The organism is Anaerolineales bacterium (assembly GCA_016928575.1).
GTDB lineage: Bacteria > Chloroflexota > Anaerolineae > Anaerolineales > RBG-16-64-43 > JAFGKK01.
Genome location: JAFGKK010000002.1, coordinates 1 through 57671, shown reverse-complemented (window position 1 = coordinate 57671; position 57671 = coordinate 1). Strand labels below are relative to the sequence as shown.

The 57671-nt window shown below is 64.0% G+C and carries 54 protein-coding genes (1 of these 54 running past the window's edge); 15 read left to right on the top strand and 39 right to left on the bottom strand.

The window, feature by feature from the left end; genetic code table 11:
• From JW929_00300 to ruvB, 7 genes are all read right to left on the bottom strand, one after another.
• Positions 1-1084 carry the 5' portion of a S1 RNA-binding domain-containing protein gene (locus tag JW929_00300; GenBank protein ID MBN1437823.1) on the bottom strand. 71 nt of this gene lie to the left of the window's left edge, so the window shows 1084 of its 1155 coding nt (coding positions 1-1084); the start codon lies at positions 1082-1084; the stop codon falls past the left edge of the window.
• A gap of 153 nt (positions 1085-1237) precedes the next feature.
• Positions 1238-3166 (bottom strand): hypothetical protein, encoded by a 1929-nt coding sequence (locus JW929_00295; GenBank protein ID MBN1437822.1) that lies wholly within the window; start codon positions 3164-3166, stop codon positions 1238-1240.
• A 478-nt stretch (positions 3167-3644) separates the two neighbouring features.
• On the bottom strand, positions 3645-4337 hold the full coding sequence (locus JW929_00290; GenBank protein MBN1437821.1) for a hypothetical protein: 693 nt from the start codon (positions 4335-4337) through the stop codon (positions 3645-3647).
• A 2-nt stretch (positions 4338-4339) separates the two neighbouring features.
• Entirely contained in the window at positions 4340-5209 is an 870-nt protein-coding gene (locus tag JW929_00285; GenBank protein ID MBN1437820.1) for a purine-nucleoside phosphorylase, read from the bottom strand.
• 177 nt (positions 5210-5386) lie between these two features.
• Positions 5387-6445, bottom strand: coding sequence for a tRNA preQ1(34) S-adenosylmethionine ribosyltransferase-isomerase QueA (gene queA, locus JW929_00280; GenBank protein MBN1437819.1), 1059 nt, complete (start codon positions 6443-6445; stop codon positions 5387-5389).
• On the bottom strand, positions 6445-7998 hold the full coding sequence (locus JW929_00275; protein MBN1437818.1) for a hypothetical protein: 1554 nt from the start codon (positions 7996-7998) through the stop codon (positions 6445-6447). The genes queA and JW929_00275 overlap by 1 nt, the downstream gene beginning before the upstream one ends.
• Before the next feature lie 203 nt (positions 7999-8201).
• Positions 8202-9248, bottom strand: a complete 1047-nt coding sequence (gene ruvB / locus JW929_00270; protein ID MBN1437817.1) for a Holliday junction branch migration DNA helicase RuvB — start codon at positions 9246-9248, stop codon at positions 8202-8204.
• A gap of 254 nt (positions 9249-9502) precedes the next feature.
• On the opposite strand from ruvB, the gene JW929_00265 reads away from it, so the two are divergent.
• From JW929_00265 to JW929_00225, 9 genes are all read left to right on the top strand, one after another.
• Positions 9503-10165: a hypothetical protein gene (locus tag JW929_00265; GenBank protein MBN1437816.1), complete on the top strand. Its 663-nt coding sequence runs from the start codon at positions 9503-9505 to the stop codon at positions 10163-10165.
• Positions 10162-10860: an MBL fold metallo-hydrolase gene (locus JW929_00260; protein MBN1437815.1), complete on the top strand. Its 699-nt coding sequence runs from the start codon at positions 10162-10164 to the stop codon at positions 10858-10860. The genes JW929_00265 and JW929_00260 overlap by 4 nt, the downstream gene beginning before the upstream one ends.
• 233 nt (positions 10861-11093) lie before the next feature.
• Positions 11094-11291: a PLDc_N domain-containing protein gene (locus JW929_00255; GenBank protein ID MBN1437814.1), complete on the top strand. Its 198-nt coding sequence runs from the start codon at positions 11094-11096 to the stop codon at positions 11289-11291.
• Between the two features lies 1 nt (position 11292).
• On the top strand, positions 11293-12291 hold the full coding sequence (locus JW929_00250; protein ID MBN1437813.1) for an ABC transporter ATP-binding protein: 999 nt from the start codon (positions 11293-11295) through the stop codon (positions 12289-12291).
• An 18-nt stretch (positions 12292-12309) separates the two neighbouring features.
• Positions 12310-13935 carry a YhfC family intramembrane metalloprotease gene (locus JW929_00245; protein ID MBN1437812.1) on the top strand — a complete coding sequence of 542 codons (1626 nt, stop codon included), beginning with the start codon at positions 12310-12312 and terminating at the stop codon, positions 13933-13935.
• A gap of 37 nt (positions 13936-13972) precedes the next feature.
• Complete coding sequence (locus JW929_00240; protein MBN1437811.1) at positions 13973-14746, top strand: YIP1 family protein; 774 nt, start codon at positions 13973-13975, stop codon at positions 14744-14746.
• Positions 14747-14753: 7 nt separating this feature from the next.
• Positions 14754-15452: an ABC transporter ATP-binding protein gene (locus JW929_00235; GenBank protein MBN1437810.1), complete on the top strand. Its 699-nt coding sequence runs from the start codon at positions 14754-14756 to the stop codon at positions 15450-15452.
• Entirely contained in the window at positions 15449-16744 is a 1296-nt protein-coding gene (locus JW929_00230) for a hypothetical protein (GenBank protein MBN1437809.1), read from the top strand. Before JW929_00235 ends, JW929_00230 begins: the two co-directional genes overlap by 4 nt.
• 3 nt (positions 16745-16747) lie before the next feature.
• Positions 16748-18052 carry an ABC transporter permease gene (locus JW929_00225; protein ID MBN1437808.1) on the top strand — a complete coding sequence of 435 codons (1305 nt, stop codon included), beginning with the start codon at positions 16748-16750 and terminating at the stop codon, positions 18050-18052.
• 191 nt (positions 18053-18243) lie between these two features.
• On the opposite strand, the gene JW929_00220 is transcribed toward JW929_00225, so the two are convergent.
• The 5 genes from JW929_00220 to JW929_00200 form a co-directional block, all read right to left on the bottom strand.
• Complete coding sequence (locus tag JW929_00220) at positions 18244-19563, bottom strand: peptidylprolyl isomerase (GenBank protein MBN1437807.1); 1320 nt, start codon at positions 19561-19563, stop codon at positions 18244-18246.
• A 77-nt stretch (positions 19564-19640) separates the two neighbouring features.
• Positions 19641-19949 (bottom strand): 30S ribosomal protein S18, encoded by a 309-nt coding sequence (locus tag JW929_00215; protein MBN1437806.1) that lies wholly within the window; start codon positions 19947-19949, stop codon positions 19641-19643.
• A 107-nt stretch (positions 19950-20056) separates the two neighbouring features.
• The gene (locus JW929_00210; GenBank protein ID MBN1437805.1) at positions 20057-20446 is read right to left on the bottom strand and encodes a single-stranded DNA-binding protein; all 390 of its coding nucleotides are present in this window, start codon (positions 20444-20446) and stop codon (positions 20057-20059) included.
• Positions 20447-20500: 54 nt separating this feature from the next.
• On the bottom strand, positions 20501-20788 hold the full coding sequence (gene rpsF, locus JW929_00205) for a 30S ribosomal protein S6 (GenBank protein ID MBN1437804.1): 288 nt from the start codon (positions 20786-20788) through the stop codon (positions 20501-20503).
• Positions 20789-20998: 210 nt separating this feature from the next.
• Positions 20999-22639 carry a tRNA uridine(34) 5-carboxymethylaminomethyl modification radical SAM/GNAT enzyme Elp3 gene (locus JW929_00200; GenBank protein ID MBN1437803.1) on the bottom strand — a complete coding sequence of 547 codons (1641 nt, stop codon included), beginning with the start codon at positions 22637-22639 and terminating at the stop codon, positions 20999-21001.
• On the opposite strand from JW929_00200, the gene JW929_00195 reads away from it, so the two are divergent.
• The gene (locus JW929_00195; GenBank protein MBN1437802.1) at positions 22626-23345 is read left to right on the top strand and encodes a class I SAM-dependent methyltransferase; all 720 of its coding nucleotides are present in this window, start codon (positions 22626-22628) and stop codon (positions 23343-23345) included. The genes JW929_00200 and JW929_00195 overlap by 14 nt on opposite strands.
• Before the next feature lie 113 nt (positions 23346-23458).
• On the opposite strand, the gene JW929_00190 is transcribed toward JW929_00195, so the two are convergent.
• The 5 genes from JW929_00190 to JW929_00170 form a co-directional block, all read right to left on the bottom strand.
• Positions 23459-24028, bottom strand: coding sequence for a hypothetical protein (locus tag JW929_00190; protein MBN1437801.1), 570 nt, complete (start codon positions 24026-24028; stop codon positions 23459-23461).
• Positions 24029-24146: 118 nt separating this feature from the next.
• On the bottom strand, positions 24147-24836 hold the full coding sequence (locus JW929_00185) for a M23 family metallopeptidase (protein ID MBN1437800.1): 690 nt from the start codon (positions 24834-24836) through the stop codon (positions 24147-24149).
• Positions 24837-25149: 313 nt separating this feature from the next.
• Positions 25150-25923, bottom strand: a complete 774-nt coding sequence (locus JW929_00180; GenBank protein ID MBN1437799.1) for a hypothetical protein — start codon at positions 25921-25923, stop codon at positions 25150-25152.
• Positions 25924-25951: 28 nt separating this feature from the next.
• The gene (locus tag JW929_00175) at positions 25952-27595 is read right to left on the bottom strand and encodes a GAF domain-containing protein (protein MBN1437798.1); all 1644 of its coding nucleotides are present in this window, start codon (positions 27593-27595) and stop codon (positions 25952-25954) included.
• 504 nt (positions 27596-28099) lie between these two features.
• On the bottom strand, positions 28100-29398 hold the full coding sequence (locus tag JW929_00170; protein ID MBN1437797.1) for an MFS transporter: 1299 nt from the start codon (positions 29396-29398) through the stop codon (positions 28100-28102).
• Between the two features lie 178 nt (positions 29399-29576).
• On the opposite strand from JW929_00170, the gene JW929_00165 reads away from it, so the two are divergent.
• The 3 genes from JW929_00165 (at position 29577) to JW929_00155 (ending at position 34404) form a co-directional block, all read left to right on the top strand.
• Positions 29577-31142 carry a fused MFS/spermidine synthase gene (locus JW929_00165; protein ID MBN1437796.1) on the top strand — a complete coding sequence of 522 codons (1566 nt, stop codon included), beginning with the start codon at positions 29577-29579 and terminating at the stop codon, positions 31140-31142.
• Between the two features lie 14 nt (positions 31143-31156).
• Entirely contained in the window at positions 31157-31831 is a 675-nt protein-coding gene (locus JW929_00160; GenBank protein MBN1437795.1) for a TIGR01906 family membrane protein, read from the top strand.
• A 155-nt stretch (positions 31832-31986) separates the two neighbouring features.
• Positions 31987-34404 carry a hypothetical protein gene (locus JW929_00155; protein ID MBN1437794.1) on the top strand — a complete coding sequence of 806 codons (2418 nt, stop codon included), beginning with the start codon at positions 31987-31989 and terminating at the stop codon, positions 34402-34404.
• Positions 34405-35416: 1012 nt separating this feature from the next.
• Here JW929_00155 and JW929_00150 read toward each other — a convergent pair.
• Both JW929_00150 and JW929_00145 read right to left on the bottom strand, forming a co-directional pair.
• The gene (locus JW929_00150) at positions 35417-36523 is read right to left on the bottom strand and encodes an alpha/beta hydrolase (protein MBN1437793.1); all 1107 of its coding nucleotides are present in this window, start codon (positions 36521-36523) and stop codon (positions 35417-35419) included.
• A complete protein-coding gene (locus JW929_00145) occupies positions 36520-36837 on the bottom strand; it encodes an RNA-binding protein (protein ID MBN1437792.1) in 318 nt (105 codons plus the stop codon). Before JW929_00145 ends, JW929_00150 begins: the two co-directional genes overlap by 4 nt.
• 184 nt (positions 36838-37021) lie before the next feature.
• Between JW929_00145 and JW929_00140 the strand changes: the two genes are divergently transcribed.
• The gene (locus tag JW929_00140; GenBank protein MBN1437791.1) at positions 37022-37924 is read left to right on the top strand and encodes a hypothetical protein; all 903 of its coding nucleotides are present in this window, start codon (positions 37022-37024) and stop codon (positions 37922-37924) included.
• Between the two features lie 85 nt (positions 37925-38009).
• On the opposite strand, the gene JW929_00135 is transcribed toward JW929_00140, so the two are convergent.
• From JW929_00135 to JW929_00100, 8 genes are all read right to left on the bottom strand, one after another.
• Positions 38010-39488: a GNAT family N-acetyltransferase gene (locus JW929_00135; protein ID MBN1437790.1), complete on the bottom strand. Its 1479-nt coding sequence runs from the start codon at positions 39486-39488 to the stop codon at positions 38010-38012.
• A 22-nt stretch (positions 39489-39510) separates the two neighbouring features.
• A complete protein-coding gene (locus tag JW929_00130) occupies positions 39511-39951 on the bottom strand; it encodes an HIT family protein (protein MBN1437789.1) in 441 nt (146 codons plus the stop codon).
• Between the two features lie 69 nt (positions 39952-40020).
• Positions 40021-41025: a hypothetical protein gene (locus JW929_00125; GenBank protein ID MBN1437788.1), complete on the bottom strand. Its 1005-nt coding sequence runs from the start codon at positions 41023-41025 to the stop codon at positions 40021-40023.
• Between the two features lie 53 nt (positions 41026-41078).
• Positions 41079-41942 (bottom strand): ABC transporter permease subunit, encoded by an 864-nt coding sequence (locus tag JW929_00120; GenBank protein MBN1437787.1) that lies wholly within the window; start codon positions 41940-41942, stop codon positions 41079-41081.
• Between the two features lie 33 nt (positions 41943-41975).
• A complete protein-coding gene (locus JW929_00115) occupies positions 41976-42890 on the bottom strand; it encodes an ABC transporter ATP-binding protein (protein ID MBN1437786.1) in 915 nt (304 codons plus the stop codon).
• 155 nt (positions 42891-43045) lie between these two features.
• Complete coding sequence (locus JW929_00110; GenBank protein MBN1437785.1) at positions 43046-43618, bottom strand: GNAT family N-acetyltransferase; 573 nt, start codon at positions 43616-43618, stop codon at positions 43046-43048.
• A 19-nt stretch (positions 43619-43637) separates the two neighbouring features.
• Entirely contained in the window at positions 43638-44345 is a 708-nt protein-coding gene (locus JW929_00105; GenBank protein ID MBN1437784.1) for a class I SAM-dependent methyltransferase, read from the bottom strand.
• A gap of 124 nt (positions 44346-44469) precedes the next feature.
• Positions 44470-44811, bottom strand: coding sequence for an SdpI family protein (locus tag JW929_00100; GenBank protein MBN1437783.1), 342 nt, complete (start codon positions 44809-44811; stop codon positions 44470-44472).
• A 279-nt stretch (positions 44812-45090) separates the two neighbouring features.
• Between JW929_00100 and JW929_00095 the strand changes: the two genes are divergently transcribed.
• Positions 45091-46491, top strand: coding sequence for an amidophosphoribosyltransferase (locus JW929_00095; GenBank protein ID MBN1437782.1), 1401 nt, complete (start codon positions 45091-45093; stop codon positions 46489-46491).
• Positions 46492-46765: 274 nt separating this feature from the next.
• On the opposite strand, the gene JW929_00090 is transcribed toward JW929_00095, so the two are convergent.
• The 12 genes from JW929_00090 to JW929_00035 all read right to left on the bottom strand — a co-directional run bounded on the left by JW929_00090 (position 46766) and on the right by JW929_00035 (position 57010).
• Entirely contained in the window at positions 46766-47104 is a 339-nt protein-coding gene (locus tag JW929_00090; GenBank protein MBN1437781.1) for a DUF3795 domain-containing protein, read from the bottom strand.
• A gap of 224 nt (positions 47105-47328) precedes the next feature.
• Positions 47329-47526, bottom strand: a complete 198-nt coding sequence (locus tag JW929_00085) for a hypothetical protein (protein MBN1437780.1) — start codon at positions 47524-47526, stop codon at positions 47329-47331.
• A 262-nt stretch (positions 47527-47788) separates the two neighbouring features.
• The gene (locus JW929_00080) at positions 47789-49102 is read right to left on the bottom strand and encodes a dienelactone hydrolase family protein (protein MBN1437779.1); all 1314 of its coding nucleotides are present in this window, start codon (positions 49100-49102) and stop codon (positions 47789-47791) included.
• The gene (locus JW929_00075) at positions 49099-49536 is read right to left on the bottom strand and encodes an SUMF1/EgtB/PvdO family nonheme iron enzyme (protein ID MBN1437778.1); all 438 of its coding nucleotides are present in this window, start codon (positions 49534-49536) and stop codon (positions 49099-49101) included. The genes JW929_00080 and JW929_00075 overlap by 4 nt, the downstream gene beginning before the upstream one ends.
• A 12-nt stretch (positions 49537-49548) precedes the next feature.
• On the bottom strand, positions 49549-49929 hold the full coding sequence (locus tag JW929_00070; GenBank protein MBN1437777.1) for an SUMF1/EgtB/PvdO family nonheme iron enzyme: 381 nt from the start codon (positions 49927-49929) through the stop codon (positions 49549-49551).
• 235 nt (positions 49930-50164) lie between these two features.
• Entirely contained in the window at positions 50165-51355 is a 1191-nt protein-coding gene (locus JW929_00065) for a hypothetical protein (protein MBN1437776.1), read from the bottom strand.
• Complete coding sequence (locus tag JW929_00060; protein MBN1437775.1) at positions 51352-52224, bottom strand: aminoglycoside 6-adenylyltransferase; 873 nt, start codon at positions 52222-52224, stop codon at positions 51352-51354. Before JW929_00060 ends, JW929_00065 begins: the two co-directional genes overlap by 4 nt.
• 238 nt (positions 52225-52462) lie before the next feature.
• Entirely contained in the window at positions 52463-53281 is an 819-nt protein-coding gene (locus JW929_00055) for a hypothetical protein (GenBank protein MBN1437774.1), read from the bottom strand.
• A complete protein-coding gene (locus JW929_00050; GenBank protein ID MBN1437773.1) occupies positions 53265-54302 on the bottom strand; it encodes a hypothetical protein in 1038 nt (345 codons plus the stop codon). The genes JW929_00055 and JW929_00050 overlap by 17 nt, the downstream gene beginning before the upstream one ends.
• A 26-nt stretch (positions 54303-54328) precedes the next feature.
• The gene (locus JW929_00045; protein ID MBN1437772.1) at positions 54329-55075 is read right to left on the bottom strand and encodes a hypothetical protein; all 747 of its coding nucleotides are present in this window, start codon (positions 55073-55075) and stop codon (positions 54329-54331) included.
• 254 nt (positions 55076-55329) lie between these two features.
• Entirely contained in the window at positions 55330-56064 is a 735-nt protein-coding gene (locus tag JW929_00040; protein MBN1437771.1) for an SDR family oxidoreductase, read from the bottom strand.
• A gap of 43 nt (positions 56065-56107) precedes the next feature.
• A complete protein-coding gene (locus JW929_00035) occupies positions 56108-57010 on the bottom strand; it encodes a hypothetical protein (protein MBN1437770.1) in 903 nt (300 codons plus the stop codon).
• Positions 57011-57671: the final 661 nt, after the last annotated feature.

The following is a 57671-nucleotide window of genomic DNA, read 5'->3' as shown; positions in this document are numbered from 1 at the left end:
CCGGGGCCGCCGCCTCCGAGCCGGAATCCTCGCGCGGCTTGCGGAGGCTCAACGCCAGCCGGCGGGTCTGGCTTTCCACCGAAAGCACGCGCGCAGTCACTTCCTCGCCTTCGGCGACGATGTTGCGCGGGTGCGAGAACGGCCCGTCCGCCAACTCCGAGATGTGGATCAACCCTTCCACGCCCTCCTCCAACGCGGCGAAGGCGCCGAAATTCGTCACGTGGGTGATCTTGCAGGGCACCCATGCGCCGGGCACGTAGCGTTCGGGAACGGTCACCCACGGATCGGCCTGCAGGCGCTTGAGGCTGAGTGCGACCCGGCCCTGGTCGCGGTCGATGCTGATTACTTCGACGTCGACCTTCTGGCCGATCGAGACGAAATCCGCGGGGTTGTGCACGCGCCCCCAGGAAATCTCCGACAGGTGGACCAAGCCTTCCATCCCCCCCAGATCGATGAAGACCCCGAAGTTGGTGATGTTGGTTACTTCGCCCTGGATCCGTTCGCCGACTTGCAGTTTGGAGAGCAGTTCGGCCCGGCGGCCGGGGGCGGCCTGGGCGGCCCGCTCCGAAAACACCACCCGCCCCTTTTCCGGATCGAACTCGATGATCTTTCCGCGGATGGTCTGGCCGATCTTGCGGTACATCACCGTCTGCCGCTCCTCGTCGCTGTTCAGCGAAGGCACGCCGATCAGGTGCGAGAGCGGGACGAAGCCGCGGATATCGCCCCCTTCCACCAGGAGGCCGCCGCGGTTGACGCCGGTCACGTGAAGATCGGCGATCCCGTCGCTTTCGTAGAGTTCGCGGGCGGCCGCCCAATCCGAAGCGGCCGGGCGGCGGTCCGAGGCGCCGGATTCGCCGGCCGGCGGCCGCCCTCCGCCGCCTTCTTCGCCCAGCACCGATGACCACCAGGATTCGCTGGGGGTGTTGGGGGAGGCCGGCTCGTAGGCCGCCCGTGATTCCGCCGGCCGCGCCGGGCGCGCCGGGGCGGAGGAGGTCGGCGGCGGCGCGGAGGGCTGGACGGGAGGGTGCGAGTTGCGCGTGATCGAGGTGAGTTGTTTCGGGGTCAGGGAGTACAGGTTTTTCATGCGTTTTCCATCCTTGAAAGTTGGATTGTCCTTATCTTGGCTTCATTGCGGGCGCCCCCCGCGCCTCGTGCCGGTCAGCCCGCCCCGTCCGGGCCAGTCCGGGGGCTGAGGGCGCGCCGCAATCTCCGGTTTTCGAATTTCGATTCATCCTGCTCAGCCGACGATCTCATAATCGGTCGCCGGTTCGTTCGACTGCCGCTCCATTTCGGCGATCACCCGGGCCAGTTCCTCGATCGCCACTTTCTGCTTGCGGTACAGGTCCGCCTCCGAAACCGCCAGGCGCAGCGCGACGTCGCGGACCCGCTTGCCTTCCAGGAATTTCATCTCCAGGATGTTGTAGAGCAGCCACTCGCTGGTGAAGCGCCGCTCGCCCTCCGGACGCACCCGTTCGACCGCCCGGCGCAGGACCGCCCGCAGGGCGTTGACCGTGTTGCCGTCGTGCGAATCCAGCTCCTCGCGCACGATGCGCAGGCCGAGCAGCGGGCTGGCGCTGAGCTTCGGCCCGCCCCAATAATGGGTGAGCGCTTCGCGCACCCATTGGGCGAGGTCGGCGGCGCCGGCCCCGCCGTTGGCCGGGGCGGCCATCAAGCCGGCTTGTCCGTAGCGGGCGGCCGCGCTGAGCGACTGGATCCGCTCCACGTCCGGGATCAGCCGGTTCAGCGAAGCGAAGACTTCCCGCTGCAGCCGCTCGTCCGCCAGCGCGCCGGCCGCGCGGACGGTCAACCGCCCGAGGGAATCGCGCTGGTCCGGATTCAATTCCAGGCGCTCGGAGACGGCCGCCAGTCCCAGCAGGCCGATCATCTCGTCGCTTTCGGGTCCGTGCAGCGGGATCAGCCAAAATCCGCCCCAGCGGAAGAGGCTTCCCGCGCCGGGGATGTATTCCAGCACCTCCGGCTTCGGCAACTTGGAGAGGTCCGCCTCCAGCGGCAGCATCGCCCGCGGCCCCACCCCGGCCAGGAAGGCGGCGCCTTCGTCGTTCCATTCGATGACGAACGCGGCCGGGGAGCGGGTGAGATCGCAGAGAGCCGCCAGCAGGGATTCGAGAAACTGGCGCAGATCGGATCCGGTCAGCAATCGCTCCTCCAGCCATTGCAGGCGGCGGATTTCTTCCCGGTCGGAGCGGGTCTCCAGGAACATCATCCGCTCGACCGGGCGGCGGCCGACGGTGATCGCGAACTGCAACAGCACGATCACCATCACCAGGGCGACGAGGATCAGGCGCGACCCGGTCAGCCCGACGCGGTCGAAAAGGTACGTGGCGGTGATCAATACCCCCAGGGCGGCGCCGGCGACCAGCGGTCCGCGCAACAGCCATTGGAAAAGCCGGCCTTTCACCACCCGGTCCGAATAGGTCACGCCGAAATACGCCGTGGCGTACGCCAGGACGACCAGCAGGCCGGCAACCATCAGGTTCGACTGCACCAATCCGATGCGCATCAGCAAGGGGTGCAGTTCCGCGACCCGGCCGAGCAGCAGCAGGTAGGGGAAGGCGGCCATGCCCGGGGCGAGGGTCCCGACCATCAGGTAAATCATCCGGCGGCGGCTGGTGGACGTCTGGCAGCGGCGGTAGGCGCGGACGAGGTTGATGGCGGTCCAGACGAGCACCGGCGCCGCATAGGCGATGAAGACCCAGAAGTACGGGCCGGCCTCAAGGTGGGCCAGCCCCCCGTCGAGGGCGATCCCGCCCAGGAACAGGTCGGTCAGCGTTATCAGGGCGATCAGTGCGGCGGCGAGGAAATAATTGGCCCGCACCGCCAGCCGCCTTCGTCCGCGCGACGGCCGCCCGGTCGACGCCAGAAGCGCGTCGGAAAAGTGCAGGTAGACCGCGGGCAGCAGCGCCGTGCCGACCCATTGGACCCGCAACCAGATCTCCGCTTCGACCAGATCGCGGGCGGTGGACGCCAATCCGTCCGCCACGGCGATCAGGACGATGCAGCCGAGGATTAACGCGAAGACGCGCGTGACCCTTTCGCGCAAATTAAACGTCAGCGCATAAAGCAACAGCGAAAACGCGGTGATCGCGATGCCGGCTACCAGGATTCGGTTGAGGATCGGCAAGGCATTGAGCAAGAACGCTACCATTCAACCTGCTGTTATGATATTGAAATAACTCCAACCCTCTCCCGGGGTTGCCTGGCTACGGTATGGAGGACTTCAAAACTTCTGAACATTGCATTCCGAGGCCTCGCCCCGTCGAAAACCGCGTCGAATGCTGGCGCTCGGGATGAGATTCTTTTTCAGAAGTATCGGTTTATGGATCCTATTCTACCAGATTATTCCGAAAAAGGAACGATTGCGCGGAAATCCATGCTGTGGAAAAAAGAAAATCGGACAAGCGTCGAACGCATACAGGATCAGAAAAAAAAGAAATAATCGCGGGAAAAACGATCCCGGTGTCATCGCGCAGGAAAAGCATATCCCCATCGCCTTTTTAATGGTTTATTAACCCGCATTCCTCCGTACGAAAGTCATGGGCGTGCGAATTCGGTGTGCGGATTAGCGAATCCTTTCCGAGTCGATCTGTAAACGGCCTTGCGGGATTCAGCCGCGCCGGACCACGCTACGAATCCGGCGCCAGCACCTGGATGGGAATCACGCACGGCGTCGGATACGATAAATCGTCCCGGAACACCGTCAAGCGCAAATGGTACACGCCCGGATTCACCGTCGTGCTGTCCCATTCCCAGGAAAAGGAGCCCGGTTCCGCCTTCGATCCGGGCTGCGATGCGGCGGATCCGGACGGATTGTTGGTGTGTAAAAGCACCCACACGTCCGGTTCTTCCGGTGTGCCGAGTTCCAGTTTGAAGAACGCGAATTTTTCGATGGCGGCGACGATTTGGATCGTCACCCTGCCCTTGACCGCGTCCCCCGGCTCGGGATCCAAAATGCGCGCATTCGGATTGGTGCATCCGCTGACATCCACGCCGAACAGCTCGAAGGGCGTGGCGGTCGGGGTGATGGTCGGAAGGCCGGCCGAATCGGCGCTGATCCGGATCTGCTCCGCCCGCCGGGCCTCCGGCAAGCCGTACTGGACGGCCGCATGAATGGCGACTCCCGCCGCCGCGGCGATCAGGAACTTTGCGGCCGCGCTGTTCCGCTGGCCTTGGGACAATTCCTGTTCCAGGCCGAACTTGGCCTTGGAAACTCGGTACTGCGCGGCGATGAACAGGATCAGGAAGCGCAGGCCGATCAGCCCCAGCAGATAGAACGCCACCATTTGGTAGTCTTGCAGGAAGGTCAGGAAGGCAACCATGGTTAATCCGCCACCCGCAGGACGCTTTCCAAGAGGCGGATCAGACGGGGAACCGCCCGGCTTGTTGCCGTCAACACTTCCTCGTGTTCGGCCGGATGGGAACCGTCGAGGTTCGCGCGGTTGCCTATCACCGAGATTCCCAAAACGCGCAAGCCCCCGTGCCGGGCGGCGACCACCTCCGAGACGGTCGACATGCCGACCGCGTCGGCGCCGATCATCCGCAGAAACCGCAGTTCGGCGGGCGTCTCATAGGACGGCCCGGCCAGGCCGGCGTAAACGCCGTGGCGGAGGAACAATCCGTTCTCGGCGGCCGCCCGCCACGCGGCCTGCTGCAATCCGGGATCGTACGCCCGGCTCATGTCCAGAAACCGCGGGCCCAGCCGTTCGTCGTTCGGGCCGCGCAAAGGGTTGGCGCCGCCAAACCCCAGCAGGTTGAGGTGGTCCGTGATCAACATCAGATCGCCGGGTTGGAACTCCGGGTTGACCCCTCCGGCGGCGTTGACGGCGATCAGAATGGAGGCTCCCAACCGCCGCAGCACCCGCACCGGAAAGGCGGTCCACTCGGCCGGGTATCCCTCGAAGAAGTGGACTCGGCCCTGCATCACGGCGACGCGCTTTCCCCCCAGCGTTCCCGCCACCAGCCGGCCGGCATGTCCCTGGACGGTGGACAGGGGCCAGTAAGGGATCCGATCATAGGGAACAGTCCGGGGGGAGGATACGGCATCCGCCGCCGCTCCGCTTCCGGATCCGAGGATGATGCCGACTTCCGGCTGGATGCGGATGCGCCGGCGCACAACATCTGCCGCTTTGCGGATTTCCGAAGGAGCGATGGAAGGTTTGACGGATGGGTGGCGTGGAATGCGTCCTGCCATGATTCGGATTATACAATGAACAACCGCGCCCGCCCTCGCGAAGTGAGGAACGCGAGGGAAGCGGGGGAAGCGAAGAAAGCGGAGGTAAGCCGGGAAAGGGAGAAGAGGGCGAAGGGGAGGTGAGTAGATCCGGTTTCTTTTCACGTTTGAACAAGCTTGGCAGACACACAAGTTCTTTTACACGATCAACATCGCATCTCCGAAGGAATAAAAGCGGTAGCCCTCACGCTTGGCTTCCTCGTAGGCGGCGAGGATTCGCTCGCGGCCGGCGAACGCGCTGACCATCACCAGCAGGGTCGAATGGGGAAGGTGGAAGTTGGTGATCATCGAATCCACCGCGCGGAATTCGTAGCCGGGCGTGATGTACAGGCGGGTATCACCCTCGTAGGCGGCCGCCCCGCCCCCGGCGGCGGCCGAACTTTCCAGCGCGCGCACGGAGGTGGTGCCGACGGCGACCACCCGCCGCCCGCGGGCGCGGGTTTCGCGCACGGCGGCGGCCGTCTCCTCCGGCACGCGGATCCACTCGGCGTGGATCTCGTGCGATTCCACGTCCGGCTCGGCGATCGGCAGGAAGGTGTCCAATCCGACGTGCAGGGTGACGAAGGCGGTCCGCACGCCGCCGTCCCGCAGCCGAACGAGCAGCTCCGGCGTGAAGTGCAGCCCGGCGGTGGGCGCCGCCGCCGATCCCGGATCCCGGGCGAACACGGTTTGGTAGCGTTCCGGATCGCGCAGGGTTTCGTGGATGTAGGGCGGCAGGGGGGTCGAGCCGATCCGCGAAAGGCGCGGGGTGATCGGCTGGGAAAAGCGCAGAATCCTCCGCGATCCGCCGAGATCGCGGACGACTTCGGCCGAAAGCGCATCCTCAGACCTGATCGGTCTCGGAAGACCGGTCAGGCCTGCGCCGCCGGTCAGGGACACCCGCGTCCCAACCCGGACGTGTTTGCCGCCGACCAGCGCCTCCCAAACCTGCGCTTCGAGCCGGCGCAGAAGGAGGACCTCCACCTTGCCGCCGCTTTTTTCCTTCACGGCGGCCAGCCGGGCCGGGATGACCCGCGTATCGTTGAACACCAGCAGGTCGTCCTGCGAGAGGAATTCGCCAATGTTGCGGAAGACGGTGTGCCTCAGCCCGCCCGCCGCGCGGTCCAGCACCATCAGCCGCGAGGAATCGCGCGGCTCGAGCGGGGATTGGGCGATGTATTCGGGCGGAAGCGAGTATTCGAAGTCGTTGAGGCGCATCAGGTGCCGCCGGGCGGGGCGTCGAAGGGGCAGATGCTTTCCAGCGTCGGCCCCGGATTGTGGGCACCGTAGGAACCGAACGGTCCGAACACTTCCGCTTCGAATTTCTGCGCTTCGCGCCGGACCGCGGCGCACGCGGCGGAAATGTCGGAATCCTTTGCGTATTCCCACCAGAACGCGGATCCCAGGTAGGCGTAGATGTGCCCGGGCACGCCGATCGGATAGCCCTTGCGCAGGTAGTCCCAGTGCATCTCCGCTTCCCGCACCCGGCCGACGCGGACGAACAGCTCCACCAGCCTCAGCCAGGCGTAGGCCCGGATCTTCTGCTGTTCAGCCGGATTGGGGGTCAAACCGTCCGCCGCCGGACAGCCTCCGTCTTTTTGCCAATCCGCGGGAGAGGCCGGGCGGAGCGAGGAATCGTACACCGCCCGCAGGTACATCGTCTCCGCCGCGCGATACAGGCCGAGGTAGGCGTAGTAATCGCCGTCGTAGGCGGCTTGGAAGCGGTACTGCGGCGGGGCGAACTCGCGCCACATGTAATGGTAGCGGTCGCCGTCCCACATCCACACCGCCGCGGAGTTGCGGCCGGGGCCGAGTTCGCAATCCACCCCCGCCCCGTCCGGCCAGGCGTTCCATGGAAGAAGAATCTCCCGGGTTCCGTTGCCGTCCACGTCCCGGAATTCCACACCGGCGTTCAACGCCCGGTCGGCGGATCCGCCGCCTTCCGGCAGCAACAACTCCCGGAAGTTCTCTCCTTCCCATTCCAGGACCTTGGCGAACAGGCTTTGGCCGCCCTGTTCGCTGACGGATTCCACGGTCGCGATAACGATCTCATTGACCCCGTTTGCGTTGAGGTCCGTGACCGCCAGCAAGCCCGAAGCCATGTCCCCCTCCGCCCGGTCGAGGACAAGAACCTTCAGGGTTGCGTAGCGGCGGTCGCGGCAGCCTATGACGAACACCGCCGTCCGGTGCGCCTCTCCGCCGGAGGGGGTGGAGATTCCTTCCGCCGCAAACGGCTGGCGGATGCTGAGGATCCATTCCTCGACGGAATCGTTGTCGACCTCGGCATGGACAACCGTGATTCGGAGGTACTCTTCCGGAATCGGCCCGCCGCCGGCGACCACGGCTTCCCGGAAGGTTTCCAATTCGCCTCTGGCCGCCAGGTACGCAAGCAACATCGCCTCGTATTCCGCCGGATTGTCCAAGCCGTGCACATCGGGAATTTCCTCCGTTGGAGCCGGGCAGGATTGCATCGCGCCGAGTGTGGCGGTGGGGGCAAGTCCGCGGGTGGGGGTGGGCCGCGCGGTGGGCGTGAATCCTTCCGGCCACGGGGTGGGATACGGCGGAACATCCTCGGTGGGGATGGGGGTCTTGGTCGGTGTGGCGGTCGGGGTATCGCTCGGCGGCGGGAGGGTGCGGGTTGCGGTGGCCGTGGCGGCGGCGGACGGCAATGCGGGCGTGGACGTCGGATACAGCGCGATCGGTCCACAGCCGATCAGCGCTCCCAGGACAAAGAGGGGCAGGATGTTGCCCGCCCGCTTGCGGTTCGACATCAGCGGCCTCGGGGGATTGATCCCAAGCAGTCGGTCATCTACCAGGGCATCGAAAACAACCGGTCGACCAGCCCGCGTTCTCTGCGGGCGGATCGAGACCGCGATACGGGAGGCGGTTACGATCCGCCCCGGTCAACCGCCGGGGCTGTTCAACCGCTCGAATATCCCTGCTTCAACACGCTATTAATGAAGAAAGCGCGAATTCATTTCGGCGGATCGCCGCCGTCCCCGGAAAACAGGCTGGGTTGTTCCGGCCGACGGAATTCCAGCCCGAGGTGTTCGTACGCCAGGCGGGTGGCCGTGCGCCCCTGCGGGGTGCGGTCGAGGAAGCCGAGCTGAAGCAGGTACGGCTCGTAGACGTCCATGATCGTCTCCGGCTCCTCGCTGATCGAGGCGGCGATGGTGGCCAGCCCGACCGGCCCGCCGCCGTATTTTTCGATGATCGTCCGCAAAACCCGCAGGTCGATCTCATCCAAGCCGAGCGAATCGACGTTGAGCAAGTCCATTCCGGAACGCGCCACCCCCAGGTCGACGGCGCCGCCGGCCCGCACTTGGGCGTAGTCGCGCACGCGCCGCAGGAGGCGCAGCGCCACGCGCGGCGTGCCGCGCGCCCGGCGGGCGATCTCGCGCACCCCGCCCTCGTCGATCTGCACCCCGAGCAGAAAGGCGCCGCGGCGGACGATCTCGGCGATCGAATCGGGGTCGTAAAAATCCACCCGGTAGACGGCCCCGAACCGCGCCCGCAGGGGCGAGCTGACCATCGCCAGGCGGGTGGTGGCGCCGACGACGGTGAAGGGCGGCATGTGCAGGCGGATCGAGCGCGCGCTGGGCCCCTTGCCGATGACGATGTCGAGGGAGAAATCCTCCATCGCCGGGTAAAGCACTTCTTCGATGGCGCGGCCGAGACGGTGGACCTCGTCGATGAAAAGGATGTCGCCCTGCTGAAGGTTGGTTAAGATCGCGGCCAGATCCCCCGCCCGCTCGATGGCCGGACCGGAGGTGACTTTGATCGAGACGCTCATCTCGCGCGCCAGGACGTGGGCGAAGGTGGTCTTGCCCAAGCCGGGCGGGCCGTAGAACAGCGTGTGGTCCAGCGGCTCGCCCCGCTCGCGCGCGGCGCCGATCTGGACTTCCAGGTTTTCCTTGATCCGCGATTGGCCGATCACTTCGGCCAGAGTCGTCGGGCGCAAGGCCGGATCAAAGGCTTCCTCGCCGCGCAGATTGGAGGAAACCAGGCGTTCCTTTTCCATGAATTGATTATATCAGCCTGCAGTTCGGCGTATCCCCGGGCGGATTAATCCGTCCTCATTGTTCGGGCGCAAGAAATTTCATCAAGCGGCTTTCCCTTGTTTCGGCAGAACCAGGAGTTCCGTCTCGCTCCATTTGGGAAAGTCGCGGGGAAAAACACACCCTTTGGTTTTTTCCCCGATGCGCCGTTTGTGCTTTTTTCGGCCGTTCCATTCGCAAGGAATTCCGTGATCTTGATCAAGAAATCCCCTTCCGCATGTCGTATAATCCCGGAATGGACATCCGCCGCCGTTCCCGCAGGAACCACAGGGTTATCGGCATCGTCCTCGCGGCCGCCGCCGCCCTGCTGGCAACCTACGCGCTTTGGCCGACGAGTTACCGCACCGAGTCCTTCCTGATTGAATCGAGCCTTCTGCCGCAGGATTATCTCCTCGAGGTGCGCTATCCGCGCTTCGGGCCGGCGGGGGAGATCGTCTCGGTGAACGCGATCCTGCGGCCGCAGGGGGCCGCGGCGGATTTTCCGCCGGCCGGGGAAGCCAGCCCGGTGGTCGTGGCCGAGATCCAATCCGCGACCTTAAACGTGGCGCCCGCCGGGCAGATTTCCACCCCCCTGCAGATGGACAAGCCGGCGCATTTCTACTGGTCGCTCCTCAGGCCGGCGGCCGGCAGCGGCCAGTTCAATCTGTTCCTCTTTAAAGCCGGCGCCGCGGACGCCCAGGGCGTCTACGTTCAACAGCCCGTCTGGGCGCGGTCCTTCCCCTATTCCGCATTTCCCGGCCCGCAGGGATGGAAATACCCTCTGCTGTTCTTCGGCGTGCTCGGCGGGGTGTTCGGCCTGGGCCTCCTCGCCCTCAACCTGTTGCAGGGCGCCGAGCGGCCCGCCCGCCCGATCCTGCGCCGGAAAACCAAAATCCGATGACCAAGAAAATCCCTGCGACGCCGCACCGAAAGGGGGAAATCGTCCGCCTGACCGTCGGCCCGCTGCAGACCAACTGCTATCTGGCGGCGGACATCGCCAGCGGAAAGGCGGCCGTCATCGATCCGGGCGACGAAACCTGGCGCATCGAGCATTCGCTGGCGATGCACGAATGGACGCTGGTCTGGGTGCTGGTCACGCACGGCCACTTCGACCACATGGCCGCCTGCGGGGAGCTGGCGGAGAAGGCCCGCTGTCCGATCGCCCTGCATCCGGCGGATCTCCCGCTGTGGTGGATTCACGGCGGCGCGGAGCTCTTCGGATTAAAAATCCCCGATCAGCCGAAGCCCCAGCACGCACTCAAAGCGGGGGAAAAAATCCCCCTCGGCGGCCTCGCCTTTGAAGTGATTCCCCTGCCGGGCCACTCGCCGGGCGGCGTCGGTTTTTACGAGCGTCAGCGCGGCTGGTTGTTCTCCGGCGACACGCTTTTCGCCGGCGGCGGAGTCGGCCGGTCGGACCTCTTGGGGGGCAACGAGGCGGAGCTGATGGAGAGCGTGCGCCGAATCCTGGCCCTGCCGGAAAGCGTCGAAATCCTCCCCGGCCACGGCGAAACGACGACGGTGGGCGGGGAACGCAAAATCTGGCGGGAACTTTTGGAAGGAAAAAAGAGGCCGTCGGCGGGGAACAGATCAATTTAATAATCAGCTTTGGTTCAACCGCGCCGAAGGGTTTTTCCGGATCAAGATGTCGAAGGTGCCGAATCCGATCGCGCCGGGGTTCACCCCGGCGCCGGCACGCCAATCCCGCTGACGCGGTCGGTTTCCCATAACCCCTTCCTTGACAGCCGATCCGATCGTTGATACAATTAGTTCAATAATACATTTGATACTTTATATACGGAATGGCCTCGGTCGGAACAGGAGAATTCCCCATGGAAACCCTGCAACAATACCTGCCGCTGATCATCCCCCTGGTCGTCATCCAATTGATCCTGATGGCGGCGGCGCTGCTCGACCTGCGGCGGCGGGAAAAAACGCGCGGCCCCAAGTGGCTGTGGGCGGTGATCATCATTTTCGGCGAGATGGTCGGACCGATCGTTTATTTCGCCGCCGGACGGGTGGAAGAATAAGTTGAACCTGGAGAGGATGCCGGTGGAGAACGATCCGCGTTTTCCCGTTCCGGGATCTCCCGAAAGGGCGGCAATCTTCTGCCGCGGATTGTCGAAAACCTACGGCGCGATCCGGGCGCTGGACGGATTGGACCTGGCCGTTCCGCGCGGATCGGTGTTCGGATTCCTCGGCCGAAACGGCGCCGGGAAGACGACGACGATGCGTCTGCTGACCGGCCTGGCGTTTCCAAGCGCCGGCCGAGCCTGGATCGACGGGCGCGAGACCACCGGCGCCGACCGCCTGGCGCGGGCGCGTTTCGGCTACCTGCCCCAAAATCCCGCCTTCTATTCCTGGATGAGCGCGCGCGAATATCTGGGTTACGTCGGCCGGATCTTGGAACTGCCGGCGCAGGCGCGCCGGCGGCAGATCGAGGAATTGCTCGAGCTTTCCGGACTGAATGAAGCGGCCCGCCGCCGGATCGGCGGATTTTCCGGCGGGATGATCCAGCGGCTGGGAATCGCCCAGGCGATGATCGGCGATCCGCCGGTCCTCTTGCTCGACGAGCCGACCAGTTCGCTCGACCCGGCCGGACGGCACGAAGTGTTGGAGATGATTTCGCGGATCCGCGGGCCGCGGACGGTGTTCTTCTCCAGCCACATCCTCAACGACGTCGAACGGGTCTGCGATTCGCTGGCGGTGTTGCACCAAGGGCGGTTGTTGCTGATCTCCGGCATGGAGCAACTGCTCGCGCGCTATCCGGTGAACGCGGCCGAGGTGGAATGGGATCCGACCGCCGCCGGGGAAGGCGGCGCGCAGGCGGCCTTCCATGAGGAATTACGCGGCCGTCCGTGGGTGGCGAACATCGTCCGCGAAGGTCCGGTCGTCCGCATCCTGGTCCACAGCGCGGCCGACGGAAAGCGCGAGCTGATGCCGCTGATCGTCAAGCACGGTTTGACAACCGACCGGTTGGAGTGGGTCCGGCCGTCGCTGGAAGAGATTTTCCTGAAGATGAGTTCGTAATCCGGAAAGCGATCCGCAATGTTGACCGTCCTGTACGCAATCGCTGTCGGTTTGATGATCCTCGTCCCGGTGGTCTTCGCCGCCATCCTGCGCCGGATCCGGCGCACGCCCTGGCTGTTGTTCGGCGTCGGAAGCCTGACCTTCTTACTCTCGCAGGTCGTCCATCTGCCGCTGAACGATTGGTTGGCGCGCGCCGGCCTGCTACCCGGCGGCGGCGCCGCCGATCCGCCGATCCTGCAGACGGCGCTGATCGCCGGCCTGACCGCCGGGTTGTGCGAGGAACTGATGCGCGCCGCCGGATACGCCGTGATCCGCCGGGCGCGCCCCGCATGGATGCGCCTGCCGGATGCGGCGATGCTCGGGCTGGGTCACGGCGGGATCGAATCGATGATCTTCGGCGGAGTGCTCACAGCCGCCACCGTCAGTACGCTCCTGCCGTTGATCGGCACGGACCTGACATCCCTGGGACTCGCGCCGGTCCAGCGGACGGCGCTCCAGGCGCAGCTCGACTACCTCGCCGGCCAACCGTGGCACAGCGCCGTCCCGCTGCTGGAACGGATCATCGCCGTCTCCGCGCATCTGGTGTTTTCGTTATTGGTCTGGAAAGCCTTCACCGGAGCGGGTTTGCGCCGCAAGGGATACTACATCCCCCTGGCCGTGCTGTACCACGCAGCGGTGGACTTCGCCGCGGTCTACGGCATCCAGCGTCTTGCCGATCGGCCGTTGTTGTTCGAGCTGGTTTTTGTGGCGATGCTCGTTCCGGGATACCTGTGGGCGGCGCGGCAGATCCGCCGTTACCGGCGGGAGGAATCGTCCGCATCCCCGTCGACTCCGGAAAGAATGCGCAGCGGACTGCGCGGCGAGGCATTGGTCTTCCTTACCGCGTTCGGGAAGGAACTCACCCAGTTGTGGCGGACCAAGCGCTTCCTGGTCACCGGGGCGGTATTCCTCGTGTTCGGGATGGGATCGCCGTTGATCGCCAAACTGGTTCCCGAGATGCTCAAATCGATCCCCGAGATGCAGCAGTTCGCCGCGATGATCCCCGAACCGACCGCGGCCGACGGCATGAGTCAGTACCTGAAGAACCTGACCCAATTCGGATTCCTGCTCGCCGTCCTGTTGGGAATGGGGGCGGTCGTCGGCGAGAAGGAGCGCGGGGTGGCGCCGATGGTCCTGGCCAAGCCGATGCCGCGCTGGGCGTTTCTGGCCGCCAAGTTCGCCGCCCAGGCCGTGATGTACGCCGCCTGCTTCCTGCTCTCGGGCGCCGGAGCCTACTACTACACGCTGGTGTTGTTCGGGCCGCTGGAGGCGGCGCCCTTTTTCCTGGCCAACGGACTGCTTCTGATTTGGCTCCTGACCTTCGCGGCACTGGCACTGTTGGGCAGCACGCTTGCCAAATCGACCGCCGCCGCCGGCGCGATCGGTTTCGGGCTGTCCGTGGCGCTGATGCTGGCGGGCTCGATACCCCGTTACGGAACGCTGTTCCCGGGCGGGCTGTTGAGCTGGGCCGAGCAGACCGCGCGGACAGCCGCCGGCGCCGTGCCGCCCGCCGCCGCGAACGGCGGCGCGCTCGCCTCCGCCGGAGCGCTGATCCTGCTTTGCCTAATCCTCTCGGTGGGGGCCTTCGAGCAACAGGAATTGTGAAGATGCGTATAATCCAGAAGAACTTAAGGAGAAAATCATGGAAACCCCGAATGCGGAAAATAAACCAAGCATGAGCCTTCCCCGTTTTCTGCTTGCGCTGATCATCCGTCCCAAAGCGGCGTTTACCCAGCTGGACCAGACCGGAAAACCGCATTTCCTGTGGCCGGCCCTCGTCATGCTGGCCGTTGTCTGGCTGGCTCCGATCGTCACCTTGCCGATCACCCAGCGCGAGGCGGTCGAGGGCTACGATTCCATTATGGAACAAACCAGTTCGCAATTCACCGAGGAACAGCGCGCGGTTCTGGAGCAACAACGGGAGTTTTCCACCAATCCCGTCTTCCTGGTGGCCGCCACGGGCATCCTGGAGACGATATCGTGGCCGATCCTGTGGCTTTCGGCGGCCGGTTTGCTGTATCTGCTCAGCTTGGCGTTCGGCGGACAAGCCCGCTTTGGTTCGATCTTCTCGATGACCGTCTGGGCCTCCGCCGCGGCGATCCTCTCCAAGATCTTCCTGGTGATCGGCACGCTGGCGAGGGGCGCCACCGGGCAGCCGGGATTGTCGTACCTTTTAAAGGCGGACGTCCTTTCCGAGATCACCCCGCTCACCGCCGGGCTGGCGCCGATCCTGAGCAGGATCACGCTTTTCGAAATATGGTATCTGATCCTCATCTTCGTCGGCGTCCTCGTCTGCGCCAAGGTGACGCGGGTTAAAAGCCTGATTATCACCATCCTGTATTGGATTCTCTCGCTCATTCCGCCGGTCGCCATGGCATCCGCCAGCGTCGCACTCAGCCAATCCTTCATGGGATGACCCCGGCATGAATCCGCAGGTCTTTCTGCGCGCCGAACAACTGCGCAAGAAATTCCACCTGGGGCGGAAGGCGCTCGAGGTCCTGCGCGGGGTGGATCTTTCAATCCGGCGCGGGGAGTTCGTGGCGGTGATGGGCCCCTCCGGTTCGGGAAAATCCACCCTGCTCAACGTCCTCGGCGGATTGGACCGCCCCACCTCGGGGACGATCTGGGTCGAGGGGCGGGAGATCACCTCCCTCGATCAGGACGCCCTGTGCCGCTACCGCCGCGACCGGGTGGGCTTCATCTTCCAATCCTTCCAATTGCTGGCGACGATGACCGCGCTCGACAACGTCGCCTTCCCGATGGTGTTTGCGGGCGTGCCGCACCGCGAGCGGGCGGCGCGGGCGGAGCGGCTGCTGGCGGAGGTGGGCCTGGCGGACCGCCGGCACCACAAGCCCAGCGAGCTTTCCGGCGGCGAACAACAGCGGGTGGCCATCGCCCGCGCGCTCGCCAATTCACCCGATCTGCTGCTGGCCGACGAACCAACCGGCAATTTGGATTCGGCCACCGGGCACGAAGTTATGGAGATGCTAACGCGCCTGCACCGTGACGGCCGCACGCTGGTGGTCGTCACCCACGATGAACGAATCGCCCGGCACGCCCAGCGGGTCCTGCGCATGCTCGACGGGCGCTGGATCAACCACAACGCGGAGAAGAATTTATGAATCCGACACCTGCTTTTTCCAAGATGCATACATCCCGCCCGTCGCTCCTGCGGTTCGCCGGCGGGTTATTGCTGGCGGCCGCGGCCCTGGCGGCCGGCGGGAAGCCCGCCGGCGCGGCCGATGTCACCATTTACGGCCGGCCGATGGTGGTGGTCTCGGCCGCCGAAGTCCTTCCGCAAACCGGCCGGGAGGAAAGCTATCCGCGGGCCTTCGACCTGCGGTTGACGGTCTCCAACATCGGATCAATCACCGCCAACCAAGTGGTCGGCACCGTGCCGGCCAACGACTACGTCGGGACCGAGAGCGGAAGCGCCGTGTTCGGCTTTTCCTACCTCTATCCCGGCGCTTCGGCGGAGGCAGTCCTGCACATGATGCTAGACGGCGCCGACGAAGGCGGGCGGGTCCAGCCGGTGATCCACTTCGATTATTCCTCCTACGACGACGAAGACGACATCACCGTCAGATACTCCGGCGACGAGCCCGTCCGCCTGACCTTCGGCGAGCCGGGATGGAACCACCCCGCCCTGCTGATCGACTCCCTCGGCACCGAACCGGCGGTCCCCGCCCCCGGCGATCCGTGCACCCTGCGGATCCGGCTTTCGAACGTCAGCGCCGGGAACGCGGAACAGGTGCTGATCCGCTTGGGAGGCGAGGAAGGGCCCAAACCGTTCGCCACCGTGGGCAAGGGGAACGTCGGCCACATCGCGCGAATCCCGGCGCATCAAACGGCCGAGGCGGTCTTCGCGCTGGAGGTCGACGGCGGGTCGACGGCGGGGCTGTATCCGGTTCCGGTTGCGCTTTCCTACCGCAACGTCCTGGGAGTCGAATTGACCGACAACCAGGTCGTCTATCTCAAAATCCGGACCCGGCCCGCCCTGCAGGCCGGCCTGATCGGCGATCTGCCCTCGCCGCTGATCGCCGGGGAGTCCTTCGAGCTGGCGGTGGAAGTGATCAACATCGGCACCCAGCCGATCAACGCCGGGACGGTCGAACTGACCAGCGACGAACTCGAGATCACCAACGGCTCGGTCTACTCCGGGCCGCTCAACGAAAGCACCTCGACCTCGCTGATCGCCACCGCGGTCGCCGAAGAGGCGGGGCCGGCCGAAGCCACGCTGACCGTCCATTACCTCGACGAGTTCAACCAGCCGCAGACCTGGACCCATACGTTCCAGTTCACCATTGCGGAAGCCGCCGCGACGGAGGCGGAGGCGGCCGATGCGGGCGAAAGCCAATCGGTTTTCGAAATCATCTGGAACGCGATCCTGGCTTTCCTGGGCTTCGGCGGATAAGCGATGCAGACCCGCGACCTGTTCCGGCTCATCCTCCAAAACCTAAACCGCCTGCGGTTCCGGGCCGCCTTCTCGGCGGTGGGTGTGATCATCGGCACGACCGCGGTGGTGGTGCTGATCGCGCTCGGGATGGGCTTGTACCAATCCAGCATGGAAAGCGTATCCAGCTCGGTCGGGTCGATGAACGAGATCACCGTGCTCCCGGGCGCGGTCCTGCGGGCCTTCGGCGGATCCACGGGCGCGGGGGCGATGAACGACGAGGCGATCACCACGGCTTTCCTCGAAGAGATGCGCCGCAGGCCGGATGTGCTGGCCGTCACCCCCCGCGAAACGGTAGCGTCGAGCGCGCTGACGATGCGCCAGCTTCACCTGTTCGTCACACCGATGGGCGTGGACCCCTCCGTCCTCCGCGGAATGGGTTGGACGGTGCAAAAGGGAACGCTGGCCCTCGGCCGCGGATCGGCGCTGCTGGGCGCCAAGACCCTCGAAAGCTTCGTCGATCCCGTCCGCCGGGAGAAGGTCGCCTTCCAGCCCGAGGATCTCGTCGGACAATCCCTGACCCTGACGGTCGATCGGACCGACGACGAGGGGAAGCGGGAAACCCGCTCCATCCGCCTGCGGATCGCGGGGGTGCTGACCGAGCGCGGCGGGCAGGATGACTACATGCTGTTCCTGCCGCTGACGGAAGCCGAAGCCCTGAACGAATGGGTTGCCGGGCAGCCGGTCAACCGCGCCCGGGAGGGGTACAGCCAGGCGTCGATCGTCCCCCGCTCGCCGGAGGACAGCCTGACGATCGAGTCGGAACTGTTGATGCGCGGCTTCTACGCCATGTCGGCCCGCACGATGATGCAGGCGTTGAACATGGTGTTTCTGATGATCCAGGCCGTGCTCGGCGGCGTGGGGGGAATCGCCCTGCTGGTGGCCGGGGTGGGAATCGCCAACACGCTGACGATGGCGATTTACGAACGGACGCGCGAGATCGGGTTAATGAAGGCGCTCGGCGCCTCGAACCGCGCGGTGATGTTCATTTTCCTGGGGGAAGCCGGGGCGATCGGATTAATCGGCGGGTTGGGCGGCGCAGTGCTCGGCTTCCTTCTCAGCGGCGCGGCCAACCTCCTTTACGGCGTGTACCTGCAAAGCCAGGGGGCGGCGGCCGCCGCCGGCACGTCCGCGTCGATTACGGCCATCCCCGCGTGGCTGCCCATTCTGGCCGTCCTCTTTGCCACCGCGATCGGCGTGCTCTCGGGTTTGTATCCGGCCCAGCGCGCGGCCCGGCTGGAGCCGGTGGCGGCCCTCAAATACGAATGAGCCGGGGTTGTCCGCGACAGGAGATCGAGGAACGGGAAAACGGGACCCCGCCATAACCATCAATCATTCCCGCGACGACCCTTGAAACACGGAGGCAAGCTCCGGCGGGAATCCTGGAAATCGGGAGAACCGAAACGGCCATGGGCGCGGAATCCGCGCCCATGGCCGTTTCGGAAAATGCGCCGCACCGGCTAGGGAATATCCGGCTCGGACGGTATCAATTCATCGGGAACCCCCTTCTTATCCACGATGGTCGTGTCGTTGCGGATTCCGTTCAGCCATTCCTGATAGGCTACGTTCTGCGCCGCTTCCAACTTCTCGCCGGTGATCGGCCGGGGGCCTTTATCCAACAATTTAAGGATCACCCAGGTATTGGCCTCGGTCTGAATCACTTTGCTGAGCTCGCCCTTTTCCAGCTCGAAGGCCTGAGTCTCCAGGTCGGTCGGCGGATTCGACATGGGGATCCAGCCGATGTCGCCGTTCTTGGCCTTGTTGGCCTCGTCGACGGAGACTTCCTGCAAGACGGTGTTCCACGGTTCGCCGCGCAACAGGCGTCCCAGCGTCCGGTAGGCGACGGTTTCGTCGTTCAGCACGATCTGCGCCAAGTGAACCTGTTCCTCGACGGGCTTCACGTCGGCCACGACCGCGTCGCGGACGAAACGGATGAACAGTTCGTTGCGCACCCGTTCGCGGAACTCCGCCTCGGAGATGCCCGTCTGGCGCTCGATGTTGGTGAGGTAGAGCTGGTAATACTTCTGGTAGGCCGTCTCGGTGAAGGGCGTCGCGGTGGGAATCTTGGTCGCGGTCGGGGTCAGGGTCGAAGTGCGGGTGGCCGTCACCGTGCCGCCGATGGTCGGCGTAAGGGTTGGGGTCAGGGTCGGCGTCTCGGTCGACGTCGGAGTAAGGGTTGGACCGCCCGGAGTGACCGTCGGGGTAAGGGTGTGGGTTGCGGTCACGGTCGGCGTGCGGGATTTGGTGGGCGAGGGCATCGCCGTGAGGGTCGCGGCCGGGATGTATCCCAGGATGGAATTCACTTCCGCCTCGATGTCCTCTTCGTAGACGATGATTCCGCGCAAGTCCGCCTCATGCCGGGCGATGGCGGCGTCGATCAGGAACGTCAAGGCCTGGTCCGCCAGCGCGGCGTCGTCCGAAAGCGTCAGCTTCACCTGATCCGCCTGAGCCCGCAAGGCCGCGGCATCGGCCGGATCGATCAGGGGGGCGCTGGCGGCCCCGTTCAAGCGCTGGTAGGAAGCCACCAATTGCAGGCGCTGATAGCGGATCTCCTTCTGAACCTCTCCGATGGTGATCGTTTCGCCGTAGACGATCGCGGCGGGGTCGTTGACGCGCAGAAAGTAGGTGTTCACGTACCCGAATCCGATCACGCCCACCACCAGCGCGAGGATCACACCGGAGACAGCCAGCACCAAGCGGGTTTGGGCTTGGTCCCGCCGCAGGTGGCGGCGTTGTTTTCGAGTCAGGGCTTCACTCTTTTTCGCCGGTCTGGATGGCATATCCACCTCCACGTCCGCTTCCCGGCCGTCGGCCTTCAAGACGGCCGGGAAGGGCTTTGTATGTGATGCGGATGCAGTTATTCATCGGCAAAGGGCAGCAAGGCCATGTGCCGGGCGCGCTTCACCGCCACCGCCAGGGCCCGTTGATGCAGGGCGCAGGTGCCGGTCTGGCGCCGGGGCCGGATTTTGCCGCGCTCCATGACGAACTTGCGCAGCATATCCGCCTGTTTGTAATCGATCACATTTATTTTCTCCACGCAGAATTGGCAAACGCGCGGCTTGCGGACGTATCCGCCGCGCCCGCGCCCGCCGCCTCCGCCTCCGCCGCCGCTGCTTTCAGACGGAGTTGATTCTTCCGTTCTCGGGGTTTCTTGCCCAACGTCCATGCTTTCCTCCATGGCGGCCTCCGCCGCCGGTTATCCATTCCCGGACTCCGCCGGGGGGCGGAATCCTGAGTTGCCGGGAACCCGGGAGTCGCCTGCACCGGGCCGCGCTAAAAGGGATAGTCCTCTTCGACCGCCGGGTAGTTGGCCGAGCCGGAGGCATCCCGTTTTTCGCCGAGTTGGATCATTTCGCCGGCTACGATCTCGACGGCCGCGTGCTTTTTTCCGTCGGCGTCTTCCCAGCGGCGGGTTTGCAGGCGGCCTTCGACATAGACCTGGGACCCCTTGCTGAGATGCTGTTTGCAGATCTCGGCCAAATTTCCCCAGGACACAACGGTGAACCACTCGGTTTCCTCGTGGCGTTCGCCGCTGGAACTGCTCCAGACTCGGTTGGTCGCCACGCTAAACGTGGTGACCGGCTTTCCGGACGAGGTGTAGCGCATCTCCGGATCCCGGCCGAGGTACCCGATGATCATCACTTTGTTTAGGCTTCTTGACATCAAACCGCTCCTGACCGGCGGCGCCAATCCCGCGCCGCGGCCGCGTCCGCCGCGCTAACTCCCGGTACGGATAATGGCGAACCGCAGAATCGATTCCGTCAGCCGCAGATTCCGTTCGAGCGTGGCCGGGACCGCGCCGGGCATGTCCGCATACAGGAAGGCGTAAACGCCGTCGCGCTGTTTGCGGATGGCATACGCCAAGCGCCGTTTGCCCCACGTGTCGACCTTGGCGACGGTGCCTCCCGCCTCCGTTACCCAGCCTTTGATTTTATTAAGGAGATCGTCAAGGGCTTGCGGATTGGTATCCGGGTGGAAAATTAAACCGACTTCGTAGTTGCGCATGAGGATAACCTCCTTTCCACGGGATTGCCCCCCCTTGGCCGGACAGGCGTCCGGGTGGGGAGCGGAAACGCGGGCCGAGCCCGCGGCAACGGGCGGGAGTATATCGAAAAGGGGTGATTATGGCAAGGCGGAGAATCCCCCGACCCTAAGGGTTCCCAAGGGTAGACAAGGGTTGCCCCCGACCCTAAGGGTTCCCAAGGGTTCCTCCGATCAGGAGAGCGGCTTCACCTGATATAGCTCCCCGTCCGCAAAGCCCCGCTCCCGGTAGTATTCCCTCGTCCCAACCGCCGAAATGACGGCCAGCGCGCGGAAACCGGATCCGCGCGCGATCTCCTCCGCGCGCGCGAGCAGGTCCCCGCCCAAGCCGAGGTGCTGCGCGGCGCCCTCCCGGCTTTCCCCAAGCGGAAGCGTTTGTCCATAGATATGGAGATCGCGAATGATTGCGGCATCCCTTAAATCGGCCCAATCGATCTCCGGATGCCGCTTCCGGGGAAGCGAAAGCCGCAGGTATCCGGCCAGTTTTTCTTCGGGGGTGACGAAGGAAAGGAACCGCTCCAGCGCCCCGCCCGCTTCGTAGGCCAGGTCCGACAATTGCAGGTCTTGGCGCATTATCTTTTTTTCGCGCACTTCCCGACAGCGGATGCAGCGGCAGCGCAAGCCGCGGGCGGCGAGCAGGCGCTGAGCGTCCTCGCGCAAATTGGAGCGCTTCGATCCCGCCGCGACGTGATGCCCGGGGATATCCCGCGCCAGCCGGTTGACCCGGCAATACGGCGGGATCGTCGGTTTGATCGCCGCCATTAATTCCACCAGTTCCGCGTGGGAATACGGGCGGTACTCGCCGCGCTCGAAAAAGGCGTACAGCGGGCTGTTGCGGACAAGGACCGTGGGATAGATCTTCAGCTCGTCCGGCCGCATTTCCGGATCGTCGAACAGCCGGGCGAAATCCGCGCGGTCGCTTTCGGGAGTCGCCCCAAGCAGGTTCGGCATCCAATGCGCCTGGATTTTAAAACCGGCGGCGCGCATCCGGCGGAAGGCCCGGCGGGATTCGGCGGCGTCGTGCCCGCGGCGGTTTAATCCGAGAATCCGGTCGTCGAGGCTTTGGACGCCGACCTGGATCTTGGTCACCCCCAGCGTGCGCATGCGGCGCAATTCATCCGCCGTAACCGAATCCGGTCGGGTCTCCACCACCAGACCGACGTTGCGCCGGGGGGCGCATTCGTTCCTCCGCTGGGCGTCGGCAAGGGATTTGGAGTCTTCCCCGTTCAGGGCATCCAGCAGGCGCTGGACGAAGCGTTCGCGGTAATCCCGCGGATAGGCGCTCCAGGTTCCGCCGAGGATCAGCAACTCGACCTTGCCGGTCGGATGGCCGACCGATTCGAGCGACGTTAGCCGGCTGGCGGCCTGGCGGTACGGATCGAAGGCGTTCTGTGCGGCGCGCAGGGCGCCCGGCTCGTCGGCGATGTAGCTTTTGGGCATGCGCGCATCATCCGGGCAGAAGACGCACTCCCCCGGACACGGGTAGGGGCGGGTGAGCACGCTGACGGTGGCGACCCCGGAAAGCGAGCGCACCGGCTTCATCCGCAAGCGCTCCAACAGGCCAGGATCGGCGGACAACTCGCCCGCCGCCGCCATCCGCCGGTATTCGGCGACGAGGAAATCCTTGCTCAGGTAACTCCCGCGCGCCGGATGGCGGTGCAGCGCGGCGCGGAGTTCGCCCCCGCCCGCCATCTCAAGCAGAATCGCGCGGGCGGCGGCCCGGCGCTCCGGATCAGTGTAATCCCGGGTGCGTTTCCACGCCTCGAGCCTTCGCCGTTCTTCTTCTGTATAATCCCCGGGTATGAAGTCCGACATCGCCTGCCGCCTCGCCGATCTTAATCGGGCATTCTATCAAACCTTCGCCGCGCCGTTTTCCGCCACGCGCGGTCGGATCCAACCCGGCGCCCGGCGGTTGCTGGCGCGGATTCCGCCCCTCTCCGCCGTCGCCGACCTCGGCTGTGGAAACGCAAACGCGGCGCGCTGGCTCGCCGCGCACAACCCTCCCTGCCGCTACCTCGGATTGGATCTCAGCGACCCGCTCTTGGAGATCGCCCGCAGCGCGGATTTTCCGTTTCCCGCGGAATTCCGGCAAGCGGATTTTTTCGAATCCGGATGGGACCGCATGCCGGCGGCGGAACCGTTCGGTTTCGTCCTGGCGTTCGCCGTCCTGCACCACATTCCCGATGCGCAAAGGCGCCTCGCATTCCTGCGTGCTTGCCGGCGCATGCTCGTTCCCGGCGGATGGTTGTTCCTCTCCACTTGGCAGTTCCGGCGCAGTCCGAAGCTGCGGATGCGGACCGTCGCCTGGGAAGAAATCGGACTATCGGAATCCGACGTCGATAGCGGGGATTACCTGCTGGATTGGCGGAGTGAGGGGCGCGGTCTGCGGTACGTGCACATCGTCGACGAGCGGGAAAGATCCACCTTGGCGGAGGATTCGGAATTCACGGAAACCGAACGCTTCGAATCCGACGGCGAGGGGGGAAGGCTTGCGGATTACGCGGTGTGGACTCCCGTCTGAGCCCTTCCCTCGCGGCGCGATTGCCTTTCCGCGGACCACGGCGGAGAAGGGGCGGTTCCGAGCGGTTTTCCGGGATGGGGAGGAACCCTGGTCGGCATGCCGGACCCGATCGGTCAGGCTGGCTCCCGCGGCCCAAGAACGATGTTCTCGACCGACACCCAATTGTTGGAATCGATGAAACGGAAAGCACGGGCGGACGACTTGGCCGGAGGGAATAAAAACCAGCCCGTGCAATCGTCCGTCGGGGGAACAAATACTTTTCGCTCCGCGGCGCAACCGCCGGATCCGGTATGGCGATAGGCATTCTCCAAGTCATCCTCCAGATACAACCGGTGGTTATCCAAATCCGGCTGCAGGACGTAGTTCTTGCATTCCTCCAACTCGGCCGTCCACGTTACGTTGAATTGCATAGTCAAATCGCCGCGCACATCCACCGCGGTAATGCAAAAGGTCATGCGCTGAATGGTCATGGGCGGAGCCGAGGGGAGGCAGGAGACGCATTGGTAGATGTAATACCTGGCCGGACGATTGTACGGCCAAGTTGCGGCGAGGGTCGGCATTTCCGTTTCGCTTGCCGCCAGGGTCGGAGAAGGTGCCCGCGGGAGGACCGATGCGAAAACCGCCGTATCGGTCGGGACGGCGGTCGGAGCGGATGCCGGAGGGGAATCCAGTGCGGATGGCACGCCCGGCCCCCCCCGCGCAGGATGCAGGAAACCATGCGAGAAAAACGGCCGGACCAAGAAAAAAGCATCCCTTGGGATTGCGGGACATTCGTCTTCCTTTGCGCTTTCCGATTCCGAATCAGGCCGCCAGGGTCAGCGTCGGGGTTGGAAACCGCGGCGTGACCTCCTCCCCGCGCGACCAAGCCACCAGGTATGGGTACGGATCAAGTTCGCCGCGGCGGGTTTTCCAATCCTCGGGGTACGTGGGGTGCGAGATCCCGAAGTGCAGGTGCGGCGTAGTGTCGCGCGCGTTTCCGGAGGTCCCCGTCAGGCCGAGGAGCTGGCCCGCCTCCACCCGTGCTCCCGGCCGGATGCCCACCGCGATTTCCGAGAGATGCGATCCGTAATAGCGGACCCCGTCGTCGCCGATGATCGCGACGCACAGCCCGCCGGCGACGGCCGGATCGTCGGTCACCGGATCCCAAATATCTTTATACCGGACAAAATCCACCACCCCGGCCGTCACCGCCACGAAATCCGAACCGACGTCGGTGAAAATATCGGTGGCCGGGTAAGCGTGGCCGCCCTCGGCGAAATCGGCCTTCTCCTGCGGCTGGACGGGGAAGACGTACTTGTGGGGATTCTTCGTCCGGGAGGGGGTGGCGGTTTGCGTGGCCGTCGCTGCGGCGGGCGGTTGCGTTACCGTCGGCGTCGCCGAGGGCGTGGTAGCAATCCGTTTGCCGGCAAGGTTGATGCCCGTCGGATGAAAGGCGTTCGTTGGGGACGATACCGCCGGCGGAGTTGATGACGCTGCACCGCAAGCCGTCAAGCAAATTCCAAGGAAAGCGGCCGGAAAGGTGCGAGAGGCTGATCGGACCATGAACCAATTATGCCAGGAAACGGTCAATCCGAGTACGCATGCGCACCGTCGCATAGAAAAAAAGCCCCCTCTCGAGTGCTTCCCTTCATCAAGAAAGCTTCTTCCCTTTTCGACCGCGCGTCCAAAAGAATCGGAATTTCCACCGACTTGGGCTAACCCGGATCAATAAACGGGCGATCGACTTTCCTTTTCATCCGGATCGCTTTCGGCGGGTCTCCGTTTCCGTCGGCGCTGGGTTCGGCCGCCATCCGGATCTTGCGGATTACCCCGGTTCTTCCTCCTCACCGGACGTCCCTCCGCCGCGCGGGATTTGGCCCGTCCCGCCGCGCAACGGCCATTCCTGGTCTCCCGAGCCGAGCTGTCCGGTCCGCGCGCGCGGAAATTGCCCGGTTCCCGTCCGCGGGATTTGCCCCGTACCGCCCGACCGGGAAAACTGGCCCGTCCCGGTCCGCAATTGTCCGGTGCTCATCCTCCCCAACTGACCGGTTTGGCCGACCCGTTTTTCTTCGGCCGCGGCCTGCTCCTCGACTTCGCCGATGACGCCAATCCCCTCCAGCATCTGGCGGTTGAAAAGGATCGCCGGCGCGCGGGTGACGAGCTGCGGAAAATACACCGGGATCAGCGTGGCGTTGAAGAGCGCGGAAAACTGCAATTTGCCCTGGAGCATCTGCGAGGAAAAATCGAACTTGCCCGGACTCTCAAGGATTCCGAACATCTCAAACCCGTGCAGGCTGGCCCAGATGCGGTAGGAGACCAGGCGCTGGTATCCGGCCCGGGCGATGGTGATCCGCCCCAGGTCGGAGGTCTTCTCGCACAGCACAGCGATGATGCGCGATTTGACCATCCCCCAGGTATTGAATTGGGCGACGACCTCCTGCGGGCGGTGCAGGCGGACGAGCGAGGCTTTTTCGATCTCGATGTAGGATTCGGTCTGATCGCTGAGCAGGCCGATCAATCCCGCGGCGGACACCGAGACCAATCCGTTGACGCGGTAATTCTGGCTGATGACCGCGGTCGGAACAAGATCGCGGGGCATCCTCTCCATGGTTTTCCCTCTTCTCTATTTATCCGGCCGCGCGGAATCCGACGTAGATGGTCACCGGTTCCGAACTCTCCTCCACCCATAAGAGGCCTTTTCCCCCGCGGATCTGGCGGTTGGCCGCCCCGAGGGGCGAGATCGGCTGCATTTGCGCGGTTGCGCGGCGGATTTCCGCAAGCTCGTCCGACGTGAGGGCCGGGCCGGAATCGACCATCGAAAGCACCACCCACTCGCCGAGCGGCAGTTTGTCGGCGTGGGTGATGGCGAACGGCCCGCTCGGTTCGCCGCCCTTTAGGCGGAACAGCACCAGGTCGATCGGCGTGCGGTTGCTGCGGGCGATCGACCAGCCGAACAGAGTTTGCAGACCGGATTGCGCGGCCTGCGGATTGCCAAACACATTGGGAAATTCCCCGGCCAGCTGGGTGAGGATCGGGACCTTGCGCATTTCCGCCGCCTGGCGCACCGCCAACAGCGCTTCCCCGATCGCCTTGCGGTATTGGAATACCTCGGTTCCGGCGGACGCGGGCGGGGCGGTCTTGGCCTCTGCCGGAATCCGCTTCAACCATTCCTCGACCTGGGACCTCAACTTCCACAGGTTGGCGCGGTTGGGGAGGTTCGGATTGGTGCCGACGACTTTCGCCACTTCGGCGATGAAGGTCATCATCGCCTGGCGGAATTCCGCCGGAGATACGGCCGCCGGAAGCGGCGAGGTTCCTCCCGCGGGCGCCGCGTCGCCGGCCGGCGAGCGCATCAGCCGTTCCAGCGCCACCCCGGCCCAGGCCGCCAACCCGCGCAGCAATTGGACGTGATGCTCGCTGAAGTTGACCTGGGCCGAGCGGTTGTAGACTCCCAGCACGCCGCCGATATGCCCCTCGACCCAGATCGGGACGTTCGCCAGGGTCTGGACCATGTACCCGGTTTTTACCTTCAGGTTAACCTGTCCGCTCTTCTGGCGGACGACCGTCTGGCCGGATTTGAGCACCTGATTGACGAATTCGTCGGAGACGGGGATGCGGTTGGTCATCGCCCGCCCGCCTTGGGATTCCTTGCTGGCCCGCAGGATGATGTCGCCGGAGGAATCCTCGAGCATGTAGATGCCCGCGTCCTCGGCTCCGGTCAGGTAGGCGGCGGCCTCGACGATCTGCCGCAAAAGCAGATCCGCCTGGCGGGTTTGCGTTACCGCGCGGCCGACGTCGAGCAGGGAGCGCAATTCTTCGTTGCGGCGGCGCAGCTGTTCGATGTTGCTGCGCAGTTCATCCACGTTCTGCCGCTCTCCCGCCTGGACGGCGGACTGGCGGAAGGCATTCAGGATGGATTGGACGATGTCGTCGGGCTTGCAGGGCTTGAGAAGGAAATCCTTGACGCCGAGGCGGAACAGGTCGCGCGCAAGTTCGGGATTGATCCGGCTGGCCATCACGATGGCCGGAGCGTTCTCGCCTAGCTCCCGCCGCTGGCGCAGACCGGTGACCTGCAATCCCTGCAATTGGGTCAGGTCGATCGCCAACACGTCGGCAGGCGGAGAATCCGGACGGGCGACTTCGGCCGGGAATCCCCTCGGCAACAGCACTTCGCGCACCAGCCACTCGCCGGATTCCGGCATATCCGCGAGGACAAGCACCCGCGGAAGGGGTTGGCGGACATTTCCGGTTTTCGACGGCGATCCAGCCATGCGGAATGCGCGCTCCGCGCGAGTATCGGCGATCCCCCGCAACTCCGCCGCGGGAGACCGACGAACCGATTGTACTATAGGAGCGGCCTGCCCATATCCAAGCCCATTTCCCCTCCCATCCACTCGGATGGGATTGCGCAGACGAGTTGGTTCAGCGCTCGGCGCAACGCCGCAGCCTTCCATCCAAGGCCAGGCGGAACCGGAATGAATCGCAATCGGCGAAATTGCCCCCGGCCGGAACGAGATTCCCCCTCCAACAGGGTGATTGAAAAAGGGAAAGTCAGCGGTTGAGCCCGGTCCGACGCGGGTAGGGGCCCGACCGTCTTTTTAAGCACTTTGTTAAGGAGAATGGTCACCCGTCCCCAGTCCCTCACGGATGTTCCGAACGCCCTTGCGGACCCAACCGGCCGCGCCGAAGACCAAGCAGAAGATGAGGACAGCAAGAAAAAACGCGCCCAGCGTCATTCCGCCTTTGCGAGGGCAGGATCGGTTTCGCGCCGGTTATTATCCGGCAGTTCCTTCCCCGAGGCTTTCCATGCCGCTTGCAGATGCCTCCGCCCGCCCCGGCAAGGAGGCTCCCGTCAACCATCCGGCGGCGATGCCGGCGGCCGCCAGCGCGAACACCATCGGATACCCGCCCGCGTCGGCCAGGGTTCCGCCGATGAATGGATACAGGACGATCACGCCGGTGATCGTGTTTGTCAACCCGACATACACCGGGCGCTGGTCCGAAGGCGAGATCTCAAGGACGTAGTTGAGAAAACCCAGCATGATCGATCCGTCGCCCAGCCCCAGGAACAGAAAGGCCGCCGTGACCAGAATCACCGGAAGCGCCGATCCCAGCCCGGCCGGGATTCCGGCCGCCAGGACGAGGCACGGAGCCAGCAGATACACTCCGCCCACGATCCGGATTACCATGTGGGATCCCCGGCGGTCGGCGACCCATCCGAACACCAATCCGGCCAGCGCGCTTCCGATAGTCTGGGCGATCGCGAAATAGCCGACATTGGCCTCGGCGATCCCAAGGTCCTTGATGGCGTACACGGCGAAGAAGGGCGAAGCCAGGCCGCAACAGGCGATCAGGATCCGCGAGGCGTTCACCCTCAGAAACGCGCGGTCGGTTTGGATCAACTTTACCAGCCGGGGCAGGTATTCGACCATTCTCTGCCGCTCGGACGCCACCGGTTCCACCGGTTCGCGGACCAAGTACATGCCTCCCAGCGCGATCAGGAAGCAGAGCGAGGCCAGGATCAGGATCAACGCATAATTGAAGGGATAGGCCAATGCGGAGGACCGCAGAATCCATCCGATGATTCCTCCGGCCCCGATCGACACCAAACCCGACAGCGCCTGACCGGTCCCGATCACCCGCCCGCGCTCGCGGTGCGAAAACGATTTTCCAAGCACATCGAACCAAGCCACGCCGGCGATCGAATCCATAAAGGCGAAATGGAAACTGGAAAAAAACAACAGTCCGAGGATCAACCCGGGCAGGGCGGCTCCGTGCAGGAAGAGGAACACGCCGAACGCGAGGAATACGGGCCGGCCGATCCATCCGAGCAGTTTGATCGCCGGCAGCTTGCGGGGAGCGGTGGAAAGAAAATTGGCGGCGAAGATCTGGGGCAGCAGCCATCCGCCGTGCCAGAGGGCTCCCACCAGGCCGATCATCGCGGGGCTGTCCGTCAGGCGCGAGGCGAAGGCGGGCAGGGTGGTGCTGAGCCCGGCGAAGGTCAGCCCGATCGAGAAGAAAGTGTAATCGGTGAGAAATCCCAACCAATTGAGTCGGTGGTCGCGTCGGGACAATGCGGAGTGATTCATCCGGCGGATTATAATCCCCTCCTTACCCCCGCCATGTTCGCGTTTTTCGGAGACGGATCATGGATGGAAAAAAAACGCCAAATATACGGAGGATTGTTTAGGAGAGGGGCAATGCGAGGGGGAGGCAAGGGTATAATCCCCACAACGCAAAACGGGAGAGTGCATGAATCCATCGTCGCGCTTCCTATCGCTGGCCGTCTTCGTCTCCGGCATGACCGCCCTGGCGGTGGAACTGGCCGCGTCGAGGCTGCTCGGCAACGTTTTCGGAACCAGCAACTTGGTCTGGGCCAACATCATCGGGCTGATCCTCGTCTACCTCACCGCCGGATACTTCCTCGGCGGGCGCTGGGCGGACCGCAACCCCAACCCGGTCATTTTTTACCGGATCATGGCCTGGGCGGCGCTGACCACCGGCGCGGTGCCCGTCGTCAGCCGGCCGGTCCTGCTGGCGGCCGCTGCGGCGGTGGAAAAGCTCGACGCGGCGGTCGTGCTGGGGTCCTTCGCGGCGGTGCTGGTGCTCTTTTCGGTGCCGGTGACGCTGATGGGTTGCATCTCCCCCTTCGCCATCCGGCTGGCGATCCGCGACGTGAGCCGCGCCGGTAACATCTCCGGCCGGCTGTATGCGATTTCCACACTCGGATCGATCGTCGGCACCTTTTTGCCCGTGCTGTGGCTGATCCCCTCGATCGGAACCGCGCGCACCTTCTTCGTCTTCGCAGCCTTGCTCCTGCTGGTGGCGCTTGCCGGTTTGTGGCGGACCGACCGGCGCGCCGCCGTGAGGGGCTTGTGGATGCCGCTGGTCCTGCTCCTCCTGTATGCGGTCGGCACGGGACACCCGATCAAAAATACGCCCGGCCAGATCTTCGAACGCGAATCCGCCTACAACTACATCCAGGTGGTGGAACGGGACGGCGTACGCTACCTTCATTTAAATGAGGGCGAAGGCATGCATTCGGTCTACGCCCCGGCGCTGCTGCTGACCGGGGGGACCTGGGATTATTTCCTAGCCGCCCCGTTTTTCAACGATCCCCCGCGCGATCCGGCGCAGGTCGCCTCCTTGGCTATCGTCGGGCTGGCGGCCGGCACCTCCGCCAACCAATACACGCAGGTCTACGGTCCGATCCCGATCGAAGGCTACGAAATCGATCCGGCAATCCTCGAAGTCGGCCGGGAGTTTTTCGGCATGACCCAGCCCAACCTCACGGCGCTGGCGGTGGACGGGCGCTGGGGGCTGGCCCACAGCCGGCGGATCTTCTCGGTGATCGCGATCGACGCCTACCGTCCGCCCTACATCCCGCCGCACCTGACGACCCGCGAATTTTTCGAGACCGTCCGCGCGCGGCTTGCGTCCGACGGCGTGGTGACGATCAACGTCGCCCGCCTGCCCGACGACCGCCGGCTGATCGAAGGGCTGGCCGCAACCTTGCAGGCGGTCTTCCCCAGCGTTTACGTGGCCGACGTCCCGTTCAGCATGAACAGCATCCTCTTCGCCACCGTCCGGCCCACCGGCGTCCAGAATCTGCTGGACAACTACAAAGCCCTGGCCGCCGCCGGAGGGATCCGATCGGAGCTGCTCACCGTCCTGGAATGGACGATCCAGAATCTGCAGCCCACGCCGGAGGGCGGCCGTGTGTTCACCGACGATTGGGCGCCGATCGAATTGCTGACCAACGCCATGGTTGTCCAATTCGTGCTTTCCGGGCGCCTGCCGCAGCTGGCTCCGCAATGAACGCGGGAGATCCCATGAAGACCGCCGTACGAATCTTCCTAACCTTGGCTTTCCCGCTTGTAGTCTTCCTGGCCTGGGTTCGGATCATGCTGCTGCCATTTTTTGTGGAATGGGAATACCGCCGACCGGGATTTCCCCCCGACAGCTACGGGTTCACGACCCAGGAAAGAATCCGGTGGGCGAATATCTCGCGTGAATACCTGCTGTCGGATGCGGGCGGGGATTATTTCGCCGGCTACCGCCTGGCAAACGGATCGCCACTGTACAACGAACGCGAAGTCGAGCACATGGTCGACGTCCAGGTTCTGGTCCGCGCCGCCAGGATCCTCTTGACCGCTTTGGGGCTGTTTTTTCTTGCCGGATGCGGATTCCTGCTGTGGAAGGACCGGACGCTTCTCCGCCGCACCCTCGCCGCCGCCGGGATCGGGACCTTCGGATTCCTGGTCGCGGTCCTGATCGTCGTGGGGCTGGCCTGGGATTGGGCGTTTGTGACGTTTCACCACGTCTTTTTCACCGGCGAAACCTGGCTCTTTCCGTACACCGACACCCTCATCCGCCTGTTTCCGGTGACGTTCTGGCAGGACGGATTTATCGCGGCGGCGGCCGGCATGCTCTCCACCTGCCTGGCCGTCTGGTTCATCGCCGGCATCCTCCCGCGCCTGTGGAAAAGGCGGAAGCCGGCGGCCTGAGGAACGCCGGGACGCGCCGACCCTTGGGAACCCTTAGGGTCGGTGCGGAAACCGCCAAAATTTCCGTTCTCGGGTATCATTTAGGAGATGTCCTCCGGGGGAAGGACGAGGGAGCTGCGCAAGATAAAACGCGTATCTGCAGTCTTTGGAGGCGTATGAGGTTTCGATCCATCCTTTCCCGGCCGGGGATCGCTTCCCTGCTGGCCGCGCTCTTTCTCGCCGGTTGCAGCGGGGGCGGCGGCAATCCGTACCCGATCGCCACCCCCTTGCCCCTCCCGACTTTTGCCGTCACCTTCCTGGTCCGCGTTCCGGCGGATACTCCCGAGGGCGATAAGGTGGTCCTGAACATCCTCGACGAGGTCACCGGTTTAACGCTCAATCCGATCCGCTACGAAATGAAAAAGGCCGACGCCGGCTTGTGGCAGCTGCAGCTGGATTTCCCGCGCAACGCGCTCGTCCATTACCGGTACAGCCTGCAGAGCGGCGAGGTTGAGGCCTCCTCCGGCTCGGCGATGGTGGATTACCGAACCTACTACGCTTCGGGCAACAACCAGGTGGAGGATACGGTCGCGCATTGGACCGGGACCGATTTCCACGGAACCACCGGGCGGATCCGCGGTTTGGTCCGCGACGCGGTCAGCGGGCTGGCAATCCCGGGTTTGACGGTCGGGACGGCCGGCATGCGCACCCTCACCGACACCAACGGGTTCTATATGCTCAGCGGGGTGCCGACCGGAAAACAGATCCTGATCGCCTTCGACATGGACGGCGGCTACCGCCCGTTCATCCAGGAGGCGATCGTGGCCGACGGTCAGGACACGCCGGCCAACCTCGCGCTCTCGCCGTCTCCCCGGGTGACGATCTCCTTCCACGTCTACGTTCCGCAGGCGGAAACCCCGCCCGGCGCGCAAATCCGGATGGCGGGCAGCCTGCTCATGCTCGGCAACACCTTTCTGCCCGGCGCGGCCTCGACCATGGTCGAACCGGCCCGCGCCCCGCTCCTGACCCCGCTCGACGACGGAACCTACATCCTCTCTCTGTCGCTTCCGGTCGGGGCGCACATCCGCTATAAGTACACGCTGGGCGACGGATTCTGGAACGCCGAACGCGACTCGCAGGGACGCATGGTGCTGCGCGATTACATCGTCCCCGAGTACGACACCATCGTCGAGGACGGCGTGATTTCCTGGCGGTCAAGCGCCAGCGGATCCGTCACCTTCAACGTTCTCACGCCGGCCGGAACTCCCTCCTCGGAAAAGGTCTACATTCAATTCAGCCCGTTCCAGGGCATCTGGATGCGCCCGATCCCGATGTGGATGACCGGGCCCCAGCAGTGGACCTATTCGCTGGAGAGTCCCTTGGAATGGCCGGGGCCGATTTCCTACCGCTATTGCCGCAACGGAATGTGCGGCGTGGCCGACGATCTGGCCACCGCCGGCGATCAGGCCGCCCAGAGGCAGTTCCAGGTGACCGCCGATCCGCAGACGACCGTGGATACGGTGCCGGGCTGGACCGCCTGGCCGGATACCGCCTCCGCCCTGCATCCCGCACCGTCCGCCGCCATGCCCGCCGGCCTGCGGTTCGGCGTGGTGTTCGCTTCCGAGCGCTGGGCGCCTCCGTATGATTCCGTCATCTCCGACCTGATCTCCCTGCGCGCCGGAACCGTCTTCCTCAGCCCACAATGGTACCTCGGCGCGAACGCCCCCCTGCCGGAGATCCGCTTCCTTCCGGAATTGGCGTCCCCGCTGTATCAGGACGTGGTCGCCCAGCTGGCCCATTTGCGCGCGGCCGGAATGCAGCCAGCCCTGGCCCCCGCCGTGGAGGCGCTGACGGGGCTGACGTCGGATTGGTGGGATACCGCACCGCGCGACACCGCCTGGTGGGATTCCTTTTTCCTCTCGTACGCCAACCTTCTGTTCACCTACGCCGACGTCGCCCAACAGAACGGTGTTGAAGAATTGGTCATCAGCCGGGCGGACATGCTCCACGCCATGCCGGGCATTCCGGGCACGCCGGCCGACATCGAAACCCGGTGGCGCGTGCTGGTGCGCAACATCCGCCTGCGGTATGCCGGGAAGATCGCCGTCGAATATCCGCTGACCGACGCCTTCCCGGCGGTGCCGCAGTTCTTCGACGAGATCGACGAAATTCTGGTCCGCGTCAGCGGCCCGCTGGTTTCCGGAACCAACACGCCCGAGGAGATGAAATCCGCCGCCGGCGCCTTGCTGGACGAAAAACTGGCCGGCCTCCGTGCGCTGGGCAAACCGATCCTGCTTGCCCCGGCCTACGCCTCCTTGGGCGGAGCCGATGCTGGTTGTCCGCGCGACGCCATGGGCGCCTGCCTGCCGCTGTCGCAGATCCTTTCGGGCTCGAACTTGGCGCTGACGCTCAACCCGGATTTCGACGCCCAAACCCGGTCCTACCAGGCGCTGCTGCTTGCGGCGGCCGAGCGCGATTGGATCTCCGGCTTTTTCTCTTGGGGATATTATCCGGCCGTCGCATTGCGCGACGCTTCTCCGTCGATCCACGGGAAACCGGTGGAGTTATTCCTGGCGGGGATGTTCAACCGCTGAAACACCGCGGGGAATGTCAACGCCCCGGCCGTCCGTCGAAACCCATCTTGGGGTTTTCCGCGAAGTGTAAGGACGGCTTGGCAAAGAAATTCCCCGCCGCCGGCAGTATGCCGCTTCCGCGCGGTTTCGGCGGGATGCCGTTATTCCTCGCTGAAAGCCCGATGCGTCCGCCCCGCTTCATTCTCCCGCCCGCTCCCTTCGCTTCACGAGTGCGGACGTGAGGGCGGGCACGGGCATAGCCCTTTAGCAAATACTGATCCTTCTCTTGCACACCCCTGGGTCTTTCTTAATTCTGAGATTACTGAAAAAGGCGGTCGAGTAGCGGTTTGTGCGTACCGAGACCACTGAATGACGGCTGAACAACCTTGTTCTTCGATATTTCTGTGGTCTCGCAACGCCCCTTCGGGGCTACTCGACCAACTATCCGTACTTTTTCAGCGATTTCAATCCGCTCGCCCCGAGACAAGAAAATCGTCAACGGTCGAAAAAAAATTTGTTACTCCTCAGCTGGCGATCGTCATACCGGCGTCCGCCCTCGGCGTGTTCTTTGCCGGAGGGGAATTAGCCGGCATCCAGGGAATCTTCAATAGATACAGGACCCCGCGGCTTCGAACCCCGCTTCCCTCGCTCCCCTCGCTTCGCGAGGGCGGGCGCGAGGGCGGGCGCGGGGGAGCCACGCCGGGGTGACGGATAAAACCTATTACACTGGTGGTGTTGTATTGAGATTATTCAGTTGAAATAAGATGCCTGAGGAGTAACATTTTCCCCCATCCCTTCCTGGCGTCATTGTCCTGTGCGGAGTGCGGGACAGACGTTCCGGGATTTTTTCTCCCAGCCCCTCTCTCTAGATTGACAGCTTCGAAGAAGCACATCCTTTTTCGGCTCTTATCGGGCCTGGAATCTTGTCCTGAGCATTTATCCCGAGCACCTGTCCCAAGCGAAGCGAGGATAAGCGACGGGCGGGCGAATGAGGGGGAGGCTTTGGCGATCCGTTTTCTTACTCGCGGTCCCATCAGCCTTCCGCGGACGGCGCAGGCGTTTTCCTCCCGCCCATCCATTCCAGCAACAACGGATAGACTCGGCCGATCGGTTGACCGGGCTGGCCGGGATCGACGAAATCGTGCTCCAGCTCCCAGGATTCATCCAACCGGCGAATCGCAACCGATGCCCCGAGGCACCGCCAGCGGTCGACGATCCGGCAGGCCAAGGAATTGTTCACCGCCCAATCCCGAGGATTGACGATGAGCAACAACTCCTTGCCGGCGGGGGGATTGCGTTCGGCGCGCCGCCGGGCGGCGGCACCCATCCGGAGGATTTGACTCAGGGCGCGGGTCGAGAACCGCGGGTAGGTATAATCCGGCGTCCCCGCCATCCGTTTCCCCGGGTGAAACCAGCTGAAGAAATTCGGAAGGGCCGAGAACAGGTTGACGGCGGGGACCGTCAATCCCGCGGGGACGGGTTTCAAACCGAACACCGGCGCCATCAGGACCGCGGAGGGAATATCGGGGCGGGACGCCCAAACCCAGGCGCTGACCACGCCGCCAAGCGAGATACCGGCAAAGGTCACCCGCTCGCCCAATCCGCGGGCGATATCGGCCGTTTCATCCGCGTACTCAGCCAGTTCCTCCGCCGTGAGGCCCGCATGTTCGATGGTCATCCGATCCGGCAAGCCGTGGCGGGGCAGATTCGCAATCAACACATTGAACCCCGCCTGAAAAACCAGTTCCCCGAACTTGGCGAACTGCTCCGGGCAGTTGGTGTACCCATGGACGAAAACGACCGCCTGCTCGGTCCGGCGCCCATGGGTCAGAAACCGGATGCGCGCCTCGGGAAGGACGCGCGCCGCCTCCTTCGCCTGCCACGCCAAGATCCTCGCGACGGCCTCGGCGTAATCCCGCGCCGGACGAAGGCGGGGGCGGAAGGGAATGTCGGGCAAGGGACGAAAAAGGAAGGCGCCGGCGGCGAGGACGCACGCGGCGAGTAGAATAATCCAGCCGGTTATCCGCTCCTCCTCTCCAATCCACTCGGAAAAAAAAGCGCCCGGCCGGAGATTCCGGTTGGGCGCCGATATTACGGCAGAAAAAACGGTTCCCGCCGGGGCGGAAAGGTTTCCGGTCACCAATCCCGGCGAAATCCGCCGCGGCCGCCCCCGCGCCCCTTGTCGAATCCGCGCCCGCCGCGGTCTTCACGCGGCCGGGCCAGGTTGACGGTCAGGGCGCGCTCCCCCAGCTTGGTTTCTTTCAGCATGCTGATCGCCTGCTGAGCTTCCGCCTGGGTTTCCATCTCCACGAAGCCAAATCCCTTGGAACGACCGGTGTCGCGGTCCTTGATGATCGTGACGGATTTGATCGAGCCGGCCTGCGAAAACAGATCCCGCAAGTCCTCCTCCGTGGTGGAATACGGCAGATTGCCAACGTACAATTTCGTCTCCATTGCTTCTCCATTGAAGCCGGCGAATGAGTCCCCCTGCAGGGGAACAATGAGGATGGAAAATAAGTGTATCACAGGATGGAAAATCCGGGCGGGAAACAAAAGTCCCTTGTGCAGTCCCGCGCTTCGGGCGCCGCCGGCTAAACAATCCGCACAGGCGATGTTAGAATGTCGGCCAGGATCACGAATGGCATCCTTACATTCCCCGGCTCCGCTCCGGATTGGTGCGGTTGTCGTCTGCGGAGGCTTCCTGGCCTGGATGTCCGCCGGTTGCCATCCGCCGCCTTCCCCCGCGGCGGGCACGGCGGCGCCCCCCTCCCCCGTCGTCCACACGGCGGTCCACACCGTCGAAGTCACCCGGATCGTCGAAATCCCCGTGACCGCCAGCCCGTCGTTCACGCCCGATACAAGTCCGACCCCGACCGGAACGCCCACGACCACCGGCACGGCCACGGCCGCATCCACGCCCACCCCGACCCCCACCTACTCCCCGCCCCGGATCCGCGTCCGAATGTGGTCGCAATGCCGGTACGGCCCGGGAGTGGGCTACCTGTACGAGTACGACCTGTTTGAGGGCAACCTGATGGAAGTGATCGGCTGGCGGGAAATCCTCGCCCAGAAGCAATCCGGAATCTGGGAGCCGAGCGTCTGGTTGTATGTCCGCGCGGTCGGAGGGGTAAACATCTGCTGGGTCAATTCCTCGCTGGTGGAAGTCGTCCGCGGGGACGTGTTCGACGCGCCGCCTTACACCTCGCTGCTGCCCGCCTCCGAACTCTACCGGCCGGTCAGAGTCGTTGAAGCCTGGCGCGACGGGAACAACGTCACCGTCATGTGGCAATCGATCTGGATGACCGAGGACGACTACCGCGGCTACCTGGTGGAAGCCTGGGTTTGTCACGCCGGACAGCTGTATTTCGCCCCGGTCGGCTACACCGGAGTCAACGTTGCCAATCCCGCGGTGGTGATCCCCGACGAGCCCGGATGCTCGCAACTTTCCGGAGCCAGGCTCTATGCCGCCGAAAAACACGGTTACACTTCCTGGATCCAGGTCCCCTGGCCCGTCTGGGATCCGTCGCCCCAGGCCGTCTGAAGAAATCCACCAAAAGCACGAGGGTTTTGCACAATCTATTCTGGATGCCCTTCCGGTGTCTCTGCGAGCACTTCGCGGATTCGATTTAATCCCCCTCAAGAACACCATACTCCTCGAAGTCGCCGACCGGTCGAAATCCGATGTTCATATAAATGCGGTTGGAGATCGGATTGGCCAAATCCGCGAACAAGGTGCAAAAGGCACGGCCTTCAGACAACATCCGGCGGCAGAGCTCTCCGACGCAGGCGGTGGCATACCCCCGGTTGCGGAAGTCCGGCGGCGTGTAGACCATGCCGATGCAGATTCCGCTTTTCGTCGGACGGGTGGAGACGGCCATGCAAACCGGTTCGCGATCCTCCCAAAGGTAAAGCTCTCCGTCCCCCAGCCGGTATCCCGCCGAGCGGCGGGATTCTTCAAGATCCGCCTTGCCGAACATCTCAACCCGCGCCGCATGCCACCATACCCGCGCCGTCTCGAGTTCCGCGGCCGACGCCTGCCGCAACCGGCCGCGGGCGCCGACCGCCGTCTCCACGCCGGATAGGCTGTACAACCGCAGCCGGTGTTCCGTTTGGAAGCGGCATCCGCCGGCCGCCGCCAGTTTCTCACTCACCGCCCCGGCCAGCGGACCGGGACCGATTACGCCGGAGATTCTCCATCCCTCATGGATCAGAGATGCCGCGAGCGCCTCCGTGCTCTCTCCCCATGCTTCGCCTGCACCGGCAACGATCAGTTTCTGCGGCGGGGTCATCGTCGCGGCGAGGGCCGGGGCGCCCGCGGCCTCGACGGTTTTCAAACACACCTTGGGAGGATAGCGTTCCGGGTGCTTCACGATCTGGCCGCAGATTCCCAGCATCAAGCTGTTCAACACTTCGCGGGCTTCCAATGCCGGCCCGGCGGAAGCGAGGAATTCGACGGCGTCGTTGTAGGAGTGGACTTTCATGCTTTCCGCCGACCGTTTCAACGGACTGCCTGAGTTGCGAAAATCAGTTCTCTTTGAAAATTTTTTACGGTGGAAATAATACCAGGCCGAGGGATGCCCTGTTCCCTGCTCGTAGCGCCACAGGACGAAATCCTTCGAAAAACACCGCCCCACATTTTCCCGCGAGACGCCGTCGGAATCCCCGGGGAAGGCCGGCTGCCAAGCGTACAACAAATAGATCCCCCCCGGCCGGATCCAGCGCGCCAGTCCCGCCGCATACCGCTTCCGTTCCTCCGGAGATAATCCGTGGAAACAACCCATGTCGAGCGCCAAATCATAGGGGCCCGGCAAGGACAGCGAGGCCAGATCGGTCACATCCGCGACGATCAGGGTCGGGGAGAACGAGCTAAGCTTCCGGCGGGCTTTGGCGATCGCGCGGGGGGTGAAATCCACCCCGGTGACGCGCCATTCGCGCTCCGCCAGAAACCTCAGGTTGGTCCCCGTTCCGCATCCGATGTCGATCGCCCGTCCGGGAGGAAGATCCGCGATCGTCCGCACCAACTCCGGAGCGGGGATGCCCGTATCCCAGGGCGGGTGAAACCAATATTGAATCGAATACCAAAGCCGGAACAAATGGGATTTCATGCCGGACCCCGGGGCGACGGTCTTAAGGCCGGGGAATCGATGTCATCGCGGAGTGAATTCGGCGCGCGCATTCATCCAATTCCCGGCGTTCGGGGAGTTGCGCGTATCCCGGATTGAACTGAAATCCAAAGCCGTCTCCGGCAAACCGCGGGATGACGTGCATGTGCAGATGGAATACCTCCTGACCGGCCGCCTCCCCGTCGGCCAGGATCAGATTTACCGCTTCGCAGCGGATGCCGCTCCGCCGAAGGGCTGCGGCCACCTTCTGCGAGACGGCGGAAACACGGGCGAATGCCTCCGGCGCAATATCGGAAAGAGACGCCCAATGGCGTTTCGGGATCACCAGCACATGGCCGGGATTCACCGGCTGGATATCCATAAACGCCAGAATCTCCTCGTCTTCGAAGACCACGGAGGCGGGAGTATCCCGCCTGATTATTCGACAGAAGATGCATGTCTCCATTCGGCGGCACCCATTCCTTCCATCCATGAAAAACGCCGTTCTGAATCTGGACGTTTTCGCGAAAAACAACTAAACACTTGCCCCCAACGCCCGCAATGCCCTCAAAGTCACCCATTTGCTGGGTTTCTTTTTTGGGCCGTAATCGATCCACGTCTTCCCCGCGTACCCGTATTCCAGGAGCCATCGGCCCTCTTGGGTCCGCTTCCCCTCCACCAGGCCGACGAGGTTTTTCAACCGGCGGTCCGCGCCGCATCCCAGCGCCGTCAGGACCTCGAGGATCTGCAGCACATCGGTGACGTAAAAGACCGGAAACCCGAACTTAAACCAGCTCTGGCTGGGCTTGGCCGTCCATCCGCAGGGGTAGGCGGCGGTGGCGGGATCCGCGCTGAAGAGGAATTTTTTCCCGCGGTCGATCGCGCGCCGGATCAGCGGATTTCTCTTTTTTTCGGGGAGGACGCTGAAGGCGCGCATCACCTTCACCGCGCCCCAGGCGCAGGGCTTCTTGTTGTTCGATCCGCAGGCGAAATCCGGACCGCACTGGCCCGCGTAATAGCGGCGTTCGGCGTTCTTCTCCGTCAGCGGGGCAATCCCTTCGCCGGTGACGCTGCGGGCCATCCACTCGTACGCGCGGTCCAGCCGCGGATCCTCGCAGCCCAGCGCCGCCAGCGCCCAGACCATATTGCCCTGCAGGCAATCCGCGGTTCCGGAGGGCGCGCCGGATGCGGTGACCTGGCCGCCCGGCGCCAACCCGTGGTCGAGGAAATATCCGCAAGCCCGTGCGATCCGCTTGTCCGCCTCGACCGATCCGCCGAGTTCCGCCAGCTGGATGATCGACCACACCGTGGAAAAATATTTCGGGTTGTACCCCGGGCCGCTCTTCGACCAATAACCTTCGGGGGCCATCTTGGAGAGGATCGCCGCGATCGGCCCCTCGGCGTGCGCCCGCTTCCTTTCCTTCGCGGCCCCTTCCCGGTCCCGACAAAGATCCCGGAGCGCGAGGCAACGCGCGCCGGGATCCTGCTTTTCCAGAAGCCAATCCACCGCGCTGCGGATTTCCTCGGGAGCCAAAGGCATGCACCCTCCTTTGCCGATTTATCCATCGATTCCGGCGCGGAGGGAGGCTTTTCTTAATCCTCCGCCGCCGCTTTTCGCTTGCCAAAGACGAAGGCCGGAAGCCCCCAGCCACCCTCCCCGCCCACGCGGATGTCGCGGCGTTCGAAGCGCCACCAAGCCACGATTATAAACAGCGCCGAGATTCCCAGCATCACCCCCCACTCGCCCCAGTTCATCTCCTCGATCGCCAAGCCACCCTGATAGTATCGGAACGGCAGGATCTTGGCCAGCGGCTCCAGCACGTCGTCGATCTGCGCCAGGGCGTTGATGAAGTAGCACGCCACCAGCGCAATCCCGGACGCCATCGCCGCCATCCGCCGCGAAGGAAGCAGCATGCTCAGCAGCAAGGCCAGGGTGCCGAAGAGAATCAGGATGCCCAGCAGCGACACCATGGGCAATACCAATTCCCAGAGACCCACGTCCATCTTCGTTCCGGGGACCGCGGCCGCGAACCCCAGCCAAGTGACGGCCAGGATGGCGGCGGTGGCGGCCAGAAACGCCAGCAGGCGGGCCAGGAACAACGCCGTCCGGCCGACGGGATGACCCAGGATGAGATCCAACGTGCCGTTCTCTTCGTCTCCCGCCAACAGCCCGCTCCCCCCGAGGATGGCGAAGATGCCGATGATCAGAGGCATGTAGGAGTAGAATTCCAGGTTCAGAAACCCCGCCGGCGTGAACATTTGCGCCGCATCGCTGGTGGCGAAGAACGCCCACATCTCCCTGGGGTAACTGCTCATCAGTTGGATGTAGTTTTCCTTTTGCTCGGCGAGGGTGTCGTAGAAAACCGTCAGGAACGCCGCGAGAGTCCCCAACGATAGCCCCCAGCCGATGATCTGCCCGCGGAAGCGGGAAAGGGAATTGGAAAAGATCGCCGTCATCGCAACCTCCGGATAGTGCGGATCGAATCGCCGTCAGGATTTCTTCTCCGGCCCGTCCGTATAATAGGAAAGGAATATCTCCTCCAAACTGGGGCGTTCGGATTCGAAAAACATCACCGGATAGGCCGCCAGGGCCTTGATCAACCGGTCCATCTCGCCCTCGATCTGAATGGTCAGGCTCCGGCCGTTCTCCTGGTCGAGGATCGTGATCCCCGGCAGGCCTGCCAGATCCTTCGCGTCCACCTTCTCTCGGAACCGGATCCGCGCCCGGAGGAGCGAACGCCCCATCAGCGCCGCCTTGTCGGCCACCTCCGCCAGGATCCCCTTGCGGATGATTCCCACGCGGTCGGCGATCTCCTGCACTTCGCTGAGGATGTGCGAGGAGAAGAAAACAGTCGCCCCGTCTTGGCGGGCTTCCCGAACCAGCCGCAGCACTTCGCGCTGGACAAGCGGATCCAAACCGAAGGTCGGCTCGTCGAGAATCAGCAATTCCGGCTTGTGCATCAGCGCCTGGACCACGCCGACCTTCTGTTTGTTCCCTTTGGATAAGTTGCGGATCGCTTGGCGCAAGTCCAGATGGATCCGTTCGCAGATCCGGCCGATGTGGCCCCAATCCGCCTTCCCGCCCCGCAACCGGTTCAGGAACCGCAGTGCGCCTTCGACGGTCATGTTTTCATCGAAGTGCAATTCGCCCGGCAGATATCCGGTGCGGGCCCGGACGGCGACCGGATCCTTCCGGGGATTCAACCCCAATACGCGCACCTCTCCGCCGTTGGGGCGGATGAGATCCAGCAGACAGCGGATGGTGGTCGTCTTCCCGGCCCCGTTGGGCCCCAGGAATCCGAAGATCTCCCCCGGCTGCACTTCCAGGGTGAGGCCGCGCAGGGCGCGGGTGATGCCGTAGTTCTTTTTCAATCCGATGGTGTGGATGACGGCGGATGTTTCCATTTCGGCACCTCGCGGGAGAGCAGGGGATCAATTGAGAACAACCAAGCGGGAGTACTTTCAATTCGCACAACCGGATGATGCAGGCCGCTCCGGCCAATTATACGTACGGTTCAGCGAAAGCCGGAGTTGCATTCGGGCGGATCGACCCCCATTTGTCACCGGGAATCCGGCCCGTCCGCCTGTTTCCTCACAAGGAAAGCCTCCCGGGGAATGGAGAACACCGCGTCATCCACCCGTTCTCCGCGGATGACCCATCGGCCCGGAAAATCCGCCACCCGGCGCATGCCCGCCCGCTCCAACAGCCGGATGGACGCCGAATTGCGCGGATCGGCGGAGGCGGTGATCCGCTCCATCCCCATCGCGTCGAACAGGTACCGGAACATCTCCCGCAAAGCCTCCAAAGCGTATCCGCGCTTCTGAAAGGCGGGGGAAAGAGTGATCCCGATTTCGACTTCGGCGGGAGCATCGGCGGAAACATGCGCGCCGATGTCTCCGATCATCCTCTCCTCCGCCCTGGATACGATCGCCAAGGAATACCAGGCGCCGGGCGTTCCGGGCATCAGGGCCGATTGGCCGCGGATATAGGCGCGGATCTCCGCTTCGTCCGCAGGGCACCAGAATTGGTACCGCCAAACCTCCGGCAACGACCGGTAGGCGAACATCCCGGCGGCGTCCCGGATTTCGAGCGGCCGGAGGAACAGGCGGGAGGTCGTCAGACGGAGGTTCATCGCGCCGCCGCCGGGAAGGCTAGTCCGGCTTGGTGCACAGATACGCAACACCGAATTCGCGGTCCGGCTCAATCCGGTCGATCCGGAATCCGGCCCGGGTCAGCGATCCTTCCATAATCCAATCGTAGGTGCTGAACTCTTCGCGGATATGGGTTTCGGCTTCGGCGGCGAACTCGGCGCCGACCTGTTTTCGCATGGAATTGATCCATGCCTCAATCGGCCCGCGGAAGTCCTCCATCGCCCCTGGGAAAACGATGTCGAAAAGGCGGAGCCGTCCGCCGCGCCTCAGCATTCGGTGCACCCGCCGCAGGCCAAGGTGCTTCCAAAAATCCGGGAGGTGGTGGAGGACGGCGGTGGAAACGGCCGCATCGACCGGATCCGCGTCGTGCTCGTAGGTGAGAAATCCGCCGCGGTGGAAAACAAAGTTCCGCAGATCCCGTTCGGCGGCCCGGCGGCGGCAGTATTCCAGCATGGCCGGGGAAACGTCGACCGCGTATACCTTGCGGAGAAGCGGCGCGGCGTTCAAAGCGAAAGCGCCGGTGCCGCAGCCGATATCCACCACGCTGTGCTCGGACGTCAATCCCAGCGCGTGCACCACGGCTTCGGCTTCCTGGCGGTAATCCCGGAAACTCTGGTGGCGCCGATCGTACACGGCCGCCTGGGCCGGATCGGAATAATCGCCCCCCGCCGGACTCGTCTGATCGTGGAACCAGGCCGGCGGTTTCATCGATTCTCCTTTTCGAAAGCGAGCTGATCTTCCGATTCGCCGGTTTCGGCGGAAACGGATCGAGGCGGGCGCCTCCTCCGCCGCCGCGGAGGGAAACGGTTTTCCACGCATGACGCGGGGCGGCTTACTTCTGGCTGTCCATGGCGCGCAGATAGCGGATGGATTGCACGAGGGCCAGGGTGAACGCGGCGGCGAAAACTCCAAGGCATCCGAACGCGTACAGGCCGAGGGGAATTCCGGGGAGCAGCGCCAGGCCGATCGAACCCAGGATGGAACAACAGCCGACCAAGGCCATCCACTTACCCGCATACGCGTTCACCGGGTACCAAAGCTCCGGATCCTCCATCGTCCAGCGGACCCGGAATCCATAGAAGGCGTTCGGCGGAATCCGGCGCAGGATCAAGGGGAGGGAAAGCGCGATCAACAGCGCCCCTCCGATAATGTAGATCGCCTTGAGGATGGCCATGAGTCCTCCCGCGGCCCGCGCGGACAATCCCCCGGCGGAGTTCCGCACGGCCGATCATCCCAGCGAGAATATCCTGCGCGGTTATTCTATCAAAAACCGCGGTTCGCTTCCGCCGGGATTGTGCGCGCACCGGAATTCCCCGGCGAAGCCGGATCCGCGGCCGGCGGCGGACGAAGGCCGGCCGCCCCGGCCGAAGACGGTCCCCGCGTCCGGCATATAGGCAGAATCCGCAAGAAGCGTTAAACTTGATCCATCCCACCTCGCAGAAGGAAAGAATTCATGGGCGGTTTTTTCGGCGTCGTCTCCAAAGAAGATTGCGTGAACGACCTGTTCTACGGGACCGATTACCACTCGCATTTGGGGACCAGCCGCGGCGGCATGGTGGTGCTCGGCAAGCGCGGGTTCGAGCGCGCCATTCACAACATCGAGAACACCCAGTTCCGGTCAAAGTTCGAGGACGACCTGCGAAAAATGGACGGCAACCTGGGCATCGGATGCATCAGCGACACCGAAGCCCAGCCGCTGATCATCCGCTCGCACCTCGGCCACTACGCGCTGACCACCGTCGGCCGGATCAACAACATCGAGCCGATCGCCAAGCAGGCTTTCACCGACCACACCGGGCATTTCCTGGAGATGAGCGGCAGCGAGCTCAATCCCACCGAATTGGTGGCCTCGCTGATCGACCAAGGCGCCTCGTTCGCCGAAGGAATCCGGCGGGCGCAGTCGATCATCGACGGTTCGTGCTCGCTGCTCCTGCTCGCGTCCGAGGGAGTCTACGCCGCCCGCGACCGGTTCGGCCGGACTCCGGTCATCATCGGGGAAAAGGAGGGTGCGTATTGCGCCACCATGGAAAGCTGCGCCCTCGCCAATTTGGATTTCCGCTTGCACTACGAACTCGGTCCGGGCGAAGTCGTGCTCCTCACCCCGGACGGGATGCAGAAGCTCATCCCCGCGGGCGACGGCCTGCGCATCTGCGCGTTCCTGTGGGTGTACTACGGCTACCCGGCTTCCTCCTACGAGGGGGTGAACGTCGAGGTGATGCGCAACCGCAGCGGTGCGATCCTCGCCCGCCGCGACAGCGTCGAGGTGGATTTGGTGGCCGGCGTGCCCGATTCGGGGATCGGCCACGCGATCGGATACGCCAACCAAGCCCGCATCCCCTACAGCCGCCCGTTCGTCAAATACACCCCCACTTGGCCGCGCAGTTTCATGCCCCAGGACCAGCACATCCGGAATCTCGTGGCGCGGATGAAGCTGATCCCGGTGTTCGACCTGATCCAGGGGAAGCGCCTGCTGTTGTGCGAGGATTCGATCGTCCGCGGCACCCAGCTGCGCGAGACGATCGACCGCCTGTACGACTACGGAGCAAAAGAGGTGCACATGCGTCCGGCCTGCCCGCCGCTCATCTTCGGCTGCCGCTTTCTGAATTTTTCGCGCTCGCGCTCGGATTTCGACCTCGCCGGCCGCCAGGCGATCCGCGAACTGGCGGGCCAGGAGGAACCCAATCTCGCGGAATACGCGGTCCCGGATTCCCCCCAACAGCGGGCGATGGTCGACCGCATCCGCACCCGCTTGAACCTGACCAGCCTGCGCTACCAAACCCTCAACGACATGGTGGAAGCGATCGGATTGCCGAAGGAGAAAGTCTGCACCTACTGCTGGGACGCCGCGGGGTAACCGTTCCTTCAACGGCGGATGGACCTGGAAGGAAGGGGGGCTACCCGAACGGAGTCCTCCCGCGTGTCCGGATCGCCATGCCCGCACCTACCCTCGGTAAGTTCTCCACCGGGGGCGAACTTGGGCGGAACGCATCGAATCATAGAAAAACACCGGACTCCCAGCTTCGACCACTTCCGCTTCGCGAGGACGGTCGCCGGAGCGGCGAATAAAATCAGGAACGCAGGCATCGCTTTTTTCATGGAAATGGACAGCCTGAGCAGTGCCGGTTGTTCTATGGAAGTGAACGGTCTTGGCAGGTGCTCCGGTTATTCCTCAATTCCTCCAACCGCAGAAAATTTTCGTACGGCCTGATGAAACAGAGGTAATCCTCCTCGGGGATGCCCTCCCCGCGTTTCTTTTCCAATTCCGCGCGGTCGACAATTCTCCCCCTCAGCTTTTCACAAATGTATTCCCCGCACTCGGCGCAATGCTCCAACCCCTTTTGCAGGACGCACGGCCGGACCGGACATTCCGCATCGATCAGGACGGGAGTATCCGTCCGACAGCCTTCGCAATCGATCTTTTCCGCCGGGATCCGGAAGCCGAAATACTTGCGCCACCCGTCGCTCATTTTTTCCGGTTCGGGGGGCGGCATTCGACGTTCGGACGAAAGGCCAGGCACAGATCGCAACGATATCCGCAGCGCGCCAAAATCGGTTCCATCCGTCCGCTCCCCGGTTTCCGTTTCGCCGCGGCGTTCCCGAAACCGCCAATCCCGCCCAAGACATCGGGAGACCTCCCTTCCTGCCGGAAGGCGGTCTCCCGAAAGATTTCTCCCGCTTTTACAGGAGTCGTTTACCGACTCTTCCGTTTTTCCTTCTTTGCCTTCTTGCGGATATCCGCGCCGTGGGCCCGCTTGTAGGTCTGGATGTCCTTGAAGCGGCCCTTTTTATCGCGGACGGCGTAGAGTTTCGTCCCCTTGGAACTGCGGTGAGTCGTCCGTTTGGTTCCGGTGGTTTTCTTCTTCGCGCGTTTTACGGGTTTCTTTGCCATGACTGCTCCTTTCATGTTTGTTTCCTGTTCCATCCCGGAGGCTTCCCGTGCGGGCGGATCCTCCGATGCTGTCCGCCGCCGGTCGCCGACTGCATCTCCATTATATAGGATTCGCGCAAGCGCGTGCGCGCCTCCGTCTCCACGGAAGCCTCTATGCGGGCTTGCCACGGAGTTGGCGCCGGCATCGCCGGGACGGTGCTCGCCCGGAAATCTCCGGCCGTACTCCACAGCCGGCCCGAACGACAGCGCGAAGCGGATCCGCTTAACCGCGGCGGTGCTGCAGCAGCCAAGCGTAAAAATCATCGTCGAGATAGGTCCTTGTCCACACATCGTGATCGCAGCCTTCCAGCACCGTGAACTTCACGTCCGCCCCCGCCCGGACCAGGGCCTCGACCGCGCGTTGCGCCATACCGAGAGGGACCGCGGCATCTTCCGCTCCATGGATCACCCAAAAGGGCAGATCGCGCGCGGCCGCCAGACCCTCCGGGGCATACAGGTAAGCCGCCAGCGGCGCGACCGCGGCGAAAGCCTCCGGCCGATGGCGGGCGAACCGGTAAGCCGCCTCCCCGCCCATGCTGATCCCGGTGAGGTAGATTCGGCGGCGGTCCACCCGGTAATCCGCCAGCACCTGCTCCAGCGCTCCGTCGAGATAGGGTTCGGGGAAGGATGCATAGTCCGCGGAATCCCCCAAGAGCGGAGCGGCGATGATGAACGGGAGCGGCCCCTTTTCCCGGATCATCATCAGCGGGCTGGCTTTCGCCAAGCGGAAGGGATTGTCCCCGCGGTCCCCGGACCCGTGCAGAAAAAATATCAACGGCCAGGTTTTCTCCGGCCGCTCCTCATACCCTTCGGGGAGGTAGACCAGGAAGCCCTTTCCATAGTAGCGGGAAAGCCAATCGTCGCGGTAGAATTCGGCGCGGATGCGCTTCTCCGCCAGATGCGCGGTATAATCCCGAAACACGCGGAACGCACGCCCGCGCCCGAGCTCGACCGGCCCCCAAACCTCTCCGGAAGATGTTCTTGTCCGCCATCCTTCGAGCAGGCCGCTCAGCGGGTCGAGTGCGAACCGCCAGACGAACTCCGCGCCCCCTTCCTCAAATCTCCATTCGACGGCGGCGGGATCCCCCGGCACAAACCGGAACTCGATTTCCATAACCTGGGACGGATATTGGAGGTCGGTTCCGGCCCACCAGTAGGCGCTTCCCCCGTGCGGCGAAATGCTGCGGATCGCAAGCACGTATTTCCAATCCCGTTTTACCGGCGGACCGTAGCCGTAACCTTCCCAGCGTCCGAGAAAGGCTCCGCCCCCGGCTTGCGCATCCGGAGCCTGGGAATGCGCTACATTGCCGAATATCAGATACTCCCGCCCCGCCGGATCCGCGGGGGAATGCACGGCGTCGAAATCCCCGGGGTCGAAATTTTTCATCCCGGTTTGTTCGAGCGAAAGCGCCGGCGCCGGGACTCTTCGGAAGAGGACACTGAGGAAGGGTATCAGCAGGAGCGCCGCAAGGACCGGGATTCCGATCCGCAGTCGCCGGTTGCGCCGCAAGGCGGATTCCTGCGGAGAGGATTTCATCCCGTCTCCGCGCAGCGGAATCCCTGGCCGCTGCTCCGGTTGCCCTTGAGGTAGCGGTACCGGACCGCGGTGCGGAGGTATCCGGCGGGGCGGGTCCAAGAACCTCCGCGTAGGATCACATACTCGCCCGTTTCCAGCCCGGACGGGTTCTCGTCCGGCGAATGGGCGTAGTAATCCTCGCCGTAGAAATCGGCCACCCGCTCCCAGACATTTCCGGCCATGTCGAGCGCGCCGTACGGACTCGCCCCCTCGGGGTAACTTCCCGCCGGCGCGGTCCAGGCGTACCCGTCGTCGGCGCCGAGGTCGGCCGAGGTCAGATACGCGTTGCGGTCGGCGAAGTTCAGCAGGCCGCCCGCCGGCAGCCGGCCGCCCCACGGATACGCGCGGCTGTCGGTTCCCCGCGCGGCCTTCTCCCATTCGGCCTCGGTCGGCAGGCGCCGCCCGGCTCAGGCGCAATAGGCCTCGGCGTCGTAATGGCTCACCTGCACCACCGGATGGCCGTCGAGTCCGAGGATGTCCGTCCCCGGGCCGCGCGGGCGGCGCCATTCCGCTCCGGCGGTCATCCGCCAATCGCGCGAGAGCGGATTGAGGGTGATTCCGCCGCCCAGCGTCTCGGCGGTGGTCACGTAGCCGGTCGCCGCGACGAACTGCGCGAACATCGCGTTGGTCACCTCGGTCCGGTCGATCCAGTACGCGTCCAGCCGCACCGTGTGCTGCGGCAGTTCGTTTTCAAACCACGACCGCGAGCATCCGGGGCACTCCGCCAAAACCCGGTCAAGGTCCTCCTCCGTCGATCCCATCCGGAAGGCGCCCGCCGGGACGTACATCTGGCGCATCCCGTCCCGGGGAGAGCGGCGGGAGACGGGCACGGTTGCCGGCGCGGGCAAATCTCCGAAATCCGCGGGCGAGCAGGCGCAAAGGACTGATGCGAATAGAAGGAAATAAAAAACGGCGGGAGGAACCGCCCCGCCGGGACGCGGCGGAAGCCACGGCCTCGTCCGGCCTCGTTTCGTAGACTCAAACCGCCCTCCTTGAACCCTCGTGCTGCGTTCGACACGGCGTTCAGTTCCAGGCAATCTCCCCCCGATTGATCACCCCGGGGTCGTTCATCAGCTCGGCGGCGAACAGGTTGTCGACCAGCGACATCTTGAAGCCCGGCCAGCTGTTCCAGGAAATCCAATACGCGATCCGCGGATAATCCTCCCTCAGCCTTTGGATGATCAGGCGGTTGTCGTGTCCTCCGTCGGCCGCGCCGAACCCCCAGCCGTATTCGGCAACTCCGACGGGTTTGCCGTAGGCCAGGAAATCCGCATACCCCAAAACCGTCAGACGGTCGTCGTAGCTGGTGCCGGCGACGACGTCCACGAAGTCGCCGCCCGGATAGGGAAACGCGGACCAGGCCTGGTTGCCCATCGGCGAGAAGACCCACAACAGATTGTCGAGCCCTTTTTCGCAGGTGAAATATCGGAAGAGGTCGCGCCACAGGCGGATGTATCCCTCGTGCGAGTCCTGCAGGCGGCCTTTCGGCTTCGCCCACCAGAATTGATCCCCGTTCATCTCCTGCATCGGCCGCCACAAGACCACCACGCCCGCTTCCCGCAGTTCCGCCAGCGCCCGCGCGATCCGGTCCAGCGAAGACGTCCAGTATTCCCGCAAGCCGCCGCCGGGCAGCAGCTCCGCCAGATCCGCGCCGGGGAATTGGGTTTGGATGCCCGCCCCCCACGGATTGACCGGACTCCAGGAAACGGCCGCCAGGCCCCCGGCGCGCCAATGCGAGATCAGCACCGCGTTCGCGGCGCTCAACCCGGCGGAGTCGAACATCCGGGTGTATTCGTAATCGACGTGCAGGATTCCGATCCATTCCCCGGATGCGGCGTGCAAATCGCCGACGTAGTGTCGATACGCGTCCGGACCGCAGATGCCGCCTGCCTGCGGGCAATCCTGCCCCGAGATCACGCCCGGGGCGTCGCCCCAGGTGAGCTGATCAAGGTACGTCCGGACCTGCTCCGCGTCCGGGGAAAGCGCCCGGGCACACCCGGCCGCCGCAATCGTCGGTCCAGCCGGCACCGGTGCGGTTTCCGCCGCGGCAATCCCATCCCGGGATCCGCTGCAGCCGGTTGCCAGCAGGAGTACCGCGGGCAACAGCAGCCATTTCGGCCGGTCTGTGAATCCGTTGTGGATGCCCTTCGCAAAGGAAAATACGCGCGCCGGATTCCAACGGCCGGCGGCGGTCCGGCGCGGTAAGCCCGTCAACCGTACATCTCCTCGGCGTCGGCGGGCAGCGCGCGCACGTGCCGCAGATGGGCCGTGACCCGCTTGTCGTCCCCGTGCGGGTATTCGTACCCGAAGTGCTCCGCCACCGGAACGGCCGTATCGCGGAACAATTCCCCCATCGCCGACAACGCCTCCCAGATGTGGTCCACCTCGGCATCGGAATACGTCCGCAGGAATCGCCGCCACAGTCCGGGCTCGAGTGTTTGCTCGAGGTATTTTCCGTAGGCTCCCGTGTTCTTCGAGAATTCCGTCTTCACCCCCACGTGCCAGACGGCCATCTTCATCCACTGGTCCCGCAGGACGACGTCCAGAAAATACTTGGCGTAGACGATCTGCCGCCTCCACAAACCCTTGGCGACGTACGGACTGCACCACCAGAACTCGTTGCAGCAATCCCGGAACTCCCCTGCGGTCGGGGGTTTGGGAAGGTACCCGCTTTCGTCGGGGGGCGGAAACGCCGGCAGGATCCCGTCCTTGTCGAGCAGCGCCACGCTCAGGCTGTCGTGCAGGAATTCCTTCAATTGGGATTGCGGACAGATCGTCAGGTCGATCCGGTTTCCGTCGGCGAATTGGGCCAGGAAGGCGAACCATGCATCCGCGGGCGCCGGCGGATCCCGCATCTCTTCGGGGATCTGCAGGATCATGAGTTCGCCGAAGCGCCGGATCCAATCCCGGTCGCGCCGGAAGGAGGCGGCTTCGGAGACGACGTAGATCACGTCGAAATCCCGGAACGGATCCCGCGCCGCGTGCGGATTGACGCGCGACCCGTTCAGGATCACCGCGCGGATCCGTTCATCGGCTTTCGCGACGCCGAGGATCAGGTCCAGCATTTCCTTTTCGTTGCGCATCCCGGACGATCCACTCCCTCCAGAGTGTGCGGACTCCGCGCGCGGCCGCGTTGCGAAATTAACGGCGTTCCGGTGCCGGTCAGGCATCCGATTCTCCTCCAGCAGCGCCCCTTCCCCGGCGCCAACCTTCGCAAGACGGAGGCATTCGGGGAGAATCCAGAAAGGGCTCGGCGCTGGAAGCGAAAAGGCGGACCAACGCGGCGGCGCGTGATTTTTTCAAACCGACTCGAGCGCCGGATCAGGCAAAGACAGTCATCTCGAAGAACTGGAACGCGGCGTAATACGACCAGGCGCCCAGAACCTCGCCGCCCAGGGGCTGGGCGAACAATCCGGCGTTGCCCTCCGTCAGGCTGCCGTCGGCAACCTCCGCCACGGTCGTTCCGTTCACCGCGGCGGAGACGGTATCCCCCCTGCAACTCAACTCCAGGGCATTCGATTCGCGGATTTCACCGCTGGTTCCGCTGCCGAGGTTGGTCCAGGCGCCATCGACCTGTTTGTACAGCCAGTACCGGCCGTCCGTGGAGATATGAAAGGTGTAGTAATTCAACGGATCGCCGCAGCGGCATACCAATCCAAAAGCGCCGTTTTCGTTCATCCCCAGGCCTTCCGCACGCACCACCGTATCCTTCAGCAGCAAGGAGAAGGCGTGAGGCTGAAGCGAAAGCAGGACTTCGCTGTCGCTGGCGAGGTAGAATTCCATCCGGTACGCGCCGCCCTCGGCCCGGCCCATGGAATACCGTTCCGTATCCTCCTCGGCCCATCCGGCGGGAAGGTCGAAGTCGTCCTGGAAAGTCTCCTGGGTGATGAGGGGCCGGGTGGATTCCAGCGTGGCCGCGGGGGCTTGGGGAGAGACCGTCGCCGCTTCCGCCGTCGGAAGCTCCTGCGCGGCAGTCGCGGACGGCGGTCCGCCCCCCGGCGGGGTGACTTTAACAAACGGCTCCCGGGTGGGATTCCCCGCTCCGCCGCAGGCGAATCCTACCGCGCAAACCGACCCGAGAATTACAAACCGCAGACGGGAACCCGCTTGCCGCACATTTCCTTTACCCGTGGTCTGCATCGCTTCCTCCTCCGGAATCGGCCTCCGAACGATTTCGTTTCGGCCGCCGCACGATCAGCGCCAGCGGCAGCAACCCCAGGGGCGCCAAACCGCCTCCGCACGGGCTGCCTGCGGTCCCGTTGTTGCACAGGCCGGTGTCCGGATTGCATCCGGCCGCTCCGCACTCGTCCTTGCGGAAATAAGCGCAGGCGCCGTCCGCCGGATCGCAGGCCGGGTCCGAGTAGCTCACGTCGCCCTCGCAAAACGCGGGGTCGCAGGTCACGCCCTCGCACCGATTGACGGGTTCGGGCCGGTTGCATTCGCCGGTGCCCGGATTGCATCCGATGCTGCCGCAATCCTCGAAGGAGGGGTAGACGCATCCGCCGGTTTTCGGGTCGCAGGTTCCGCCCTTCCACAGGGTGTTGCCTTCGCACTTCGTCGTAGGGCAATTCACCCCCACGCACAAGGGAATCTGCATCGAGGCGCGCACCTCGACGGCTTTTTCCAGCACCTTGGTGCACAGCGCCGTGACCTGCGCCGCCGGCGCATACAGCTTCTCCTTGGGCGCGGTCACGGTGACTTCGCAGAAGAATCCCAAATACCGTTCCGGCGGGGTGTCGATGTTGTTGTCGCCGTCGCGGTTCATGTCGAAGTTGAATTGGAAGTACTGCGAATTGGTCGGCGGAATGCACCCCCCCGCCTCGCTGCAGCCGCTTCCCCATTGAAACCCTTCCGTCTCCCCGAACGGCGTTCCGTGCTGGTTTCCGGCAAAGACGTAATAGGAGACCGGATAGACGTCCCATTTGATCATCGAATAGACGCTTACATCTCCGGATTTCTCCGTGTGCGAAACGGACCATTTCCCGTTCGTCCGTTCCGTCCAGCCCAGGGCTTCCGCGGCCAGGTCCAGGACCTCGGACCCGGGCAGTTCCTCTTCTCCGGGCCGCGGGGAGGCTTCCGCCGCGCCCGGACTTGCCAGCAGAATCAGGCCGACGGCCGACAACCCGGCCAGCCAAACGGGAAAGCGGATTGGTATACGCATGGCTTTACTCCGATCCATCCGAGGGTCTAATCCACGCACAGGCTGTCTTCCTTGGGGTCCTGAAACACCGCCTCCGTTTTCACTTCCTCCACCGTCCCGTCCGTCGCCACCCGGAGATCGACGGACGAGGTGGTGTGCGGCCCGCATCCGAAGAATTGATAATGGAAGAGGTGCACCCGATAGCCGCCATCCGTCTCGGCGACGTAGGTATCCTCGACTGTTGCGGCGAGGTACCGCAATCCGCGGTCGAAGCGCAATCCGTATTGGGCGGAATAGGGGCCGTGCGCCAGCGCGTAGGCCAGCGCTTCATTGGCCGAATCGACCGGGGCGAACGCCGCCGCGAAATCCTCCCGGGTGGCGAGCAGTTGGAATTCCCCGTCCCGGAAAACGACAAACCGCACGTAGGTCTGCGAGATCCCTCCGGTTTGATACAGGAACCCCTCTTCCTCAACTTGCATGACTCGTTCGAAATCTTCTCCGGAATGGCGGTACGAATCGAAAAGGCAATAGGCGATGGGAAGGGCAGGGTCCAATCCGCCGAAGAGGCCGTCGGGCCGTTCGATGCGGTCGCAATCGAAGGCCGCCAGCGGACTCCCGGGAAAGCAGAGCATCAATCCGTTTTCATCCGGCGGACAGCCCGCATCGGCGAAGGCGCTGAAATCCGAGGATAATTCCGGCCGGGGATGTTGGAGGAAGGTCGGCCGGGCCGTGCATCCGGCGCAGAGAAGCGCGAGGAAGCTCAAAGCCGCAATCCAGCCGTTCTTCCTGCCCATGTTCCTCCTCTGGAATCATTGGATTCCGGCGGACACATTAATGCAAGGGGACCGCGCGCTTGCGGGTTTCCGTCGAGCACGCGATCCCGAATTATTTACTGCCGGAAAAATCTCCCACACGGCCCCGTGGCTCATTATATAGCAGGCGCGGATTGCCACGGTACGGGGAAACGCAGAATATACGCCGAATTAACCCCGCCGGCGAGGCTTGCGTCGGGGGCCGCCGCAATGCGGGGGACCGCCCGCGGATTCGGCTAGGCGAGCGGCTCGGCCATCGTCCGCATCTGCACTTCGATGATCCGCGCGTTCGGCGACTGCGTGCAAGCCAGCAGGACGGCTCCCGCCACGTCCTCGGGTTCGAGCATTCCCGATTTGGCGACCCCCTCCTCCGTCCGCCCCTTGCCGATAGCGAACTCGGTCTTAACCCCGCCCGGGCAGATCACGCCCACCCGGATTCCGTGCGGCCGCAGTTCCTTGTCGATTCCCTGGGCGAAACCCACCTGGGCGAACTTGGTGGCGCAATAGGCCGCTTCGCCCGCGAAACCGTAGATCCCGGCCATCGAGGAGATCATCAGGATCGTGCCGGCCTTTTGGGCGATCATCACCGGCGCGGCCTGGCGGGTGAAGAGGAAGGTCGTGCGCATGTTGCTGTCCATCATTTCATCGTACTCTTCGGCGCTGGTATCAACCAGGTTCTTGTAATTGCCCACCCCGGCGTTGTTGATCAGAATGTCGAGCCGGCCGAACGCCTGCACCGCGGCGTCGACCGCCCGGCGGGCGGTTTCCTCCTGGCGGGCGTCGCCGGCGACGATTCCAGCCCTCGCTCCCGCCAGAGCAACTTCGGCGGCGAGCGCTTCGAGGCGTTCCAGGCGCCGCGCGGTGAGAAGTATATCCGCGCCCTCCGCGGCCAGCGCCCGGACGCAGGCTGCGCCGATCCCGGAGCTGGCGCCGGTGACGAGCACTGATTTTCCCTTCAATCGACCGGTCATGGATTCCTCCTTCTGTGAATGCGGCGGCGCGTCCGCCGCGCGCCTACCACAGATTGAAATTGTGGTCGAACTTGCCGATCCCGCGGATTTCGATCGTTTCCCCGCGCCGCCAGGCGGCGCCCTCGACGGCGCACAGGAGTTCATAATAATCGATATCGATGCTGGGAACGAGCGGCGGCAGACGCATTACGGAATGGTGGACATGCAGCGGGCGGACCGTCAGTTCGAGATCCGGCGAGCGGATCTGCCAGGGACGGACGATCTCGCCGGGTGTGAAAGAAAATTGGGCCGGCGAGGCCAGGTATTGCCAGCCGTCCGCAAGCCAGAGGCAGGTGTAATGGTGCGGGATCCCCGTGTCGTACAGGCAATCCATCACCACCCCGGCCGAATCCGGAGTCCAGAAGTGAAGCCAATTGGCCGCCGAATGGCGCGGTTGAACCCCCCAGGGATGCTCGAAGTATCCGTATCCCTGGAAGGGAAATTCGCAGCCTTCCAGCGCGATCCTCCCCTCGGCCGCGTTCAGGGGAAACTGCAGGATGCGGTAGTCGACCGAGCGCGCGAGCAAGCGGTTGGCGTGCGGGGGAGTGCGCGCTTGTTGTCGGCATTCGATCCGCAGGCGGGGCGTGCGCACGTCGATCTCCCATCCGTCCTCGGCCCGCCCGCGGAATGCAACCCTTCCCCAACCGCCCCGCGCTTCCACGTCAACGGAAGCGCCCGCCGCCGCCCGGAGGGAGCCCAGGTGCTGTTCCTCCCAGCGCTCCCCGCTCTCGTAATTGACCGTCAGCAGTGAGACGCAACTGCTGGGAAAACTCTCCAGGGCCAGGACCACAAAATACAGCCTGCGGATCTCATCCAGCCCCTCGAACGACCACCATTGTTTCCGCCGCGGTGCCGAAAGCAAACCGTGGCGGCGAAAATCAATCCGCTCCCTTCCTTCTCCGATCATTTTCGGCGCCCCATTTTCCGGCGGCGGGCCGCGGCGCTTCAAGGATGCCGCGATACGGCGCATCACATCCAATCGATTTTACACTGATCGCCTCGGTCGATACCCTCCGGCCGGGTGCCGGCGCGGCGTGGAACAGCCTCCTCGGGAAGCGAAGCGGCCCCAAGTCCGGCCGCGCCGCCATCCTCCGCAAAGCATCTCCGGATCGTCCGCAACGCTGCGGCATCATTTTGATTTCGTATCCGCTCGTTCTTCCGACGAGTCACTGTCCTATCCTCCTAATTCCCACGGGGCTTTTAACAGATTGAATCGTATTTACTCAGCCTGATGCAAGTATTGGAAAAATCGCTTAAAAACCGCCCAATTATTCCCCCCTCATCCCATCCTCCCGTCACTGTCCCGCGCAGAACGCGGGACAGTGACGGGATCCATTCTCCCAGCCCATCGCTTAAGCCGAAGGGCTGTGATCAAATGCATATATTCATCCGCAGACATGAGGCTGGGAAGCCGGTCCCGGCGCAATTCCGGGAAAGGTGCCCGAAGGGCGGATGAGGGGGAGGCTGAGTAGTAACATTGAATCAATGACTCCACTGCAAAAAGGTTGATCGAAAAACGAATCCCGGCCGAGTCCAAGGTGTTCTATTCCATGAACGAACCCCACCTC

Excerpts from the sequence above, each read along its gene's own strand:
- JW929_00295 (MBN1437822.1), bottom strand. The coding sequence starts at position 3,166 with ATGGTAGCGTTCTTGCTCAATGCCTTGCCGATCCTCAACCGAATCCTG.
- JW929_00290 (MBN1437821.1), bottom strand. The coding sequence starts at position 4,337 with ATGGTTGCCTTCCTGACCTTCCTGCAAGACTACCAAATGGTGGCGTTC.
- JW929_00285 (MBN1437820.1), bottom strand. The coding sequence starts at position 5,209 with ATGGCAGGACGCATTCCACGCCACCCATCCGTCAAACCTTCCATCGCT.
- queA (MBN1437819.1), bottom strand. The coding sequence starts at position 6,445 with ATGCGCCTCAACGACTTCGAATACTCGCTTCCGCCCGAATACATCGCC.
- JW929_00275 (MBN1437818.1), bottom strand. The coding sequence starts at position 7,998 with ATGTCGAACCGCAAGCGGGCGGGCAACATCCTGCCCCTCTTTGTCCTG.
- ruvB (MBN1437817.1), bottom strand. The coding sequence starts at position 9,248 with ATGGAAAAGGAACGCCTGGTTTCCTCCAATCTGCGCGGCGAGGAAGCC.
- JW929_00265 (MBN1437816.1), top strand. The coding sequence starts at position 9,503 with ATGTCGTATAATCCCGGAATGGACATCCGCCGCCGTTCCCGCAGGAAC.
- JW929_00260 (MBN1437815.1), top strand. The coding sequence starts at position 10,162 with ATGACCAAGAAAATCCCTGCGACGCCGCACCGAAAGGGGGAAATCGTC.
- JW929_00255 (MBN1437814.1), top strand. The coding sequence starts at position 11,094 with ATGGAAACCCTGCAACAATACCTGCCGCTGATCATCCCCCTGGTCGTC.
- JW929_00245 (MBN1437812.1), top strand. The coding sequence starts at position 12,310 with ATGTTGACCGTCCTGTACGCAATCGCTGTCGGTTTGATGATCCTCGTC.
- JW929_00240 (MBN1437811.1), top strand. The coding sequence starts at position 13,973 with ATGGAAACCCCGAATGCGGAAAATAAACCAAGCATGAGCCTTCCCCGT.
- JW929_00235 (MBN1437810.1), top strand. The coding sequence starts at position 14,754 with ATGAATCCGCAGGTCTTTCTGCGCGCCGAACAACTGCGCAAGAAATTC.
- JW929_00230 (MBN1437809.1), top strand. The coding sequence starts at position 15,449 with ATGAATCCGACACCTGCTTTTTCCAAGATGCATACATCCCGCCCGTCG.
- JW929_00225 (MBN1437808.1), top strand. The coding sequence starts at position 16,748 with ATGCAGACCCGCGACCTGTTCCGGCTCATCCTCCAAAACCTAAACCGC.
- JW929_00220 (MBN1437807.1), bottom strand. The coding sequence starts at position 19,563 with ATGCCATCCAGACCGGCGAAAAAGAGTGAAGCCCTGACTCGAAAACAA.
- JW929_00215 (MBN1437806.1), bottom strand. The coding sequence starts at position 19,949 with ATGGACGTTGGGCAAGAAACCCCGAGAACGGAAGAATCAACTCCGTCT.
- JW929_00210 (MBN1437805.1), bottom strand. The coding sequence starts at position 20,446 with ATGTCAAGAAGCCTAAACAAAGTGATGATCATCGGGTACCTCGGCCGG.
- rpsF (MBN1437804.1), bottom strand. The coding sequence starts at position 20,788 with ATGCGCAACTACGAAGTCGGTTTAATTTTCCACCCGGATACCAATCCG.
- JW929_00195 (MBN1437802.1), top strand. The coding sequence starts at position 22,626 with ATGAAGTCCGACATCGCCTGCCGCCTCGCCGATCTTAATCGGGCATTC.
- JW929_00200 (MBN1437803.1), bottom strand. The coding sequence starts at position 22,639 with ATGTCGGACTTCATACCCGGGGATTATACAGAAGAAGAACGGCGAAGG.
- JW929_00180 (MBN1437799.1), bottom strand. The coding sequence starts at position 25,923 with ATGCCCCGCGATCTTGTTCCGACCGCGGTCATCAGCCAGAATTACCGC.
- JW929_00175 (MBN1437798.1), bottom strand. The coding sequence starts at position 27,595 with ATGGCTGGATCGCCGTCGAAAACCGGAAATGTCCGCCAACCCCTTCCG.
- JW929_00165 (MBN1437796.1), top strand. The coding sequence starts at position 29,577 with ATGAATCCATCGTCGCGCTTCCTATCGCTGGCCGTCTTCGTCTCCGGC.
- JW929_00160 (MBN1437795.1), top strand. The coding sequence starts at position 31,157 with ATGAAGACCGCCGTACGAATCTTCCTAACCTTGGCTTTCCCGCTTGTA.
- JW929_00155 (MBN1437794.1), top strand. The coding sequence starts at position 31,987 with ATGAGGTTTCGATCCATCCTTTCCCGGCCGGGGATCGCTTCCCTGCTG.
- JW929_00145 (MBN1437792.1), bottom strand. The coding sequence starts at position 36,837 with ATGGAGACGAAATTGTACGTTGGCAATCTGCCGTATTCCACCACGGAG.
- JW929_00140 (MBN1437791.1), top strand. The coding sequence starts at position 37,022 with ATGGCATCCTTACATTCCCCGGCTCCGCTCCGGATTGGTGCGGTTGTC.
- JW929_00135 (MBN1437790.1), bottom strand. The coding sequence starts at position 39,488 with ATGAAATCCCATTTGTTCCGGCTTTGGTATTCGATTCAATATTGGTTT.
- JW929_00130 (MBN1437789.1), bottom strand. The coding sequence starts at position 39,951 with ATGGAGACATGCATCTTCTGTCGAATAATCAGGCGGGATACTCCCGCC.
- JW929_00125 (MBN1437788.1), bottom strand. The coding sequence starts at position 41,025 with ATGCCTTTGGCTCCCGAGGAAATCCGCAGCGCGGTGGATTGGCTTCTG.
- JW929_00120 (MBN1437787.1), bottom strand. The coding sequence starts at position 41,942 with ATGACGGCGATCTTTTCCAATTCCCTTTCCCGCTTCCGCGGGCAGATC.
- JW929_00115 (MBN1437786.1), bottom strand. The coding sequence starts at position 42,890 with ATGGAAACATCCGCCGTCATCCACACCATCGGATTGAAAAAGAACTAC.
- JW929_00110 (MBN1437785.1), bottom strand. The coding sequence starts at position 43,618 with ATGAACCTCCGTCTGACGACCTCCCGCCTGTTCCTCCGGCCGCTCGAA.
- JW929_00105 (MBN1437784.1), bottom strand. The coding sequence starts at position 44,345 with ATGAAACCGCCGGCCTGGTTCCACGATCAGACGAGTCCGGCGGGGGGC.
- JW929_00100 (MBN1437783.1), bottom strand. The coding sequence starts at position 44,811 with ATGGCCATCCTCAAGGCGATCTACATTATCGGAGGGGCGCTGTTGATC.
- JW929_00095 (MBN1437782.1), top strand. The coding sequence starts at position 45,091 with ATGGGCGGTTTTTTCGGCGTCGTCTCCAAAGAAGATTGCGTGAACGAC.
- JW929_00090 (MBN1437781.1), bottom strand. The coding sequence starts at position 47,104 with ATGAGCGACGGGTGGCGCAAGTATTTCGGCTTCCGGATCCCGGCGGAA.
- JW929_00085 (MBN1437780.1), bottom strand. The coding sequence starts at position 47,526 with ATGGCAAAGAAACCCGTAAAACGCGCGAAGAAGAAAACCACCGGAACC.
- JW929_00080 (MBN1437779.1), bottom strand. The coding sequence starts at position 49,102 with ATGAAATCCTCTCCGCAGGAATCCGCCTTGCGGCGCAACCGGCGACTG.
- JW929_00070 (MBN1437777.1), bottom strand. The coding sequence starts at position 49,929 with ATGTACGTCCCGGCGGGCGCCTTCCGGATGGGATCGACGGAGGAGGAC.
- JW929_00060 (MBN1437775.1), bottom strand. The coding sequence starts at position 52,224 with ATGCGCAACGAAAAGGAAATGCTGGACCTGATCCTCGGCGTCGCGAAA.
- JW929_00055 (MBN1437774.1), bottom strand. The coding sequence starts at position 53,281 with ATGCAGACCACGGGTAAAGGAAATGTGCGGCAAGCGGGTTCCCGTCTG.
- JW929_00050 (MBN1437773.1), bottom strand. The coding sequence starts at position 54,302 with ATGCGTATACCAATCCGCTTTCCCGTTTGGCTGGCCGGGTTGTCGGCC.
- JW929_00045 (MBN1437772.1), bottom strand. The coding sequence starts at position 55,075 with ATGGGCAGGAAGAACGGCTGGATTGCGGCTTTGAGCTTCCTCGCGCTT.
- JW929_00040 (MBN1437771.1), bottom strand. The coding sequence starts at position 56,064 with ATGACCGGTCGATTGAAGGGAAAATCAGTGCTCGTCACCGGCGCCAGC.
- JW929_00035 (MBN1437770.1), bottom strand. The coding sequence starts at position 57,010 with ATGATCGGAGAAGGAAGGGAGCGGATTGATTTTCGCCGCCACGGTTTG.